This is a genomic window from Steroidobacter agaridevorans (assembly GCF_009932555.1).
Taxonomy (GTDB): domain Bacteria; phylum Pseudomonadota; class Gammaproteobacteria; order Steroidobacterales; family Steroidobacteraceae; genus Steroidobacter; species Steroidobacter agaridevorans.
Genome location: NZ_BLJO01000001.1, coordinates 481158 through 538828, shown reverse-complemented (window position 1 = coordinate 538828; position 57671 = coordinate 481158). Strand labels below are relative to the sequence as shown.

The window sequence follows — 57671 nt, the reverse complement described above, 5'->3', positions numbered from 1 at the left end:
CGGCAGCATCGCCAGGCCGTGATTGCTGTAGGACGTGGCAGCCGCGATCCATGAGGACATGGCGCCGGACTCGTTGATGCCTTCCTGCAGGATCTGTCCATCCTTCGCTTCCTTGTAGTAGCTGAGCTGACCCGCGTCTTGCGGCGTGTAGAGCTGGCCGACATGCGAGTGAATGCCGATCTGGCGGAACATGCCTTCCATTCCGAACGTGCGCGATTCATCGGGAACGATCGGCACGATTCGCTTGCTGACGCGTGGGTCCTTGAGCAGGGCGCTGAGAATGCGCACGAAGGCCATCGTCGTCGAGATCTCGCGGCCGTCCGTGCCTTGCAGCTGACTGTCGAAGATCGCTGGCTCCGGAATCTCGATCGGATCGTGAGCTGACGATCGCGCGGGCAGGGGGCCGCCGAGCAGGGCACGGCGCGCAGTGAAGTATTGTGCGTCGTCGCTGTTCGGATCCAGCTTCAGATAGGGCATCTCGCTCAGCTGATCGTCCGGCACCGGCAGTGCGAAACGGTCGCGAAACGCTCTGACTGCCTCTGGCCCCATCTTTTTGAGCTGATGATTGACGTTCAGGCCCTCGCCAGCTTCGCCCATGCCGAAGCCCTTGACCGTTTTCGCGAGAATCACCGTCGGTTGCCCGATGTGGCGCATGGCTGCCGAATAGGCTGCATACACCTTGCGCGGATCGTGGCCACCGCGCTCCAGCGCCCAGATCTCATCGTCGGACAGGTCTTTCACCAGCTCGAGCAGCTCTGGATACTTGCCGAAGAAATGCTGCCGGACATAGGCGCCGTTCTGCGACTTGAAGGTTTGATAGTCGCCATCCGTGCATTCCAGCATTCGTTGGCGCAATAACCCGCTGCTGTCACGGTTCAACAGTGCATCCCAGCCGCTACCCCAAACGACCTTGAGCACGTTCCAGCCGGCCGCGCGGAATACGGCCTCGAGCTCCTGCATGATTTTGCCGTTGCCGCGCACCGGGCCGTCCAGTCGTTGCAGATTGCAGTTCACGACGAAGATGAGATTGTCGAGCTTCTCCCGTCCGCCAAATGAGATCGCGGCCAGCGATTCGGGTTGATCCATCTCGCCGTCACCAAGAAAGGCCCAGATCTTCCGATTCTGAGGCGCGAGCAGTCCACGCAGTTCCAGATAGCGCATGAAACGCGCCTGGTAAGCCGCCGTGATCGGTCCCAGTCCCATCGAGACCGTGGGGAATTGCCAGAACTGCGGCATGAGCCGCGGATGAGGGTAGGAGGACAAGCCATCGCGACCGGCCTCCCTGCGGAAATTGTCGAGCTGGGTTGCGTTGATGCGTCCTTCCAGAAAGGCGCGCGCGTAAAAGCCTGGAGCGGAGTGCCCTTGCAGATAAAGCAAGTCGCCGCCGAACTCCCGGGTCCGCGCTCTGAAGAAATGATTGAAGCCTACGTCGTAGAGCACGGCGGCCGAAGCGTAGGTTGCGATGTGTCCGCCGACATTCGAGTGCTTTCCTGCGCGCAGCACGGTGACCATTGCATTCCAGCGGATGCAGGCGCTGATGCGACGTTCGATATCGAGCTTGCCTGGATAATCGCCTTGGCTCTCCGCTGCGATCGTGTTGACGTACGGCGTTGTGACCACGGTGCGTCGATCGCCGTGCAGGGCCGCATCACGTTGCAAGAGGGCGTCGATCAAGAAGTGACCGCGTTCGCGACCCTCATGCTCTAGGACATTGTCGTAGGCATCGAGCCACTCTTGAGTCTCCTGGGTATCGACGTCGGTTGCCGGAGTTGCGACGGTATTCAAGGTGCTGCTCCGCTCGCTGCGAGCCACTGTGGTACGATACGTTACCATATCATTCGCACACTGGTACGGGGTAGTACCAAGAGGGAGTGCCGTCATGTCGACCACGAAAATGAAAACGTCCGCCCGAGCGGTTGGCAAGACGCGCGCTTCCGCCGCTGGCCGCGCGCGTTCTGCGGAAATCCTGCGCGTCGCGGCCAAGATGTTCTTCAAGCACGGCTACGCCGGCGCCAGCATCGATGCGATCATCGCCGAGGCGGGTGGCTCGAAACGCGACATATACGGCGAGTTCGGCGGCAAAGAAGGGCTGTTCGCCGCGATCGTGCGAGACAATCTGAACACCGCGCTCGGCACGCTCGCATCTGGAATGGACGAGTCGAAGAGCTTGCAGGAAACGCTGTTCGACTTTGGGATTGGGCTGGCCGAAGTGCTGTCGACGCCCACCGGATTGAATCTCTATCGCATCATCGTGTCGGAAGGCGTGCGTTTTCCGGCCCTCGCGAAGTTGTTTTACGACAGTGGCCCGGGGCTGGTGGCGAACAAGCTCGCCGAAGTGCTGGAGCAGCGGAAGCGGGCGAAGGAAATCGATGTCGCCGATTGCCACGCCGCCGCTGACCAGTTCGTTGGAATGATCCGCGGCAATCTTCATCTGGCCGTCATCTTGCGTATCCGTCCGGCTCCGCGACCGGATGAACTGCAGGCGTTCGTCTCCAAGGCCGTCGCAACGTTACTGCACGGCATCGTCAGTACGCGTAAGGCCTGAGCCAGCAAGTCTGAGATAGGTCCCTTGACCTGGTACGGAGCATTACCATAGGATCTGCAGGGACGGTACGGTACCGTACCATAGAATATCGGATGCTTTGCATGATTGCCCGCTTTTGCATCGTCTGGGCCTCGGTCCTCGCAGTCACGAGCGGTTGCGCCACGCCGGGCGTTCGCCAGCAGGCAGCCACCTTCGACGAAGTGCCCACAGCATCGTTGCAGGCGGCGAGCAGCGTCGGCGCGCATTGGCCGACGAGCTCATGGTGGCAGGAGTTTGCAGATCCCGCGCTGGACAGATTGGTCGTCGAGGCGTTGACGGGGCACCCATCGATCCGAATTGCGCAGTCCAGAGTTCTTCGCGCGGACGCAATCGCGCGCGAGACCGGAGGGCGGCTGTATCCGCAGCTGTCGGCTAACGCGGATCTTACGCGTCTCGAGCCGTTCGATACGGCTGTGCGACCGCCGGGAATCGAGCGACCTACCGTCGATGCTGCACGCATGACTTTGAACTTCAGTTATGAGTTCGACTTCTGGCAGCGGAACCGCGCGGCTTTTACTGCTGCTCTGAGCGAAGCGGTCGCCATCGAAGCGGAAGCGTCCGATGCGCGTAACGTCCTGGCAACGGCCGTTACATCGACTTACGTGCGGCTGCGAGCGGCGCTCAGTCAACTCGAGATCGCACAGTCCGGCTTGAAGCGCAGGCAACATCTGCTCGATCTCGTGCAGGACCGTGAGCGGGCCGGTCTCGATGTACTGGTCAGCGTCAAACAGGCGCAGAGCGAGGCCGAGATCGCACAAGCGGATGTCGTGCGTATGGAGCATGCGGTGCAACTGCTCAGGAACCAACTCGCTGCGCTGTTGGGCAGCGGGCCGGAGCGGGCAGGCGCGCTGGGATCACCTCTCGGATTTTCGTATGCGATGCCGGAGTTGCCGCAGATCGTTCCGGCGGATCTGCTCGGCCGCCGGCCGGACATCGTTGCGAGCCGTCAACGAGTCACAGTGGCCGCCAGGAACGTTCAGGTCGCACGTGCCGATTTCCTGCCTAACGTGAATCTGTTCGCTCTGATAGGGCTCGACGCGTTGGCGCCGACTGACTTCTTCTCAGGCACGAACCGAGCCTGGTCCGCAGGCGCGGCCGTGCACCTTCCCTTGTTCGATGGCGGACGGTTGCGTGCACGCTTGGATGCGCGCTCTGCGGAGTACGACATTGCCGTCGAGGCTTATAACGCGACGGTGCTCACCGCGATACGCGAGGCTGCCGACGCACTTACAGGTCTCACAAAATCCACAGAAGCATTGACGCCAGTGAACGCCGCACTGCTCTCTGCGGATGAAGCATATCAGCTCACCCTCGAGCGCTATCGCAACGGTCTCGCCAATTACATCGCAGTACTCATTGCTGAAAACGCCTTGCAGGCACGACAGGCACTGAACGTACAGGCGCGTGAGCAACAGTTGGTCAGTCTCGCACTGACATTCAAAGCGCTCGGCGGCGGCTTCGAGGCGGCGACTCTTTAATTGCAGGATGTTTCCATGAGCGATTCTCCGCTTTCAGATTCTACGGTGGGCAGGCGACGGATCGTGCTGGTGGGCGCCGCCGCCGTGATGGTCGCGGCCGCAGCGGCGTTCTTCATCGCTCGCGGGGCCAAAGAAGTATTTACTGACAATGCTTACGTGCATGGCAACCAGGTCCAGCTCACTTCGCGTGTTGCGGGTACCGTTGTTGCGATTCATGCCGACAACACAGATCGTGTCCAGCGCGGTCAAGTGGTCATCGAGATAGATGCGACCGATGCGACACTGGCGTTGCAAGCAGCCGAAGCGAATCTCGCCGGCACGGTGCGTGAAGTGCAGCAACTGTTCGACGGTGTGTCCGCGCTCGCTGCCGAGGTGAAGCTACGCCGCGTCGAGTTGCTGCAGCGGCAACTCGATCTGCAGCGCCGTTTGGAAACCAAGAGTGGATCGATCTCGCAAGAGGAGTTGGCGCATGCTCACTCGGGAGTCGAAGCCGCGCAGGCCGCGGTCGAGTCCGCCGTGCAGCGATGGGCGGCCAGTCGCGCGCTCATTGAAAACACCACCGAAGCCACACATCCCCGCGTGTTGCGAGCCAAGGCGCAATTTCGCGACGCGTACGTCAATTTGGAGCGGACCCGGGTCATCGCGCCGATCGATGGCTATGTGGCGCGTCGTTCGGTGCAACTCGGGCAGCGCGTCGATCTGGCCACCTCGATGCTGACGATCGTGCCGCTCGCGCAGGTGTGGGTCGAAGCGAACCTCAAGGAAGGGCAGCTGGTCGATGTGCGTATCGGCCAACCGGCGACGCTCACGGCGGATTTCTACGGGGACGAGGTCGTGTACACCGGACGAGTCGTGGGACTGGCCGCAGGCACCGGCAGTGCATTTGCGTTGCTGCCGCCGCAGAACGCGACAGGTAACTGGGTCAAGATCGTGCAGCGAGTGCCGGTGCGCATCGAGCTCGACACAGCTCAGTTCGCCGCGCATCCGCTGCGGCTTGGGCTCTCGATGCAGGTTCGTATCGAAACCAGCGATGGCAGCGGGCCGTTGCTCGCTGCGGATGTTCGTGCACGCCCGGTGTACGAAACACCGGTCTACGATGACAGCCTGCAAGGCGCGGAGCGCGTGATCGAAAACATCGTCCAGGGGAATATCGCGCCCCGCACGCGAATTTGAACAATGAGCTCGCTCGTCAATCGTCGCGCGGCGGCCGGGCTCACTGCCGCGATCTGCACGCTCGCGCTGCTCGACGGCGTCAACGGTGCGCTCGGCTCGGTCATTCGGCCGTATCTGATGGGCAGCGTGGCAGGCGGACCGGATGAAATCGCCTGGGCGGCCATTGCGTACTTCTCAGCGAAACTCACAGCGTTCCTGTTGAGTCAGCGCTCGAGCGATGTGTTTGGCGAACGTCACCTCTTGCTCGGCGCTGCGGCCTTGCTCGTCATCGTAACCGCGCTGAGCGGTTTCGCCGAGTCGACGCCCTTCCTTGTGAGCGTCCAGCTCCTGCAAGGCGCAGCCGGTGGAATCGTGCTCGCGGTGGGACAGGGGGTGCTGCTCAAGCGGTGCGGTCGTGGTGCGCAGCCGATTATTCAGGCGTTTCTCGCCTTTGCCGTGCTGGTGTTCCCTGTGATGATCGTGCCATTCGTGCTGGGCGCAACTGCGTACGCGATGCACTGGTCGTACGTTTCCTTCGTATGCGCGTCGCTCGGCGGCATCGCTTGGTTGGCGCTGCACGCAGTTCGAGATCATCTCGATGAGCACGTAATAAGAAACGAGTTACCTGCGGGCCGAGCGCTGCTGTTGGCGGGTTCGCTCGCAGGCGTCGTTTACGTGCTGTTGGAAGGCGTGCGTCACGCCTGGAGCGAGTCATCGATCATCGTGTTGACCCTGGTTTGCGCAGGGGCGGGTCTCGGGATTTTCGGCTGGCTGGAGATACACCGCGACGATCGCTTGCTGGAATATCGTCCCTTCCGGCTTGCCGATTTCACCTTCGGCGTTTGCGTCAGTCTGCTGGCAGGGGTGGCGCTGCTGGGCAGCGGGACGATGATCACAATGTTGGCGAACGGTCTGTTGGGTTATACCGCGCCGCAGTCCGGGCTGGTTCAGCAGTGGTCTGCTCCGTTCGCTGTCCTGGCCCTGGGGGCTGTGGGTTTCTGCCTGCGGCAGCCCAGGATTCCGCCGCCGCTGTTTCTAGCGACTGGCGTTGTTCTGTTCGCACTGGGAATGTGGAGTCTCGGCGGTATCACCTCCGGAATGGCGGCCGATGATTTGTTCGCGTCGATCTGCCTGCGCGGCTTCGGCTTGGGGTGCTTGTTCCTGACATTAACGATGATCTCGCTCGGATCCGTGCCCGCCGAGCACGCAACTGCCGCTGCGGGCTTCTTCAACTTCGGACGACATTTCGGCGGACTGCTGGGCATCTCGTGGATGCAGACGCTGCATGAACATCTGATGTCTCGCGGCCACGAGGCGCTGGCGGCCGCGTGGACGCCGGCAAACCCGGAATTCACGCAAGCCCTGGCGCAGGCCAAGGGCGTGCTGATCGCGCAAGGCGCGACTCTGGCACAGGCGTCGACTCAGGCGATGGCGCTTTTGACCGCGGAGTTTCAACGTGAGACGTCGGCCCTCGCGTTCAATGGATGCTTTCAGGCGCTGGCGATGTTGTTCGTCTTCGCGGTGCCCATCGTGGTCATCGTGAGAGTAACGACGGAGCTGTGCCTGCTCCATGGAGAATGAGCGGCCCTGTCCATGTCAGCGATCGAACGCGGCTGAGGACACGCCGGATTGCCGCGCTACATCGCCTAGATCGAAGTGAAAGCTTTCCCAAACGATCCGGTTGTCTCGAAATCGGAACAGGATGAACACGGGCGTCGCGACGCGCCTGCCATTGAGCGGATCGCCGCGAAACGTCTTGGTCGGAGTGAAGCTGATCGTGCCCCAGGCGCACAACGTTTCGTCTGACGCCGCATAGTCTGTGAGCGTCACGCCATAGTCGGGGACCAATGCATAAAACGCTTCGAGTCCGCGGCGCAATTGCTCGCGACCCCGGGAGCTCGAGCCGAATGGAGGACACAGCAACGTCGCGTCCTCGTGGTAGATCGACAATGCGCTTTCGATATCGCGGCGGCTCTTTACTTCAGCCAGCTTTGCCACCAGCGCCTTGGCCTGATCGAAGTCGAAGCGGGCGGCAGACGGATGCGACTCGGCGATGACCATGATCATCACTCCTTGCGTGAACGATACGCGATGCGCGCTCTCGACACGATACAGATCTGTAGCGATACTAGATACAGATCTGTAGCGTGTCAATTCGGACCGGGAGTCGAGCCATGAGCAAGATGTGGGCAGTTCAGCAGCAAGGCTGGGGCGGAGCGGAGCAGCTGCAGTTCACGGAGGTGGAGCGGCCGACGCCGTTGCCTACCGAAGTACTCGTGCGAGTCCATGCCGCAAGCGTGAATCCGGTGGATGTGTACACGCGAGAGGGCAAGGCCTATATGCGCGCGCTCAGCTTGCCTCACATTCCGGGATGGGATGTGGCGGGTGTCGTCGAGGCCGTCGGATATGGCGTCACCCGTTTCAAGGTGGGAGATGAAGTATTCGGGATGCCGTGGTTCCCTCGTGCCGCGAATGCTTATGCGCAATACATCGTCGCTCCCTCACGCCATCTCGCTCTGAAGCCGCTCAATGTCGATTTCATCCATGCGGCGGCGTTGCCGCTCGCGGGTCTGACTGCATGGCATATGCTGGTGGAGATCGCGAAGGTGCAACCGGGCATGCGCGTGCTCATCAATGCCGGCGCCGGCGGTGTCGGTCACTTGGCGATTCAAATTGCGAAGCACCTTGGCACGCATGTGATCGCGACGGCTCGCGCAGATAAACATTCTTTCTGCCGGTCGCTGGGAGCCGACGAGGTGATCGATTACAGCGTGACGGCCGTTCACGAGACAGTCTCCGACATCGATGTGGTCATCGAGCTGGTCGGAGGGGAGACCTGCCTGACAATGCTCAGAACGCTGCGCAAAGGCGGGCTGCTCGTCAGCGCGCAAGCCGCGTGGGCGCCCTCCCTGTACGACGAGGCGGCTGTCCTCGGCGTGCGCGCGTCGGCCTATTTGGTCGAACCCGATTGGCACGGTCTGGAGTCGTTGAAGGCGCTGGTCGAGTCCGGCGCATTGCAGGTTCAAGTTCAGCGCGTGTTTGCTCTTCGCGATGTCGCAAGCGCGCACGATCTGATCTGGCAGAAACGAGTCGCGGGCAAGATCGTGCTTGAATGCTTATGAGCTATCGGCGCCTTACATGCGAGCCGGCGCGGCTCTCATGCGAAATACAAAGTCGTTCTCGGGTCCCGCTGTGCGATGACACGCGGCGCATTGGGCCGATTTTTCAGGCGGAGTCGTGTAGCTGCCGTCCAGGCGATAGCCCGTAAATTCCCACTCGCCCGAGCGGTTTTCGCCGTAAGTTTCCCCGAAGCCCTTGCCTCGTTTCATGACATCAATATGGTCCACTTCACCTCGTTGCAGCGCGCCGTTTGCATCGCGTACCACCTGATTGTTTGCATCTCTGAGCGCGTCACTGAACTCCACGAGGATGATCGAACCTTCCGGAAAAGGCAGGTGGTCGCGGCTGGTCACTGTGGCGGCTTGCTCGTTGCCATAAACGGTGCTCACCCTCAGCGCCTGCTCTTTGACGATGACGCCGAGCACTTTGAAGCGGGTCCGATAGTCTTTGGGGAAACCGACGCGGTCGGTGGTTGGAGCTGCAGCTGCGGGAGTCCCTTCGCTGGATGCGGACTGCCCGAGAAGCACGGTCCCGACGATACATATCGCTCTGCAAGCCGCAACACGCCAGTCGCTTGTCGATCTGCGAGCCAATCCTTGCCGTTCCATGCGAGCTCTCCAGAAGTTCACCGCCACGGATTACGCCATTCCTTGGCCACCCGTGAAATCGATCTGCGACGAATCCGGGTAGGGGAGCGATGAGGGCCCGATTTCGTGCGACGACGCCTGCTGGGAGTGAGCCGACTTCAGGAAATCTCCGCGCCACTCACGTCAAGGCGCCGCGCCCAAGCGGCGCTGCAGATCCTTCAAGAAGGTCGGGCTGGCGTTCAGCCGGACATCGTCCTTGAGCACCACCAGCAACTCCGTCGGTGAGACCGTGATGAATTCCTTGATGCGCTCCAGGTTGACCAGCCGCGATCGATGAATTCTCGCAAACCCCTCGGGTTTCAGCCGCTGCTCCATGTCGGTGAGCGTCGAGCGCAGCAGATGGGCTTGCCGGCCGACGTGCAGGCGCACGTAGTCGCCGTAGGCTTCGACCCAATCGATTTCTGCAGGCCCCACGACGAGCATACGGTCGCCGTTCTTGACGAGCACGCGCGCAGCGTGGCGGCTCGCTTCGGTCGTGCGCAGCAGCCCCGCCAGATGATCTTGAAACGATTTCTTCGCATTCCCTTCGAGAAATGTGCGCGCGCGCTCGAGGGCCTGTTGCACGCGGTCCTGCCCGAAAGGTTTCAGCAAATAGTCCAGCGCCTGGGCCTCGAATGCCTGCAGCGCGAATGCATCGAATGCGGTTACGAAGATCACGACCGGCATCCGCTCCGCGCCGACAGCGCTCAGCACTTCGAAGCCATTCAAGTGTGGCATCTGCACATCCAGAAACACCAAATCCGGTTTGTATTCTTGAATCGCGGCAACGGCGGCCTGGCCGTCCTCGCACTCCGTCAGCAACTCGATGTCGGAGGCCGGCTCCAAAAACCGTTTCAGCCGCTGACGGGCGAGCGGCTCATCGTCCACGATGAGCGTGCGGATACTCATGTGGCGGCCTCCAATGCGGGCGCTGCCAAAGGGATTTGGATATTCACGACCAGTCCGTTGTCATTCAACAGCTCGAATCGCTGCCCGGATCCATAGAGTCGACGCAGACGAGTCTGAGTATTCGACAAGCCGATGCCGACCTGAGCTTTGCCCGCTTGCGGCAGGCCGGGGCCGGTATCGCGCACCTGCAGATGCAGATAGCCATCGGCGCAGGCGGCGCGGATCTCGAGGACGCCGGCTCGGGCCGTGGCCGCGACGCCATGGAGGATGGCATTTTCGATCAAAGGTTGCAGGATCAGGCTGGGCACTTTGACGGCAAGCGCCTCGGGCGCAATCTCCCACGTCACCTGCAAACGCTCGCCCAAGCGCATTTGCTCTATTTCCACGTAGCCCTTGACGAAGTCCAGCTCCTCCGCGAGCGCAACTTCCTGCTCGGTCGATGAGCGCAACACCTGCCGCAACAGCTCGCCCAGACGCAGGATCAATTGCTCGGCCAGCGTCGGATTCCGGTGCACCAGCTCGGCGATCGAATGCAGCGTATTGAACAGAAAGTGCGGGTTCAACTGACTGCGCAACGTTTGCAGCTGAGCCTGATGCAGCAGCGATTCCAACTCCATGGCTTTGACTTGCCTGTCACGCAGTTGGGTGTAATACGTCATTGCATGCCAGGCGAGAATCAAGCCGGCATAGATGGGGAGGTTGTATCCGGCGACCTTGACCGCGGCAACGTGCAGAGTAGGTAGGAACGATCGCGGAGGAGCGTCGGCGACCGATAGCAACCATCGCACCCCGTCACTCAAGAAAATGAAGAGCTGGGTGAGCGCGGGTTGCAGCAAGGAAATGACGATCGCTCCAAGCAGCAGGCCGGCTGCGTAGCGCGTCCAGGTCCGCTCGCCGCGATACAGTCGTCGGCACAGCCAGAAGACCAGCGGGGAGACGATGCCCCACGATAACCAATGAGCCGCCTCCAGCCACAGTGCCTCTGGCCAGGGCGCATATCCAGACCAATACGCCTGGGAAGCGAACAGCACACTCAGCAGAATCCAGAACACCCCAAAGCACAGCCAGCGCGGCAGGAATTTCGGCAGGCCGAGGGTGGGTTCCATTGGCCCACTCTAGCACTACGTACGATGGCGTCGGGTCGCGGGCTGCTCGAAAAGCTCGATCACGACGAGGACTGCGGTTCCGGCCGCGCCGGGCGGGGAGACCAGGATTTCGCGAGTTTCGCCGCCGCCGTTCTTCCAGGGCAGGCGTCGATGGCCAGCGGCGCGAAGAGGTCGCATGGTCGAACGATAGCCATGCGCAGCGGGCGTATCGACGGAATGTTCAGGCCGCGCTTCGGCGATAGTGCGACTCGCCAAACGTCTCGACGACGACGTCATCCGCGATCTTGGCCACGAAATTACCGGGCCGTTGCGGCGTGTTGAGGATGCCGTGCTCCGTCCAGGTTGCACGGTTCGCCTTCGTTTCGGCGCGAATCTGCTTGTTGAGCTCGCGGCTGCGCTCGGTCTTGTAGGGCCGATCGTGATTGATGTGCACGCAGATCGCCGAGTAGCGGATCTGCAAGCCGGTGATGCCTGCGTTGGTGAGGCGTTCGCCGAATTCACGATCCTGTGCCCAGTAGGCCATGCGCTCGTCGTGGCCGTTGACCCTCAGCAAATCCGTGCGCCAGCACGACGAGTTGTGACCGTTCCAGCTCGGGCGAGTCGGTGTCATGGCATTCATGAGTTTCGCATGCCAGCCACGGGCCCGGAGCTTGCCGAGCTTGGCGGAGCGAGGAGTGCCGTTTGCGAGCAGCCACTCCGGGCTGGTCGCGTGGCCGTTGAAAATGACCTCGGGCGTGAGTTTCTTGCTGGCTTCGTCGGTCAGTTTGAAATAGCCGCCGGACAGGAAGCGGCCGGGTCGCGCATTTCCTGCATGAGTTGCGACGAAGTCGGCGCGAGGGATGCAGTCGCCGTCCGAGAAAATCAGATAATCGGCGTCGGTTGCGAGCACCGCTTGATTCAGGATGCGGCATTTACGAAAGCCAACGTCCGGCTGCCACACGCGCCGCACGGCGATTCCATAGGCGTGCGCCGCCTGTTCGATGACGTCGCGCGTTTCATCCGTCGAGCCGTCATCGGCAACGATGATCTCGAACTGGGCGCCGCGTTGGGCTGCGTAGCCGGTGAGAGTCGGGGCCAGTCTGTCCGGCGCGTTGTAGGTGCTGAGAATGACTGCAATTCGCACGGTCGGGCTCCCTCGCATTGTGGAGCTGAGCGTGCCGATGCGACGTGACGGCCCAAGGAAGGTTGCGAGAAAGCTGGATGGATGTTTGGTTAAGGTTCCGTTTTCCTGAGCAAATCGGAGGCCAGCGTCAGAGAGCTGGGATCGACATCGAGCTCGTAATAGCGCAGCCGCTTGTAAACGGCATAGGACGCGGCGGTTTGCGCCACGATGTAACCTCGCCAGCCATCCAGAACCGCCAGGCGCAACAAGTAATCTTTCAGAAACGTAGTCACGAAGATGAACGGGCAGAGCCACATGCGCACTTTGCGGCCGCGATCGCGCCAGTCCTGGGCGCGCAGTTCCGTGTAGCGGAGCATCTTGATGTGACGATGAACCAGCGTCGGGTTGTGATCGTGAAGCAATCGCTCGCGGAAGGAGGTGACAGGTCCATTGAATCGCAGCGATTCATGAACCCTCGCATCGGTCCAGCGCGCGCGTTCACGATGATATAAGCGAGCGATGCGTTCGCGGCTCATCGGCCGATACCAGCGCATGGCTTTGCCCATGAATCGGGTCGCTCGTCGAAAGTGCGCGCCGGCGAGCGAAGATTCCATGATCGACGGCAATCGCTGTTCGAGCTCGGCGGCCAGGGCAGGTGAGAGCTGCTCATCGCCGTCGAGCACCAGGATCCAGTCATGTTTCGCTACGCCGCTGGCGAAATTTCGTTGCGGACCGAAGCCCAGCCAATCCTGGTGCACGACTCTGGCGCCGTGGGCCGCCGCGATTGCGGGCGTGCCATCGGTGCTGCCGGAATCGACGACGACCTTGTCGGCTGCGAACGGCACGCTGTCGAGGCAGCGTCCGATCATGCGGGCTTCGTTCCTGGCAATGACAATGAGTGTGATGGGCAGCAAGCGACAGCCTGAAACATGACGTGACAGGCGCGCAAACTAAGTCGTGCGCATGACAGCTCCGTGAAGCTGTCACAAAATTGTCGCATGCCGCCGCTATGGTGCCCGCCTCCGGCGGAGGCAGGTAGTGGAACTGTTCGGGTCCGACATCGATTGGCGACGAGTGATACGCCACATCGCGCGCGTCACGCGTCATCGAGAGGCAGAGGATCTCGCGCATGTCGCCGTCGTTCGCACTTTGGAGCGCGGCGGTTGCGACATTGCCAATCCAGAAGCGTTCCTGGTGAAGGCGGCCGTCAATCAAGCGTGGGATGAACATCGTCGGGCGCAGCACCCCGCGGCGCCGATCCCGTTCGATCCCGCGACCTACTTCCTTCGCGATCCCCGACCTCTGCCCGATGAAGCGCTCGAAGCGCAGCAGCGCCTGGCTCGCGTCCGCGAAGGATTGAAAGAGCTCTCGCCACGCACGCGTGAGATCTTCCTCATGCATCGCTTCGAGGGTTTGAAGTACGCCGAGATCGCCGAACGGCTTGCGATCAGTGTGAGCGCAGTAGAGAAGCACGTCGCCCGCGCGATGCAGTTTCTCGCCCAGTGGACGGAAGGCTATTGAATCGCATGCCTGCAGCGCTGGCGCCGGACTATGCCGAAGCCGCCGCCTGGCTGGCGCGTCTGCGCGCCCATGATCGCACGCGAGAAGACGAAGCCCGCTTTCGCGAGTGGCTGGCGGCCGATCCCATCAATGCGCAGCGTTTCGAACATGTCTCGACCATCTGGGATGACATGGACGCGCTGCGTGACGTTGCTCGCACCGAACTGAAACCTCGGCTGCTCACGCGTCGGCGGTTGCTGACCGGATCGCTGGCGGCATGCACTGTCGGCGGTCTCGGCCTGCAGTGGTCGCTCGCGACGGCAGGCGTCTATACCACTGCGCTGGGCGAACAGCGCCGGCTGACGCTCGAAGAAGGCTCGCGACTGGTGCTGAATACCGATACCAGCGTGAAGGTGCGGTTTGATGAGGAGCGCCGGGAGATCGAGCTGCGTCGTGGGCAAGCGTTCTTCGACGTCTCCTCCGATCCGCGCCCGTTCAGTGTCAAAGTCGGTGCGCATGACATTACTGTTCAGCGGGGTCGCTTCGATCTGCGCCTGGAAGAGCAACAGCTCTCGGTGCTCGCCATCAATGGGATCGCTACGCTTTCGGAAGACGCCGAGTCAGGAAAGCCGCTTGCGCGCTTTGGCAACGGTGAGCGTGTTCGGATCGATGCGGAATTTCACCTGGAGCAGGATCGTCCCAATGTAAATGATCTGTTGGCGTGGCAGTCGGGACAGGCGGCGTTCCGCGGCGAAGCGCTCGCCCGCGTCGTAAAGGAGATGAATCGCTACACCGAACGGGAGCTGGTGTTGGCGGACGAGCGCGCAGCGGCGCTGCGCATTAGTGGCGTGTATCGCGTCGGCGACAATCGCGCATTCGCGCGCTCATTGGCTTTGTTATTGCCCATCAAGATTGAAGAGACCGATCGCGTCATTCGCATCAGCGCGATCTGAGCGACACAAAAAATATTTGCTCGCAGGGGTGAGGGCGCGCTCCCGTCGTTCGTCAATAACGCGCGGCCAGCAGGCCGAATCAGCGATCGGGAGATCCAAGCCTTATGTCCGCCTCGACTTTGCGTCGTAACCTCGTTCTCAGTGCCGCCATCTTGATGCTCTCCGGCGCAGCCCAGGCACAAACCAACGGGCCGGCGCATGCCGTGTCCATCGTGACCGCCGCGCAGCCGCTCGGCAACGCGCTCGAGCAGCTTGCGAAGCAGACCAATATCGACATTTTGTTTCAGCCTGATGACGTCGCGGGTCTGCAGGCGCCAGCGCTCAATGGCAACATGACGCCGCGGCAGGCAGCGGAGCGTCTGCTCGCGAGCACGTCGTTGAGCATTACTCAAGATGAGTCTGGCGCGTTGATCATCCGCCGCGGCTCGTCGGCCATGCAAAGTGTGGAAGGCGCGGGCGGCGAAGGCCTTTACATCGACGAAGTCGTCGTCACTGGCACGGCCGAAGGCGTGTCGAAATTCGAAACATCGTATGCCGTGTCCACGGTGAACGAAGACCAGATTCAGCTGTTGGCGCCGCAGAGCACGGCCGATCTCATCGGCAAGCTGCCCGGTTTCTATGTCGAGGCGTCGGGCGGCGAGTCGAACAACAACATCAGCCCGCGCGGTCTGCCTGGCTCCAGCGGCACGCGCTTTCTGGCGATCGTGGAAGACGGCATGTTGTTCTTTCAGGATCCGAATGAAATCTATCTGAACGGCGACTCGTTCGCGCGCAGCGACATCATGACCGAGCGTGTCGAGGCCGTGCGCTCCGGCGCGGCGCCTATCTTTACCAGCAACGCACCGGCCGGCGTCATCAATACGATCACTCGCAAGGGCGGCGACACGGCGCAAGGCGCGACTCGCATCACCTGGCAGGACAGCGGCATGCAGCGACTGGATGCATATGCCTCGGGTCCATTGGGGAATGACTGGTACTACGCCGCTGGCGGCTTCCTCCGCAGCCACGACGGTTATCGCGACGCCGGCTTTCCGAGCGACGAGGGCGGCCAGTTCCGCTTCAACCTGACAAAGCGCTTCGAGCGCGGCGAAGTGACCGCATACGCAAAGTACATCGACGAGACGAACGTGTTCTATCTGCCCATTCCGTTGAAGGATCCGCGCGACGGCAGCTCGCTCGCAGGCCTCATCGATCCGCTGGAGGGCACGATGATGTCGAACGCCAATCGGTACTACACGGTCAGGACTTTCACCGGCAACCAGGTGCAAACCATCGATCGCGATATCGCCGACGGCCGTCATGCCGAGGCGTTCATGACCGGCATCGACTTCAATATGGAAGTCGGCGATGGCTGGAATGTTTCCAACAAGATTCGCTATCTGGATGCCTCGGTCGATCTGGACGCGTTGTTCTCTACGACGCAGGCGTTCGACTATCAGACCTACTCGCAGGGCAAGCTCGCGGCGGCGCGGACCGCGTTCGGCGCGAACGTTGCCGGTCTGCGCTACGTTCTTGCCGGAGACCGCGATCCGAACGGCAATCGCGTGGCATGGGATCCGGCGGTGTCGCGCGGCCTCGTGATCGAGCAATCGTATCGTTACGCTCCCATCGACGGCTCGACGCTGATCGATGAGTTCCAGATCACCAAAGACATCGGCGCTCACAAGCTGACCGCGGGCCTGAGCTATTCGACGGCCGACTTCGAACATCAGCGCCTGTTGCAGGATTCATTGAACGAAGTGGGCGGTCAGGCGCGCCGCCTCGATCTGGTCGCCGTCGATGCCGCGGGCAACACCTTGGGCTCGGTCACCGACGACGGCTTCCTGCGTTACGGGTCGTACTACATCGGCGGAACGGCGGATTCCGAGCGCTATGCCGTCTATCTCGCCGATTCGTGGAGCGTCACGGACGCGCTCACGCTCGACGCAGGTGTCCGCAATGAATGGTACGACCAGACCGGCGTGCGCTGGCTGACCGAGAATCGCAACTTCGGCGATTCGACGACGATTGCGGATAACAATCAGGCGGGCAACAGTGGGCGCACCGCGACCTATCATCAGAAGGACGACAACATGGCCTGGACGCTCGGGGCGAACTATGAGTTCAATCCGCAGTACGCCATGTTCGGCCGCTTCACCAAGGCTTTCCGCAGCCGCAATGTGTGGGCGGCGGTGACCAACAACAACGCGCCGGACGACAAGATCACCGGGGCCGAGATCGGCCTGAAATACAACACGCGTCCGTTCTCGTTGTTCGCAACCGCGTTCTATAGCGACTTCGATCAACTGAGCGTGCCGGGTCCGACCGTGAATCCCGTGACCGGCATCAACGAGAGCGCGACGTACTGGGGCAAGTTGAAGGTCTATGGCATCGAGACCGAAGCGTCATACCGGCCCAGTCGTGCGTTCGAGCTGGCTGGCAATCTGACGTATCAGCGGCCGCGGCAGCGCGATCTGCAGGAGCAGGTGTACGGCAATCTGGGCGATGACTTCAACGGCAAGCTGCCGGGTCGCGTGCCGGAATGGATTGCGCGCGTGACACCGACAGTGTTCTTCGATGTCGGTCCGGTGCCGGCGACGATTTATGCAAACGTTTCGTACGCCGGCCGACGTTACGTCGACGCGCTCAATTCCACCGAGCTACCCGCTTACACGACGGTCGATCTCGGCGCGACGGCGCAGATTGGATCTGCGCAGCTGCAGGCAGTAGTCACCAATCTCACGAACGAGGTCGGTGTCACCGAAGGCAATCCCCGCGTCGACGGTTTGACGGGGCAGGGCACGGACGAGGTGATCTTCGGCCGTCCCATCTTCGGCCGGACGGTGCGTGTGGTTGCGACCTGGAACTTCTGACGAAGGAACGTCGCATGCGCATGACTCGTCGCGAGCTCGTTGCAGGATTGGGAGTCGCCGGAGCGACTTTGTTGTCGCCTTTGCGGCTCAATGCGCAAGGATTCGATGTCACTCCCTTTCAGCTTGGCGTGGCATCGGGCGATCCTTCGCCCGATGGCTTCGTGTTATGGACGCGGCTTGCGCCGTTTCCTTTGGAGCCGCACGGCGGGATGCCCAGGCGTGCTGTCGAGGTTGCATGGGAGGTGGGGAGCGATGAGAGATTGCGCGGCATCGTGGCTCGCGGAACCGCCATCGCTCATCCAGAGCTGGCTCACAGCGTGCACGTCGAGGTGGCGGGGCTCACGGCGGACCGGCCTTACTGGTATCGCTTTTCGGCGTTTGGCGAGCGCAGCTTTGTCGGACGCACTCGCACGGCGCCGCTGGCCGGTGCGCCCGTCAAATCGCTCCGATTCGGCGTGGCTGGATGCCATCACTATGAGGAAGGCTACTTTCATGCTTTCCGCGCGCTCGCGGACGCCGATCTCGACTTCTTGTTTCACTACGGCGACTACATCTACGAGTACCCGCCGGCGCCGCCGCTCAGAATATTGCGTGAGGTGCAGTTCTCTCCGGTTCGCCGACATTTGGGGGGCGAGACCTACGGCCTCGACGACTACAGACTGCGTTACGCCCAGTATCGAACCGATCCGGACTTGCAGCGGGCGCATGCCGCGACGCCCTGGTTTGTGACTTTCGACGATCACGAAGTCGCGAACAATTGGGCAGGCGATCGCGATGAGAAGGGCACGTCGCCCGAAATCTTCGCGTTGCGCCGGGCTGCAGCGTTCCAGGCGTGGTACGAGCATATGCCGGTGCGGAAGGCCAGCTTCCCAGGGCGAGATGGAGCTCGTATATATCGGGGCGCGACGTGGGGCGACCTGCTGTCCGCGAACTTTCTCGACACTCGCCAGTATCGCTCGGATCAAGCGTGCGGCGACGGCGATCGGGTGCTGTGCCCTGAGGCGCTCAAACCCGGGCGCACCATGCTCGGTGCAGATCAGGAACGATGGTTGTTCGAACGCCTGGCTCGCTCGGGCACGCGCTGGAATGTGATTGCTCAACAGATGCTGATGATGGATCTCGATCTGTCGCGCGCACCGGACGCGCGTGCGCCCCTGGCGAGCATGGATACCTGGGGCGGCTATCCGGCGGCTCGAGATCGTCTGCTCAAACATCTGCAGGAGCGGAAGCTCAACAACACGATCGTGCTGAGCGGCGATGCTCATCAACATTTCGCGGGGGACGTGCTCCGCACGCCGGAGGGCGCGCCCGTGGCCGCCGAATTTCTAGTTACTTCCGCGACCTCGGGTGGCGACGGTCTGGGGGTGCTGCCCGGCAATGAGCGCATCCTGCAGCGGAATCCATCGCTGCGCATGCTGGAGGATCGACGTGGCTATGGAATCTGCGAAGTCACCCAGGATCGCTGGACGGCCGAGCTGGTCTCACTGAGTCAGGTCACGTCCACCGAGACTCCGTCGAGCACGGTGACGCGCTTCGTGGTCGAGCCGCGTCGGGCAGGTATCGTCGATCGAGATACCCGGTCCTGATCATTTCAAAAGCAGATTGCCGATCGCTCGCGCCGTTTGATACGGCTCCGGGTCGTTGCGATTGGTCAGGAGCACGATGGTCAGACGCTGTTCCGGATAACGAACGATCACGTTGCGGAAGCCTATGGTCTCACCCGAATGCCACAGCGTTCTGCCGCCGATCGGCTCGTCGGTGATGCGCCAGCCCATGCCGTAGCGAACGGTTGGATCGTCGGTGTCGGTGACTGGCGTGAAGGCGAGCGCGCGTGACTTGTCGCTCAGCAGCCGGTCGTCGTACAGCGCGGCGTCCCACTTCGCGAGGTCGTCGATCGATGAATAGATGCCGCCGTCGCCCAGCACCGCGCTGGTCTGGCTTTGATCGGTTTGCGTCCAGCGGGCTTGCTCCTCGCTATACCCGAACGCTCGATTCTTCACCGTTGAGATGCCTTCCTCGTGAGCAACCGTGTTCGTCATGCCGAGTGGGATGAAGATGCGGTTCTTGAGGAAGGTCGCGAAGTCCTTGCCCGATGCTTTGCCCACGAGCAGCGCCAGCAGTGCGTAGCCGCTGTTGCTGTATCGATAGCCCTTGCCGGGCGGGAAATAGGTGCGGTTCTGGGTTTCGAGGATCTCGAGCACATCCGCATCGTGCAGCTGCTGGGTCATGTCCGGCGGGATCACATCTTCGTAGTCGATGAGCCCGGACATGTGGGACAGCACCTGTCGAATCGTCATCTCCGTCGCCACGTCGGGCAGGCTCGGGAACCATTTGCGCAGCGAGTCGTCGAGGTTGAGCTTGCCGTCTTCCGCGAGCAGCAGAATGGCTGCGGCAGTGAACTGCTTGCTGACCGAGGCGAGGCGGTAGTTGGTGTCGGGCGCGGCCGGAGTTCGGTCGTTGAGATTGGCGAAGCCATAGGAGCGGCGCACGAACGGCTTGCCATCGCGCACGATCAAGAGCGAGGCGCCCGGCCCGGGGCCGTCATAGCGGCTCATCAATTGGTCGATTTGAGTTTTCACATTGATCTCCGGACAGCTGCCGACGCGCGTGAACTCCAGGTCCTCGAAGTCATAGCTGAAATCCGCATTGAGATCCACCTTGCGCATGAACAGCTGCGCGGTGGATGTGAAGTTCAACCATGCCTCGGTGTCGATGTCGTCCTGATCCCAATCGACCAGCAGCCCGGCGCCGGCGACCCGCATGAGCTTGCCGGAGAGTTGCGGCGACTTGGCCGAGGCAAAGACGATCTGCTGGTCACGATTGCAAATCGACACTTCGCCGAACCAGGGATCGCGATAGACACCCAGCCACGGCGCCATGCTCTCCAGTGTCTCGGGAGTGCGCGATGCGGTGTCGGGCGGCTGGCTCGTCGCAGCGCCGTCGTTGCTCTCGAGCTCGCTTGCATACCCATCGATGGAGCGGAGTTTGTCGGGGGCGATGATGAGCTTGGCCAGCGCGGTGTTGAGCACGGTGCGCGCCTTGGAGCCGTCGCCGTTGATCATGAAAACAAAGCCCGCTTTGCGGTCCGGGAACAGGTTCACCGCCGAAAACATGCCGGCCAGCGTGCCGGTGTGAGCGACTCGCCACGAGCCGTCGACGTCGGACAAGCGCCAGCCATAGCCATATGCATTGATGTGGCTGCCATCCCAGACGCGCTGCCGTTGGGAAAGTGGCATGGGCGTGTGCGCGCTCCACAGAATTCTGCGCTGGCTGGGCGATAGCCACGTCGCGCCTGTGGTCGTCTTCAATTCATCGCCGAGCCACACGCGCATCCAGGTGAGCATATCGTTGAGACTGCACCGAATGCCGCCCGCGGCCGCGGCAGCATCGACGGGAATGCGCTCGCCGTCGGCTCGAATTGGAACATTGCCGTCGCCTTGGCGCATGTGAGGTTGCGCGACATTGCCGACCAGGTCGCGATCCCAAGCGCCGACCTGGCATCGAGTCATGCCGAGCGGCTCGAAGATCTCACGACGCATCAATTCTTCGTAGCTCGCGCCGCCGGCGGCTGCGGCAACTTCTCCGGCCACGACGTACATCAAATTGTCGTAGGCATACTGCGAACGGAAACTCTGCTGCGGCTTGAGGTGAGCGAGGCCGGCGAGAATGTCGGCGCGCGTGAAGTTGTTCGGCGTCGGCCAAAGCATCAAGTCGCCGGCGCCTTCGCGCAGGCCGGTGTTGTGAATCAGCAGGTCGCGCACCTGGATCTGCTGCGTGACCCACGGGTCGCTCATTTTGAAGCCGGGCAGATGGCGAGTGACGGGATCCTCCCATCGCAGCTTGCCGGCCTCGACCAGGCGGGCGAGCAGGGCAGTGGTCATCGCCTTGCTGTTGGAGGCGATCTTGAACAGCGAGTCGTTGTCGATCTTCCGATTCGATCCCGCGACGAGCTCGCCGGCGACGCGTGTATGCACGACTTTGCCGTCGACGATCACACCCATCGCCATGCCTGGCAGGCGATAGCGCGCCATCATCTCATCGAAGATTCGATCGGCAGACGCGGGCAGGTCTTGCTCGGCCGGAGGCGTCTGCACGCTCGGCCGAGATGAGCATGCGCCGACTGATGTAAGGGCGGCGGCAAGGATCAACAGAGCGGCGAGCAGGCGGGGCATGGCCATGACGTCGGAGTGCTATGAATAGAAAAGGCGGCCCGCTTCAAGCGCGGGCCGCCAACCATGGCAAAGAATGCCTGTGTGCCGGATCCGCTGGCAATTGCTCCTGCATTGCCAGCATTTCCACCGTCCCTGGCGGTCAGAAGTCGAGCTTGACGGTCAGCAGGCCATAGCGCGGCGCCTGATAACCGGTGCCGAAGCCGTAGAACTCGTTGCGTCGGTCGCCGGTCGATCCCAGTTCCTCGTTGACCTCGACGACTCGCTGCTGGTTCAGCAGGTTGTACACCGCGAGCGTGACTTTCAGATCCGCGGCCGAGAACGAATGTCGATAAGTCACATTCGCGCCGAGGTCGAAGATCCAGGGCGTCCGGCCTGCCGAGCCGCGCCGCCTCAGCTCATATTGCCCGGTGCTGTCGTTCAAGATGAAGAAGCTGTAGAAGCAACTGCCGTCGAAGGGATTGCAGTCGCCGGTGGCGCTGATGGGCCGGCCCGATTGCGCCGTCAGTGTGCCGCCGACTTGCCAATGCTCGCCCAGCGCATAGGCGCCGCGCACCTTGAGCTGATGCCGATGATCGTTGGGCAGGTAGCCGTAGGAGCCGTAGTTCACCCAGGGATCGTCGAAGGCCTCGGTGCGGCCCGTATCGCCGAAGTCGGTATCGGAGTTGATCGGACCTTCGGCGTTGCCCTTGCTATACGACAATGTGTACACGGCGTTGAACGACCACAAATCGTCCCAGGCTCGATCGATCATCAGTTCGAGCGCCTTGTAGTTGCGTCTGGGCTCGGTATAGCCGGCGTCCGAGCCCAGGTAGTTCTCGTCGCCGTCGTTCAATGCCCAGCCGCCCCGGCCGGTATCGACCGTGACCCAGCCATCGGCCTCGCCGTCGCAATCCGTATCGGAATAGATCGTGACCGGCCGGCCCGGATTGGCCATGACATAGCCGGCGGAGACCGGCTCGCCGCCGCAGAAGATGCCCGTCGACGTGATCTGGATGTCGTCGATGGCGTTGTTGAGCTCGCGATAGATGCCGCGCACGCCCCAGGACCACTTGTCGTCGATCATGGACTGGAAGCCCAGAATCAACTCGTCCTGATACACCGGGTCCAGATCTCTATCGACCTCACCCCGCAAGTCGCCCACCGTGCCGTCGCCTTGGGAATCGTCGGAGGCGAACTGTGCTCCCAGGATCGGCCGCAGACTGAGCTCACCGTTGTATTCGAAGCTTTCGAGCCGGTCCAAATAGTAATAGTCGCGGCGATCGAGAAAGCCGCCTGCCTGTTTGATGTTGATGACATTCGCCACTGGCAGGAAGTAACGCCCGGCATTGCCGAAGATCTTGCTGCGGTTGTCGCCCTTTACATCCCACGAAAAGCCGAAGCGGGGCGCGATCATGTCGTCCATCTTGATATAGCTGTCGCCGTCGGAGTTCTTGTTGTCGAAGGCCTCGACGCGCACGCCGGCGTTCAGCAGCAGTTTCGGCGTGACCTGCCAGTTGTCTTCGAGATAGTACGCCGAGTTGATGGTCTCGAATTCGCCGTCCACTTCGTTCTGCCGGGTGCGGATGAACTCCGTACCGGCGGGCACGGTGGTGCCGAAGTAGTTGGTGGGCTCACGGGTCACGTAGATCTCGTAGAGCAGTCGATCCGGGCCGGGGTAGAACTGCTCATAGGCCGAGGAATTGGTCTCGTGATCCAGGCCGAAGCGCAATTGATGCTCGCCGAGGACCCACTCGAAATCCAGGCGCGCCGCTTCGCGGGTGTCATCGCGCTCGGTGACGGCGGATGTACTCGTGCATCCCAGATCGCGGGGTGTTGCACCGCGCTGATCGCGGAAGCGCGAGCATTCCAGATCGTTCAGGCCGAAGCGTGAGAACTCTCGATTGTTCTCTCCGTACAGCGCCTTCGCGGAGAAGTTATCGGTCAGATACGTCGTATAGGTGGCCGACCAGTTCAAGCCGCCGTTGTCGGTGAAGCGGGTCTCCTGGTACGAGCCCTGGGAACCGGAGACAAAATCGAAGCCGTAGCCGTCCCGGACCTCTTCGTTCTCGTCCGAGAACGCGAGCAACTCGAGCAGGTTCTTGTCGTTGATCTGCCAGTCGATCTTGGCGCCCCAGAAACCGCTGTCTTCCTTCGCCTTGTAGAAGGTTTCGCCGTCGTCGGAGGTGTTCTCCGGCTGATAGTCGCGGGCTTCGTACAACGCAAAGAAGAACAATTTGTCTTTGACGATGGGGCCGGAGGCGTAGAAGGTGGCGCTGGTGCTGTCGTATTGATCGTACGAGCCGATGATGCGAGCAGTGCCGTCCGGATTGAAACGATTTCTCTTGCTGCTCTGGAGCGAGTGCGGCTTCCAGGCCACTTCGGTGCCGTATTCGAACTCGTTCGTGCCGGAGCGCGTGACGGCATTGATGACGCCGCCGGTGGTGCGGCCGAATTCGACCGAGTAGCCGCCGGTCTTGACCTCGAATTCCTTATAAAACGCATACGGCACCGAAGATGCGCCGACGCGGTTGTAGAAGTCCGTGACGTTGAGACCGTTGATGTAAATCGTGTTCTCGGCGACGGACGAGCCGCCGAACGAAACGCAAGTGGTGCGGTCTTCGCACAGGCCAGAGTCGCCCGTGGCGATGCCGGGTGCGAGCAGCGCAACCGAGGCAATGTCACGATCCACCGGCAGGCGCTCCAGATCCTCGCGCGTCAGGTTGGTAGAGGACTCGGTCGATCGCACATCGACGGCGCGCACGACGCGCGTGCCAACGACGAAGATTTCCTCGACGTTGCTCACATTCACGGTGACATCTGCGGTCGTCGCGACACCCAGGCCGACCGTGACTTCGGTGAGCTTGCCGAGGGTCGCGCCGTTACGCGTACCTTCGACGATGTACTTGCCGACGGGCAGGAAGGGGAAGCGGTACGAGCCATCCGGCTCTGCCTTGACCGTGCGCGTGAAGCCCGTTTCTGGATTGCGCACCGTGATCTCGATGCCTTCCAGCGACTTCTGATCGCTCGAAGTGATCGTGCCCACCAGCGAGCCGTCGTTGCTCGCCGCATATGTAATCTGCAGCGGCATCGTCGCGATGGCTGCAGCGCTCACTCCCATGCGCAGCGCCACTTTGAGCGCTGATCTGAGCGATAGGTTTTTTTTCATACACCCTCCCGGCCAGGTTTATCGTTTAAATCAATCCGTTCGTGGGTTCGATAGCAGCGTTGCCTTGAAGTCGTAGTCCCAGCGATCGAAATAAAGATTGCCGCCGCGCCACTCCACCTCGCCGCGTTGCAGGTCGACGGTTTCGGAGCGGAAGTGCTGTTTGGCTGGCACGAACGGCTGGCTGTAATCGTCATTGAAGGCGACGCGGTAGGCGTCGAAGGAGCCGAGATAGAAGGCGTCGAGCGTCGCGTCGCCGGAGTCGAAGCGGCCGAAGGTCACATCCATCGGCACCCAGCCATACGGCGCCAGGTACAACCATCCCCAGTCGTGCATGTTGTCGTAGGCGCCATCGGAGAAGATCCAGCCCGATTGCCAGCGGGCCGGAATGCCATTCAGGCGGAGCAGCGTCATGAGGAGCAGCGTTTGCTGGCCGCAATCCGCGTGGCCGGCGCGCAGCGCGTAGTCGCTGATGTTTGAAATCGTGGAGTATTCGAGCGCGCCGGCCCAGGGAATGCGGTCGACAGCGGCGTACAGCTTCTGGGCGATTCGATAAGGGTTCTTTTCGTCGCCAACGACTTCGCGCGAAAACTTGCGCATGGCGTCGGTGAATACGATGTGGGGCGGACGTTCGCCCATGGATGGCGTCAGGGCTGCCGAAGGCGTGGCAGGCACGACTTTTTCAGGATCGATCTGCGTATGCTGACCGAAGATGGTCAGCTCGTAGGTGACCGAGAAGGTCGTCGGCTTCGAGGCCGCGGCGGCCTGCTCGAAATACACCGTGCGTTGCAGGGCAGACTCCGGTGCGAGCTGATGCTTGTCCGGGGCGCTGCTGATAAATCGGATATTCTCCTGCTGGCCTTGAATCGCTCGCGGATACGGGATCCAGGCACGAATCGTCTCGCCCACGGGGACCGCATCGGCATCGACCGTGATGGATTGCGTGATCCGCACTCGACGAGGCGCGACAGGGCTCTTGCCCGTCGCCTTGGCTTGCGCGAGCACTTCCCTGTGGTGGGGATGAGGTCGCTCGAGCGGACTGTCATTGAAAGGCGAGGGGTTCGCTCTACGATCGCGAGCTTCCGCGCTCAGGCGAAACAGATTGGAGGGCGCTCGATTGAAGTATTTCTTCTGGCCATCGATCACGCGCGATTCGAGCAGGCCGGCCGCGTCCCATCGGGCGAACTCTGCGTCGGTGAGATCCGGAATCAGTTTGCGAACGCGCGCCTGCGCATCGCCCGGCGTCAGACTGAAATCGAGCAGGATGCGCCGCATGCGCTCGCGCTCGAATTCGTAAGACCTGCGCTCTTCGGGAGCAAGCGAGGAGGAGCGGAGCGCATGGTCGATGGATTTTTCAGCGGCAGCGAAGTTGCCGGCATCGACCAGCCGAATTACGTCCGAAGATGGCGCGACCTGGTCGGCGGCGCGCGCGTTGACGGGGCAGACAATTACGACGACCGATGCCACCAATGCGGCGAGCCCCGCGCGAGGGATGCTGGTTTCCCGTTTGCATGGTAGAGGCAGTCGAGCAGTCACTTTGCAGGTGTCCACGTCGGCGACAGTTGATTCGGGCGCGGTGTAGTAATGGTGTAACACGGCCGCGAAGCGGTGGTCAATAATTTATTCTTGCTTCAAACCAAAGAAGAAGCGAATATTCTGAGCCCATGCGAACCCTCCGCCTCAAGCCCGGCTGCGAGTTGCGATGATCCAGACCGTCTGGCCCTATCTCGCACTCATGCCGCTGGCCGCGGGGGTGTTCCCGTCGCTGGAGAAACGTTTCCAGTGGCGGGTGTTCTCCGTGTTGCCGCCGATCGTCTGGACTTATTTATTTGTGACGGCGCTGGCGGTAGGCGGGTTGTGGACCGCGACTCCCGAGATTCAGGGTGCGCAACGAACTCTGACTTCGCTGCTGCTTCCTGCGCTGCTGTTTCTTCTAATGGTGACCTGCGACTTGCGGGCCATCCTCGCCGTGGGACCGCGAGTGCTTGGGGTTTTCGCGTGCGCGATGCTGAGCATCCTGCTTGCGGTGACGCTCGTGTTCGTGCTGTTCCGGTCCGTGCTGCCGGTGGAAGGTTGGAAGATGCTCGCCGCGCTGAGTGCGACCTGGACCGGCGGCTCCGCGAACCTCGTGGCGGTCAAGCAAGTCATCGGGCTGTCCGAAAGTGCGTTGCCGTCCGTGCTGTTGGCCGACGCACTTTGTTATTCGGTCTGGGTGCTGGTGCTGTTTTCGACCGGCGCCTTTGCTCCGGCCTTCAATCGATGGACGGGCGCGGATCGAAGCGGTCACGAATATCCTCGACTGGCCGCAGTCTCATCGACTGGGCCCCCGAGACTGGGACACATCGTGCTGTGGCTCGGCCTGGCGATAATCGTCGGGCTGGGGGCGGCACGGCTCGCACGCTCGATGCCAACGTCGGCAATGCTGACCCAGACGTCTTGGACGGTGTTGCTGGCAACCGTGGCCGGTCTGGTCATTGCCCGCACGCCGCTCGCGCGCATTCCTGGCCCCGCATGGACGGGCTCTGCGCTGCTGGCATTGCTCGTGGCCGTGCTGGCTTCGCAGAGTAATTTCCACGGACTCGCTTCGGCGCCGCTCTTCATTCTCTGCGGCTTCATCACGATGCTGTTGCACATCGGCATGCTGGCGCTGCTGGCGCGAGTGTTTCGTTTCGATCTGTACCTGTGCGGCATTTCATCGCTCGCACAGATCGGCGGTGTTGCCTCGGCCCCGGTGCTGGCGGCGACGTATTCCCCGGTGCTCGTTCCCATCGCGGTGTTGCTTGCGATGCTGGGACTCATCCTGGGGACCGGCATGGGATTGTTCATGGCGAGTGTGCTGTCCTCGCTGGCGCCGGCGGGAGCGGGTTGATGCGCAGGTATTGGATATTCTTGTGGCTCGTGCTGATCGCCGGCTGTGCTAGCGCACCTCGCGAGCAGACTGGAGTCGGTGGACCGCTCGGAGTCATCGGTGTGGAGCCCACGCATCTCACGGCGGAGTATTGGGCCCGGCGCGCGCCGCGCGCCAATGCCGTTCTGCTCGATACCTCGGCGATCGCTCAGCAAAACGAGCGATTGAAACAGACCGACAAGTCCGTGCGAAATCTCGAACAGCTGCCGACGTCGCTGGCGGCGGCGGACGTGCGCGCTTGGATCGAAGCTATGTCTTCTCGGCCCACGCGGACGCTCTATGACGAACAAGGCCGGGCGGTAAGCGCTCAGCAACTCGATGACTGGATGGCGTCGTTGAATCTCGATGGCATTGCGTCCTCGCAAGCGACTCGATATGGCATGGTCGTGCGTCGCGCCGACCTCCGCACTTTTCCGACCCGCGCGCGAGTGTTCTCCAGCACCGATGACACAGACATCGACCGCTTTCAGGAGAACGCGCTGTTTCCGGGAACGCCGGTAGTCATCGCGCATGCGAGCCGCGACGGCGAATGGCTGTTCGTGGTCGGCGCGCTCTACGCCGCGTGGATTGAGAAGAATGCGGTGGCCGAAGGTGATCGCAATCGAGTCTTCGTTTACACGCACAAGTCACCATATGTCGTGGTGACCGGTGCGAAGGCGCACACGGTTTACACGCCGGAGCGTCCCGAGGTATCCGGCCTGCAACTCGAGATGGGCGCACGCGTGCCGCTGTTGCCGGATTGGCCGATCGAATCTCCCGTCAACGGTCAGCATCCGTACACAGCGCATGTCATCGAGCTTCCGTACCGCGCAGCCGACGGGTCGCTGCAGTTCTCGCCGGCGCTGCTGCCGAAGAGTCAGGAAGTCGATAACGACTACTTGCCACTGACGCGAGCAAACATCTTGCGCCAGGGCTTCAAGTTCCTTGGGGAGCGCTATGGCTGGGGGCACTCGTACGATGCGCGCGACTGCAGCGGCTTCGTCTCCGAAGTGTATCGAAGCTTCGGCGTCCAGTTGCCGCGCAATACTCGCGATCAGGGCGTGAGCCCGGCGCTCAATCGCATCGAGCTCACCGACGCTGACGGTCATGAGGCGCGAGTGCAACTGCTGCGCGAGGCGCAGGTCGGCGATCTCATCTATATCCCAGGCCACGTCATGATGGTGATCGGTCATGAGAATGGCGAGCCCTACATCATTCACGACACGACCGGCATCAGCTTTCGCGGCCGCGGCGGCGATATCGAGCGTGCCAGGTTGAACGGTGTCTCGGTCACACCGCTGCTGCCGCTGCTGCTGAGCGACGGCCGCCCCATGATCGATCGCGTGTACAGCATCCAGAGAATCCGCATCGCTGGCGGACCAGCGTCGAGAGCACCATGAAGATTACTGAGATTCGCTATGGCATGTTGCGCGTGCCGCTGAAGACCGCCTTCAAAACGGCGTTGCGCACCGTGGACATGGTCGAAGACATCGTTGTCGAGATCCACACCGACACCGGCAATATCGGCTACGGCGAAGCGCCGGCGACGGCTGTCATCACCGGCGATACGCATGGCTCCATCATCGAGGCCATCGCGAAGTTCATCGCGCCGCGCCTGATCGGGCAGGACATCGCCAATCTGAATCGCATCACGCAGCTGATCCAGACGTCGCTGGAGAAAAATTCCAGCGCCAAGGCGGCGGTCGAGATCGCGGTCTACGATCTGTTCGGGCAGCTCTACAACGCGCCGCTGTACAAGATGCTGGGCGGCGGCGATCCGGTCGTGACCACGGACATCACGATCAGTGTGGATTACATCGATAAGATGGTCGCCGATTCCATCCAGGCGGTGGAGCGCGGCTTCGAGGCGCTGAAGATCAAGGTGGGCAAAGATATCGGCGTCGATATCGAGCGCATCAAAGCCATCTATGCCGCGGTCGAAGATCGAGCGCTGCTGCGGCTCGACGCCAATCAAGGCTGGACCGCGAAGCAGGCCGTCTATGCGTTGCAGACGCTGGAGGACGCCGGGGTCAAACTCGAGCTGGTCGAGCAGCCGGTCAAAGCCCAGGATCTGGATGGCTTGCGATATGTCACCGAGCGCGTACACACGCCGATCATGGCGGACGAGAGCGTGTTCGGCCCGACGCAGGTGATCGAGCTGATCCGCATGCGGGCGGCGGACATCATCAATATCAAGCTCATGAAGACCGGCGGCATCTCGAGCGCCATCCATATCGCCGACATCGCGGCGCTGCACGGCATCGAATGCATGATCGGCTGCATGCTCGAGACCAGCATCAGTGTGGCGGCGGCGGTGCATGTCGCTGTCGCGAAGGCCAACGTGATTACCAAAGTCGACCTCGACGGTCCCTCGTTGTGCGCGTTCAATCCAGTCGATGGCGGCGTGATCTTCAACGAGTCGGAGATCTCGATCACCGACGCACCGGGTCTGGGCATCCGCGAGATCCGGGGACTGCAGAGGCTCTGAGCGGGCATGTCCTCACTTCTCAAGATCCGGGCGGAACGGGATCAGATGTCGGCGATCGAGCGCCGCATCGCCGATTTCATGCTCGAGAACGCGCATCTGCTGCGGGACTACTCGTCGCAGCAGCTCGCCGATGCGCTGCAGATCAGTCAATCGAGCGTGGTGAAATTCAGTCAGAAGCTCGGCTTCAAGGGCTATCCCGACCTGAAGTACTCGATTGGCGAGGCGGTGGCGCGTGGCAGCGATGTGCCGGTCAAGGCGACTGCCAAATCCGCGCGCGCCACGGTTCGGGAGTCGCTGGCCGAAACTCTGTGGCAGAGCAAGTCTCGGGCCGAGGAAGAGACCCGACTGATCAACGACGCCGGGACGCTCAACGAGATCGCTACCTTGCTGAGTCGCGCCGGTAAAGTATTTTGCATCGGCTTTGGCGACGATGGCCTTGCGGCCCAGGCATTCGCGCAGCGCCTGGCATTGCTTGGCACTTTAGCCTTGCACCACGCCGACGCAGTGCCGATGACCGCAAACATCTCCAGCGCCGATCGCGGCGATGTGCTGGTAGTGTTCTCCGAGCAAGGACAGCATGCGGCGCTCAACCAGCTTTGTCGTCAGTTTCGCGAGCGGCAAGGCAAGATCGTCTCGGTCACGCGACATACATCCAATCCGCTGCGCGCGCATGCCGATGCCACCTTGCTCGTATCGGCGCACGACGAGCGATCCCACGTCCAGCCGCTGCTTTATCAGTCGGCGCTCCAGCACCTGCTCGATCAAATATTCGTGCTCATGTGCGACGGCGATCGCCTGGAGCAGCTGAATACCAATCTCGAACACGTGCAGCACCTGCTGGACCCAAAACTCTGACAGTCCGTGTCAGCCGGCGCGCATCGCGCAAGCTTCGCGATACAACGCGAGTTACTAACGGCGCGCAATCCTCGCGTGTCATGTCGCCGATCGATACTCGCATTCCCAGACGTTCGATTGTTTGCTTGCGCATCGATCGCTAGTTCACGTGCATCGGCGCGAGTTGCGCATCGTTGGCCATCGCTCAGCATCGAGCGATCACGCAGCAGTTACATAAAAAGCAAATAACCGTGCTGTGAGACTTGGAGACATCGCCCGCCGTTGGCGGTTCTTGGTCGATGTCATATCAATGGCAACAGCGGCGATGGAAGCTCCGCGCTCGATTATCACAAGAAAGCAGTGGCTAAGTGTCTGGGGCAAGTCAACTGCAGCGGGTGCATACCAGGGTAGGTTCTTGCTCATGAACGGAGATTAAACAATGTCATATCGACGACGGATCCACATTCCTGGAGGCACTTATCATGTCGTCCAGCGCGGCACCAAACAGCGGCCGATCTTCTCTCACGCGGAGGACTACGAGCTATTCGAGTCGGTGCTCCAGGCGGCGTTGCGCAGTACCGGTGCGCGGCTGCATGCATACTGCTGGACCACCGAGGCCATATATCTGGCCGTGCAGATCGATGAGATCTCGCTGGGGCATTTCATGCAGTGGGTGAAGAGCCGCTACGCGCGCGGCATTCAACGCAAGCTCGGCGAGCGGGGTCATCTGTTTCAAGTTCGTTATGACTCGGTGATCATCGATCCGAAAATGTATCTGACCAGCTTGGTTCATTACATTCATTACGTCCCCGTGCTCAAGGGGCTGGCCGATCGGCCGGAGGATTTTGCTTACTCGAGTCATCACGCGTACACGAATGCGCACGAAGTGCCATGGCTCCATTGCGGTACCGCGCGTCGCATGCTGGGCAAGCGTGACGATCAGGCTCAGGCTTATCACATGTTGATGGCCGAGGCGCCGACGCCGGAGACGGTGAAGCTGGTGGAACGCGGCATGCCGAAAACCCCCGGCATTCTCGGCGGGCCGGAACTGGCCGAAGCGGCGGGTCATCGGCCCAAGCGATCGACGCGGATGACGCCGGATCAGATCATCCACGATGTCTGCCGGATGCTGGATGTGACACGCGAGGATGTGCTGTCGAAGTCACGACTGCGCAGACTGGCGCTGGCTCGCGCTGTGATCGCCTGGCATACGACGGTGCGTGGCATCGCCACTCTGGCGGAGATCTCGCGTTATCTGGGACGCGTCTCGTCGACGCTTTCCAAGACGATCACCTCGTATCGCAAGCGCCAGCCGGACTTGTTCAAGCTGGATGCGTTGTCGCACATGATGCCGATCGGTCTGGGCGGTCACGCCGTTTCGAGCGAGGACTTCCTGGACATGGGACAATCCGCTGCGCATGCGAGCGGGACCGATCAGGATGCGATGTACTGAGGCCTAGCGTTCCCAGGTCATGGTTCTGATCAAGGCCTTGGCCTGGGTGATGTATTTCTCGACGGTGTGGATGCTGAGCCCGAGCTCCGCGGCCACCTCTTCATAAGAGAGGCCGCGATGCTTGTGTGCGATCAGCACTAGCGCGTGCGTCTGAGGCAATTGGGCGAACGCGCGCTCGAGTTGCTGTTGCAGGTTCAAACGGTCGGCCAGATCGTCGGGCGAGCTGGCGCGGTCGTCGGGATCGTCGTCGCGATCGAGCAGGCGCTCATGCCCTTGCCAGGACTCGCTCTTGAAGTCCGCGACCACATGGGACGCGATTCCAAAGATATACGCGACGGGTTTCTCCACCCGCTTCGTCGCATCGACGCGCAGCAGGCGCAAATAAACTTCCTGAGCCAGATCCTCGGCGTCCTGGCGCTGCGTCAAACGACGCGCCAGGTAACGGTGCAGCTGTTTGTCATAGGTCCTGAATGACGAGACATCGAAGGCGAAAGCGGTGCGCTCAGGGGCTGCGGTGGTCATTCTGCATCACTGTCCGACGGGTGAAGCTCAACGAACTCTTTCGTTGAGCAGACAACAACTAAGCAGTGCAGCAACTGCGCATCGACGCCACTCATGTGACGCTCGCTTGGCGAAAATGTGACAGAACTGCTACCGACTTTTTGCCGTTAGAACCGACAAGAACAAATAGACGGACCCCGTATCTATTGGGACTACCCGTCGAAGGCATCACAGCCCTGCAGATAACTAAGTGGATGTCCTAGGGGGATAAGGCCATGCTCGCAATTTCACATGCGTTGATAGATCGGCGAATCATTGGCGATGCAGACACCGCGGTGCGGCTCACGTGAGCGCCGGTCCCGAGCGTTGCCCGATGGAGCAGAGCACGACAGCGGGTGAAGTCAGGGAAGTCATTTCGATCGATACCAAGAGCCGCAACGAGCGCTTGACCCAATGGTTCGAGTCGTGGCGGGGCGCGATGAAACGCTGGTTGTCCAGCCGCTCATCGATGCAGTCGGCGGACCTCGACGATGTCGCGCAAGAGGTCTTTCTCCGCCTGCTCCGATACAGCGACGATGCGGTCGTCGAGTATCCGCAGAGCTATCTGTTCCGGATCGCGACCAACGTCGTCAACGAATGGCGGGAACGGGCGCGCAACAGCCTGCCGCACGACGACGTCTGGCTCTCGGATCTGCAGATCGAGCCGGAGGCCGAGCCGGAGAGCTCGGTCGAGCACGACCTCGTCAACGTCCATGTGCGACGAGCGGTAAGCAGACTGCCGCCGCGGCAGCGCCAGGTTCTGCTACTCCACATAAGAGAGGATCTGACGTATAAACAGATCGCCGCCAAACTCAAGTTGACGCCGCGTGTCGTGCGGAGGGACATCGCTCGCGCGTACGCTGAATTACGCTCGGATCTGGGCTCGCCCGATCTCGATGCAGTTCAGCCCATGCGCAGGAAGGCCGGATAACCGCACCGGGCAGTCCACGTCAAGGGCCATGCACAATCATGGCCCGGTCTAGCTTGCGGGGGTGGAGGGGATCCGAGGCAGCGGATTTCCCAGCGGCCGCGGGCGGAATATCTGAAACTCCGTCGCACCTTGACGCGTTGGCGAGGAAGACGGATGTCTGACCGTCCCCAGAATGAAGAGCCCAGTTCGATCAGCGAGCAGGCTGCTGACTGGCTCGTTCTGATTCGCGCCGGCGAGATGACCGAGCAGGAGAAGCTCGACTACGTCCACTGGTTGAAGCAGTCTCCGGAGCACATCCGCGAGATTCTGGAGCTGGTGAGTCTCGAGCAGCTGTTGAAAGAGACGCACGCCGAGCCATCGGAGCCGGAGACGCCCGCCGACGAAGCGTCGAAGGTGATCGATCTGGCCATGCCCACCGAGAAGTGAGCGGCAGCGCCCGCGTACAAAACTCCAATGATCGATACGAAACATGAGCGTGCCGCTGCGGGATGGCGGCAGCCTGCGTTGACCACGCTTTACGATCGCCAATACCCGCCGGGCTGGAGCGACGCTGTTCAGCGGGCCGGCCGAGGTCGGGCGCTCGGGGCAGAATGCAGGGATATCACACGGAACACCAGTGGATGCCCGCATGAAACAAAAGACGGCCTTGATCACAGGGATTACCGGTCAGGACGGTGCGTATCTCGCCGAGTTTCTGTTGAAGAAGGGTTATATCGTTCACGGCATTCGTCGCCGCACGTCCCTGTTCAACACTCATCGCATCGATCATCTGTACATGGACGCGCACGAGCCGAACGCGCGGCTTCATCTGCACTATGGAGATATGACGGACAGCAGCAGTCTGATGCGCGTGATTCAAAAGACCTGTCCCGATGAGATCTATAACCTGGCCGCGCAGAGTCATGTCGCGGTCTCCTTCGAAGAGCCCGAATACACAGCAAACTCCGACGCGCTTGGAACGCTGCGCATCCTGGAGGCCGTGCGAATTCTGGGGATGGCGAAGCGCGTGCGCTTCTATCAAGCGTCGACGTCCGAGCTGTTCGGCCTGGTGCAGGAGACGCCACAGAAGGAGACGACGCCTTTTTATCCGCGCTCACCCTATGCCGCGGCGAAGTTGTATGCGTACTGGATCACTATCAACTATCGCGAAGCCTATGGCATGTACGCCTGCAATGGCGTCCTGTTCAACCACGAATCGCCGAATCGCGGCGAGACGTTCGTTACGCGCAAGATCACTCGCGCTCTGGCCCATATCAAATGCGGTCTCCAGGAGTGTCTCTATCTCGGCAATTTGAACGCGCTGAGAGATTGGGGGCACGCTCGCGATTACATGGAGGCGGCGTGGCTGATGTTGCAGCAGGAGTCCCCGGAAGATTACGTCGTCGCCACCGGCGAGCAGCGCAGCGTGCGCGAATTTGTCGAGTCAGCCGCGGAGAATCTGGGAATGAAGATTCGCTGGTCGGGTGAGGGCGTCGAAGAGAAGGGCTACGACCGCAACGGCAACTGTATCGTCGCGGTCGATCCGCGGTATTTCCGTCCGACGGAAGTGGAGACGCTGCTCGGCGACTCCGCGAAGGCGCGCGCGAAGTTGGGATGGATTCCAAGAACGAGCTTTGCCGAGCTGGTCGCGGAGATGGTCAAGGAGGATCTGAAGGAAGCGCAATGTGAGGAGTTGCTGAAGCCGCACGGATTTCCCGCCGTGTTCGGATCGCGCATCGCTTCCTGACGTCGTGGCGCATGCGCAGAGCACTGGTCACCGGCATCAACGGTCAGGACGGCTCCTATCTCGCGGAGCTGCTGCTCGAACGTGGGTACGAGGTCATCGGACTGGTGCGCGAGGATGCGGGAGATCGCCTGGGCCGCATTCAACACATCCGCCATCGACTCGAGATCGTCGAGGGCAGTCTGCTCGACGACGCGCTGCTACGGCGGGTGCTCGCAGAACGTCGACCCAACGAGATCTACAACTTCGCAGCCCGGGCATCGAGCCGCCAGCTGTTGACCGATCCGACGCTGACTGCCGAGTACAACGGGCTTGCCGTCGTCCGGCTGCTGGAGGCGATCCGGGCTGTCGATGCCGGTATTCGTTTCTGTCAGGCCTCGAGCAGCGAAATGTTCGGCGCGGCGACTCAATCGCCGCAGAACGAGCTGACGCCATTCCGGCCCAGGAATCCTTATGGGGTCGCGAAGCTGTTCGCTCACGGGATGGTCGGCACCTATCGCGAGAACTTCGGTGTGTTTGGCTGCGCGGCCATCCTGTTCAATCACGAAAGTCCGCGCCGCGGTCCGGAGTTTGTGACCCGCAAGATCACGATGGGCGTTGCGCGCATTCGCGCTGGGCTGACGCGCTCGCTGCCTCTGGGCGATCTCGACGTCACGCGCGACTGGGGCTTTGCCGGGGACTACGTTCGCGCCATGTGGCAGATGTTGCAGGCGGAGGTGGCAGATGACTATGTCGTGGCTACTGGCGTCAGCCATTCGGTTAGGGAATTTTGCGATCTGGCATTCGGGCACGTCGGGCTTGACTACCGAGCGTATGTGCAAGCAGATCCGGGCGCTCGAAGAGCAGCGGAATCGGTGCCCTTCGTCGGCGACGCCGGCAAGGCGCGACGCGAGCTCGGATGGCAGCCGTCCATGTCGTTCGAGCGACTCGTGAGAACGATGGTCGATGCGGACATCGTCGCTCAGCAGGTCGCTCTTGCGCCGGATCGCAACGTGCAGCACTGAATGGAGCCGGCTTACAGGTGTGCTGCTTCGGTTTGGGCGCGCGGCGTTTGCGTTCGCTCGGTCGTTGCAGGCTCCGTCGTGCGGACCAGCTCCAGTTGCGGCAAGGGGAAGATCAGGTTGTGCCCGAAATAGCGTGGATGATCCACGAAGAAGCTCCGGAAGTGCCATGGCAGGACCAATAGGTAGTCGGGGTGCATGGCCAGCACATCTTCCTCGGCAACGATGGGCAGCAGGCTGCCGGGCGTGAACGCCTCGTACTTGTCCGGGTTCACTTCGCCGACTCGAGCAATGTCCGCTTCCGTGATCTTGCAGTACTGCAGAAGGACGTTGCCCTTCGTCGACGCGCCCAGCGCGCAAACGGTCTTGCCGAAGCGCCTGGCTTCATCGAGGAAGGCGCGCAGGGTGGTGCGGCTGGCGGCAACGTTCTTGGCAAAGCTATGGAACGGCTCGAGCGTATGCAGTCCGGCGCGTGCTTCCTCGTCGAGGATGGAGTCCACCTGGGGGGATTCGGCGTGGCGCGAATTCCGTTTTGCCACCATGAGCGAGAAGCTGCCGCCATTGATGTCGTTGAACTCGACGTCGACGATTTTCAGGCCGAGCCGGTCGGTCATCCACTTGATCTGCTTCAGCGCGTAGTACTCGAGATGCTCGTGGCAGACGGTGTCGTATGAGTTCCGCTGCAGCATCGTCGGCATGTAGCTCTGCTCGAGCACCCAGACGCCGTCGTCGGCGAGCACCTCGGCGATCTCCTGCGTGAACGTCATGGGCTCTTCCAGATCGTAGAACATGGAGAACGAGGTGACGACGGCGGCCTTGCGCTCGCCGAAGTGCCGGCGGACGGTGGCCGCGGAGAAGAACTCCGGGATCAATTGAATGTGCGGCGGATAAAACTTCCGAAACTTCGCACCGGTGGGATCGATGCCGACGAGCGTACAGCCCTGTGTGGGATACGCCTGGAGCGTGGTGCTGTCGTTGGCGCCGATATCCAGGATCAATGCGTCGCCGGGCAGCGTCACACGATCGAGAATCCGTCGCACCTTGGCATGCAGGTGCGCAACCATGCTCGAGTTCAGCCCCGAGCGGTATCCATAGTTGTCGCCGTACAGCTCGCCGAGATCGTAGGTGTGCTGGAGTTGTAACAATCCGCAGACAGCGTCATCGCCGCTGCACTTCACGAGCTTCAACGGACCGGCGGTGACTTCCTGCGCTCGCGTTTTTGGGAACACGCCGGTGAGTGTCTGTACGCCGAGATCGAGGACTTCGACCAATTGCGTGTTCTTGCAAATGCGACACTCGGAAATCTGTCGGTACATGGAATCCGCTCCTGGTTCGAATGCGTCCGTTGCGTGGCGCCGAAGAAGACTCCTGCCTAATTGGACTGGCCGGGTCGTGCGCTCAACAGCGCCGGCGTGAGAGCGGCGGAAGAGGGAAGAACTGCTTGAATGGCGGGGCTTTTGTCGCCGCGAAGCGGGGGTGTCGGTCGAGAGAGTCTTGGCGTGAATCGAGCTGGCGTGGGGCAACGAATTGCTCGTACGTAAGGTAGTCCCCAAGCTGTCCGGCCCGAACTTAAGGGCCGGTCTCAGCGCGCGCAGCGTCACACTGTCGCCAACTGCCTACAAGACCCTGAACCGTTAAGAATCAGGGCCTTACAAATGTGGCTTGAAGTCTTAAGGGCAAAAACTGTCCCTTTTTGGCGACTTCCGGCCCGAGTTCCCACCTGCCGAAATATTGTAGTTAGTACATAACTCGCTGATCTGAAAGCGCCTTTCAGCCGCTGGCACAGCTCTTGTTATTACTCTTCCCGTGCCCTCGCAGGCCTTCGGGCCGGGCGAGCCTCAGCTCCAGGATATCGAATAGATATCAAAGACCTACAGCGGAAACGTGTGGTGAACACCAATAAACCACACGCGTGCCGCCACAGTGGAGAATCATGCGACGTACTTACTTTCCGGGTTTTTTTGCCGGCTGCCTGATCCTGAGCTCCGTCTTGCTGACCGCTTGCGGCGGCGGCGGAGGCGGCGGTGACTCTTCCAGTAACGCCAACAATCCTCCGGCCAGCGGAACCAATGCCGCTCCGACGATGAGCGGGACGCCGGGCTCGACCGCTGTGGTCGGCCAGGCCTACAGCTTCCAGCCCGCGGCGACCGATGCGAACGGAGACTCGCTCACCTACACAGTGGCCAACCTGCCGAGCTGGGCCACTTTCAACGCGCAGACTGGCCGGATCTCCGGCACGCCGACGGCGGCGCAAGTGGGCGCTTACGGCAACATCACGGTCACGGCGTCGGATGGCAAGGCCAACGCGACGGTCGGGCCGTTCACGATCACGGTAAGCGAAGTGGCCAACGCCACCGGCAGCGCGAGCCTGTCGTGGACACCGCCGACTCAGAATGCGGATGGCAGCAGCCTCGGCAATCTCGCCGGCTATCGAGTGATGTACGGACGGACGTCCGGCAATCTGGATCAGACGGTGAACCTGGATAACCCGTCGATCGACCGCTACATGGTCGAGAACCTGAGCTCCGGCACCTGGTACTTCGCGGTGGTGGCGGTGAATTCCACGGGCACGACCAGCGAGTTGTCCAATACCGCGAGCAAGACGATCAGCTGATCGCAACTGCTGACCGATCCAGCGGGCGGTCTCGACCCCAGGATGTGCTGGGAGCGGGACCGCCCTTTTTCATTTCAAATCGCTTCAATCCTCGTCGGTCTCCATCTGCGACTGGCAATAGTTCTGGATACCGACGCGCTTGATCAGATCGAGCTGCGTCTCCAGCCAGTCGATGTGCTCTTCCTCGGACTCGAGGATGTCCTCGAACAGCTCGCGCGAGACGTAATCGGATACCTGCTCGCAATCCGCGATGGCCTGGCGCAGGTCGGGATGCGCCTGCATTTCCAGCTTCAGATCGCAGTTCAGCGCTTCCTCGACATTCTCCCCGATCAGCAGCTTGCCCAGGTCCTGCAGGTTCGGCAGGCCGTCCAGGAACAGGATGCGCTTGATGAGCTTGTCGGCATGCTTCATCTCATCGATGGATTCTTTATAGGTGTATTCGCCCAGCTTTTTCAGGCCCCAATGCTCGAACATGCGGGCGTGCAGGAAATACTGGTTGATGGCCGTCAGCTCGTTCTTCAGAACAATGTTGAGATGACGCAATACCGTTGCGTGGCCCTGCATGTGCACTCCTTCCGGACTCGATAAATGACAAGACAGCCGCGAATCTTGGGGGAGTGGCGCGGAGCGAGGCAACTGCGCGTCAGCGCAGCATCGCAAGACAGGAGACGGCTCGAAGAATTACCGCGAGAATACGCGGCCTTGGCTAGGCGGCGGCGGGACGATTCGCAGATTCGATATGAGACTCAATCACTTCTCGCGCAGAATCTTCGCATCGACCGCAGCAGGCGGCGACTGGCAGGCGCATCTGGACTTCGAACAGCGAGGCTGCGCCCTGATCGACGGTCTCGCGGATCTGGCGGTCGCTGATGGCATTGCACACGCAAATGTACATGGTTGGCTCTCGATCCCGGCGACTGGCGTGAGTCGCGACGATTGGCCATCATGTAAATACAAATGCGAATGATTGTCAATTGATGAGTGGCCTTACAATGGGCCGGGTATTCCCCGACGCGCCGACCTCGGGTCCTTTACTCCCGGGTGGGACGGGATCGTGGATTTGACAGTTGCGCGTGTGACTGCCTTCACGCGGTCGTGAGGGTGAGATGACTAGACTTACGGCCGCTGGTGCGCCGCGGGGAACTCGCGCTCAATAGCCGGCCGAACTGGGCACTGAATCAGAAGCTAAAAGGCTCGAAGTAACGCGTGGCGATCCGAATTTTCCAACATTACTGGCACTTGCACCTGGCCGTGCTCGCGGTCATCGAAGGTGTGATCTTCTTTTTCGCGCCCTTTGCCGCCGCGTATCTGCGCTTCAACCCGCAGGGCGCCGAGGAAATCCTGGGCCCGATGCTGCCGCGAGGGCTGGTGTTCGCGGGGGTGCTGTTCATCAGCATGGCCGCCATGGGCCTGTACAACTCCCGCCAGCGCTCGCGCCTGGCCGGTCTGATCGCGCGCGTCGCCGCCAGCGTGATCGGCGGCGCCATGGTCATCGCCATCCTTTTCTATATGTTCCCGGACCTGCACATCGGCCGCGGCGCGCTGTTGATCAGCCTGGCCATCGCGTTCGGCGGTTCGGTGATCGCGCGCATCGTGTTCGACACGCTGGTCGATGAGGACTTGTTCAAGCGTCGCGTGCTGGTTTACGGCTCCGGCCGCCGCGCCGTGAGCATCGCCCGCTTGCGCCGTCGTTCGGATCGTCGTGGCTTTGTCGTCGTGGGCTACGTGCCCGCTGAAGGCGACGAGGCCTCGGAGGTCCCGGACAACGAGAAGCTGCCGACCACGGTCGATCTGCTCACCTTGTGCGAAAGACATCGGGTCGATGAGATCGTGGTGGCGATGGACGATCGGCGCCGCCGTTTCCCCATGGATCAGTTGCTCGAGTGCCGGCTGGAAGGGGTCGAGATCCTGGAGCTGGTGACCTTTCTGGAGCGCGAGACCGGCAAGGTGCGCCTGGACCTGCTCAACCCGAGCTGGATGATTTTTTCGGAAGGCTTCGGGCGCGGCCGGATCCACGACACGATGGAGCGCGGGTTCGACATTCTCGCGAGCCTGCTGTTGCTGGTGGTCGCGGCGCCCATCATGGTGGTGACGGCGCTCGCCATCAAAATCATGGAAGGGCCGAAGGCCTCGATCTTCTACCGTCAGGTGCGAGTGGGGCAGTACGGCCGACCGTTCCGGTTGCTGAAGTTCCGCAGCATGCGCGAAGACGCGGAAAAGGACGGCGCGCAGTGGGCGCAGAAGAACGACTCCCGGGTGACGCCGATCGGCGCGTTCACTCGCCTCACGCGCATCGATGAGCTGCCGCAGATCTTGAACGTGCTGCGCGGTGAGATGAGTTTCGTCGGCCCGCGTCCCGAGCGTCCCGAGTTCGTCGGGCAGCTCGAGGAGCGCATTCCGTACTATCGCGAGCGTCACACCATCAAGCCGGGCATCACCGGGTGGGCGCAGCTTTGCTATCCGTATGGCTCCTCCGAGCAGGACGCCATCGAGAAACTGCAATACGATCTGTTCTACGTCAAAAACCATAGCCTGCTGTTCTATCTGGCCATCCTGGTGCAGACGGTGGAAGTGATCGTGTGGAGAAAAGGCGCGCGTTGAGAGCTCTTGAATGAATGCGTTCGGTATTGCCAGCTATGGCATAGCGGCGCTGAGCTTCCTGGTGCTGACCCTGCTGCTGGTCACGGCCTGGCGTGGTCGGCAACAAGGCGGACACCTCATCGTTGCCAGCGCGGTCACGGCGGTCTGGGCCGGAATTCTGGCTGCGCAGAGTTATGCCGGCCATGTGCCGGTGCTCGTCATCTATCTCGCCGAGGCCTTCCGGGGCGGCGCCTGGCTGCTCACATTGGTGGCGGTGGCCGGCATCGCGGCTCCCAAGTTCCTCGCGAACGCGGCGCGCGGGCTCTGTGTTCTATTGCTCGGAGCCGCCGTCGTTCTGCCGTTGCTCGAGCACTTCGGGATTGCCATCGTCAATCCGACGCTGCTGCTGTCGCGCGCCGGCCTGGCGCTTTCGTTGCTGGCGCTGATCCTGCTCGAGCAGATCTATCGCAACTCGTCGCAACTCGCCCGCAGGTCGCTGAAGTATTTCATCATCGGCGTGGGTACGCTGTTCGCCTACGACTTGTTCCTGTATTCGCAGACCGAGCTGCTGCGCGCCGTGTCGATCGATGCCTGGACCTCGCGCGGCATCCTCAATGCCTTCGCGATGCCCTTGATCGCGATTGCCGCGCGCCGCAATCCAGAGTGGTCGCTCGATGTGTTCGTGTCGCGCCAGATCGTTTTCTATACGACGACCGTTCTGGTCATCGGCTCGTATCTCTCGGTGATGGCGCTCGGCGGTCTGTACGTCCGCGAGATCGGCGGGGATTGGGGCAACGTCGGTCAGATCGTGTTCTTCGCCGGCGCGGTCGTGGTGCTCGCCAGCCTGGTCACATCGGCGCCGCTCAGGCGCCACACGCGCGTCTTCATCAGCAAGCACTTCTACCGGAACAAGTACGACTACCGCATCGAATGGCTGCGCTTCATCGGCACGCTGTCCTCGACCGAAGAAGAGGACGTTGGCTGTACCGCCGTGCGCGCGATGGCGCAGATCTTCGGCAGCCCGGGTGGTTTTCTGTTCCTGCGCGATGAGACCGGCAAGAAGTTCCTGCCGTATGCCGCCTGGCCGATGACCATCGATTCGCTGGGGCTGCCGGCGAGCGTTTCCGCCGACGAGGACCTGCCGCAGTTTCTTGCCACCAAGCAGTGGATCATCGATACGGATGAGTTCCGTCGCGCGCCGGATTTCTACGGCAACATCGAGATGCCGGGCTGGCTGCTCGACAAGCAGCAACTGCGCATCGTGTCGCCGATGCTGCAATTGGATCGTCTGGTCGGCTTCGTGGTCCTGTACGATCCGCCGCCGCCGTTCGAGCTGACCTACGAAGATCGGGACTTGCTGAAGACGCTGGGCCGCCACGTGGCCACCCACATCGCGCAACAGGACGCGGATCGACGCTTGTCCGAAAGCCGTCAGTTCGAGGCCTACAATCGGCTGACCGCGTTCATGATGCATGACCTGAAGAACTCGGTGGCGCAGCTCAAGCTGATCGTCGCGAACGCGCCACGCCACAAGCACAAGCCGGAGTTCATCGACGACGCGTTGGAAACCATCGCCAACGCGGCCGATCGCATGACCAAGCTGATCGAGCAGTTGCGTGGCTCCACGTCGGCCGATCGCCACGTGCCCGCCGATTTGCGCGAGTTGGCCCAGAAGGCCGTATCCCGTTGCAGCTCTCGCGCGCCGAAGCCGCAATTGCAGGAGGGACCGCCGGTGATGGTGATGGCCAACGCCGAACGTCTCTCGGTGGTCATCGAACACATCATCCGCAATGCGCAGGACGCAACCAGCGAGGGTGGCGCCGTGTCGGTGAGCGTCGGATGGCAGGGCCGCGAGGCTCGGCTGCTGGTGGAAGATACCGGCGTCGGCATGGAGGCGGACTTCATCCGCAATCGCCTGTTCCGTCCGTTCGACAGCACCAAGGGCGCCAAGGGCATGGGCATCGGGGCTTACCAGGTGCGTGAATACATCCGTTTGCTGGGCGGGGACGTGGAAGTGCAGAGCAGTCCCGGGCAGGGAACCCGGTTTGCGGTTAGCCTGCCCCTGGCTCAGGGCCAGGACGCGACCGCGGCCAGTAATGCGGTGAATAGCTGAGCTCCCGCAGGAGAGGAATATCGTGAGAGAACACCAACCCAAACTCCTGATCGTCGCACCCGGTCGACCGCCTGCGGTCGTTTGCAGCACGCTGCTGGCAGGTTGATGCACATGAAATGGCTTTTCTGGATTTGTGCGTTTGGCGCCGTTTATAGCTACGCGATCTATCCGCTGTTGCTCCGCCTGCTGGTACCGGTTCGCAAGCAGCACGGCGCCGTTGCTGAGTACGCTCCCGCAGTGACCCTGGTCATCGCCTGCCGCAATGAGGAGCGGCGCTTGCCGCACAAGATCGAGAACGCGCTGCAGGTCGCTTATCCGCTATCCGAGATCCTGGTTGCCTCCGACTGCTCCGACGATCGTTCGGACGAGATCACGCTGAGCTACGCCGACCGTGGCGTCCGCCTGGTGCGCTCGGAGCGGCGCATGGGCAAGGAGCACGCACAGGGGCTCGCCATCGCCAGCGCACGCGGCGACATCATCGTGTTCTCGGATGCGGGCACCGATCTGCCGAAGGAATCGATCGGCTTCATCGTCGAGCGCTTTCGCGACCCGGCCGTCGGCGCCGTCTCCAGCGAGGACTTGTTCGTGACCGCCGATGGCAAGGTCGCGGGCGAAGGCGCCTACGTCAAATATGAGATGTGGCTGCGTCGGCTCGAATCGGATCGCGCCGGCGTGGTCGGGCTGAGCGGCTCGTTTTTCGCGGTGCGGCGCTCGGTGCTCACCTCCTGGGACGCCACGATTCCGAGCGACTTCGCCTGCGCCTTGAAAAGCGTCCAGGCGGGCCTGGTCGCGGTGTCCGATTCGCGCGTGCGTGGCATCTACAAGGACATCAAGGACTCGAAGAAGGAATATCAGCGCAAGGTGCGCACGGCCGTGCGCGGCATGACCGGTCTAGCGCGTCTGGCCGGCGTGCTCAGTCCGTTTCGCTACGGCACATTTGCGTTCCAGATCTGGAGCCACAAGGTCATGCGCTGGATGGTGCCGTGGTTTCTGCTGGGCTTGCTGGCCGCATCGTTCGCGCTGGCGCCGGTGCATGGGTTCTATCGATTTGCACTTTTTGCGCAACTGCTCGGATACGGGTTGGTGATCGCGGCGCATTTCTTTGCCGCCGTGCGCGGGCTCGGGCTCACACGGATCGCGTACTACTTCGTTCAGGCCAACGTCGCGCTGGCGCATGCCGCGCTCCTGTTCGTTGCCGGACGCCGGATCGTGGTGTGGGAGCCGTCGGTGCGGTGAGCGGGAAGTGCTGACGAGAAGTGCTGAGCAGTCCCGGTTCGGCGGCTCGCTTTATGGTTAACTTGCCGCTGGCGCGGGCCGCGCACCAGACATCGAAGGGCGACGCATCGTGACGGACGAGAAACCCAAACTACTCATCGTCGAGGACGACCTGGGCCTGCAGAAGCAGCTCAAATGGTGTTTCGACGAGCACGAAGTGCTGATCGCAGGGACGCGCGCCGAAGCCATGGCGCAGTTGCGGCGCTTCGAGCCCGCCGTCGTGCTGCAGGATCTGGGACTGCCGCCCGATCCGGAGGGCGTCAGCGAAGGCATGGCAACGCTCAAGGAGATCCTGAGTGTCGCGCCGCAGGTCAAGGTGATCGTCGTCACCGGCAATCACGACCGCGACAACGCGGTGCGCGCCGTGTCATTGGGTGCTTATGACTTCTATCAGAAGCCTGTCGACACGGATGTACTGCGCTTACTGGTCAATCGCGCGTTTCACATCCACGCGCTCGAGGAACAGAACCGTCAGTTGCGTCAGGCGCAGTCCTCGACGCCGCTGGAAGGTCTGATTGCGACCGACGAAGCGATGATCAAGGTCTGTCGCATGGTCGAGCGCGTCGCCCCCACGGATGTTTCCGTGCTCATTCTCGGCGAGAGCGGCACCGGCAAGGAATTGCTCGCGCGCGCCGTGCACTCACAGAGCGGACGCCGCGGCGGCAAGTTCGTTGCGATCAACTGCGCGGCGATTCCCGAGCAGTTGCTCGAGAGCGAGCTGTTCGGTCACGAGAAGGGCGCATTCACTGGCGCCGTGAAGCAGACGATCGGCAAGATCGAGACTGCCGACGGCGGTACGCTGTTCCTGGACGAGATCGGCGACATGCCGCTGCCGCTGCAAGCAAAGCTGCTGCGTTTCCTACAGAACAAAGTCATCGAGCGGGTGGGTGGCCGACAGGAGATCCCGGTCAATGTTCGCGTCGTGTGCGCGACCAACAAAGATCTGCAAGCGCAGATCCCCGAACAGCGCTTCCGCCAGGACCTGTACTTCCGCATCAATGAGGTCGTGATCAACGTGCCGCCGCTGCGCGACCGTCCGGGCGGCACGACGGTGCTCGCGCACGCACTGCTGCGCAAGTACGGCGGCATGCATGGTCGGCCGAAGCGCGGCTTCACCGAAGAGGCGGTCGCCGCCATGGAATCCTACGAGTGGCCGGGCAACGTGCGTGAGCTCGAGAACCGCGTGAAGACGGCGATGATCATGGCCGACGGCCCGATGATCACCGCTGCCGATCTCAATCTCGCCGAAGCCGTCGACGGCGCGCTGTTGTTCAATCTGAAAGAAGTGCGCACGCGAGCCGAACGCCAGGCGATCCGGCAGGCGCTGTCGATCACCAACGGCAACATCTCGCGCACTGCCGAGCTGCTGGGCGTGAGTCGTCCCACGCTCTATGACTTGATGGAGAAGTACAACATCAGGTTTCAGCAGTGATTGAGAACTCCCTGGCCAGTAGCGAAGTTGCAGGACAGCGCGCGCTACCGGGCGCGGCGTGGCGGTGCGCGGCCATCTGCGTGTTTCTGCTCGCGACCACGTTCGTGTTGCTCTGGCCGACGACAGCATCGCTGATGGTGGCGTGGGAAAGTTCGAGCGAGACCCCCTACACGCATGGCTACCTGGTAGCGGCGCTCAGCATCTGGCTGCTGTGGCGCGATCGCCATCGCCTGCGGACAATTCCGGCAACACTGATGCTGTCCGCAGCCGTGCCGCTGGCGGCAATCAGCGTGTTGTGGCTCGTCTGCGTGCGTGCAGGCATTCAAACAGCACATCAGTTCCTGTTGCCGATTATCGTGTGGCTGGCCATCTGCACCGTCCTTGGCTGGCGCGTCGCCGTGGCGAGCGCCTTCGCCGTGGGCTACCTGTACTTTGCCGTGCCAGTCTGGGGCGTGATCAATGGCGCGTTACAGGATGCGACCGTAGTCGCAGTCGATGCGCTGCTGCGCGCCACCGGCGTGCCGGCCTATGTCGAGGGGAACTTCGTGCACCTCGCGGCAGGGACCTTCGAGGTCGCCGGCGGCTGCAGCGGGCTGCATTATTTCATCGTTGCGTTCGCGATCAGCGCGCTGTACGGCGAGGTGCACCGTGACTCATTGAGAGCGCGGCTGCGGATCGTGGCATTGGCGCTGGTGCTTGCGCTGGTGACGAATTGGCTGCGCGTGTACACCATCATTCTCGCCGGATATTTCACGGACATGCAGCATTACCTGGTGCGGGTCGATCACTCCACCTACGGTTGGGTCGTGTTCGCGGTGATGATGGTGGTCTTCTTCCTCATCGTGCGCCGGTTGCCGGTCTCGGCTGCGGAGGAACAGACGCAACCTGCACCCGCAGAATCCATCGCGTTGCCGTCGAGATGGCCGCTCGCGCTCGCGACTGCACTCGCGGCGATCGCTCTCGGGCCGATTTGGAGCGTGCTTTCGCCGATATCGCCTGCGACCTTGCCGCAAGAGGGCGAGTTGCTTCCATCGGCGGCTCCGTGGTCCGCGGCTTTGGGAGGAGGGCGCTCATCTTGGCAGCCGACATTCCGCGGCGCCGATGTCGAGCAGCGTGGCAACTATCAGCGTGGCGGTATGCTGATCGAAGGCTACGCCGCGGCCTACGCATCGCAGACGCAGCGCAAGGAACTGATCGGCTACACCAATTCGATCGCCGGCGCCGATGCCGACATTGTCGGGTCGGCGCGTATCGAGCCTCGCGGTCCCGTCAACGAGCTCATCGTGCAGGACGCGCAGCGCGAGCAGTTCGTGCTCTGGTACTTCTATCGCATCGGGTCGCTGCAAACCGTCAACGGTTTCATTGCGCAAGTGGCGTACGGCGTGACATCGCTCACTGGCTCGCCGATGTCGACAGTCATCGCACTGCGCGCGCCGTGTGGTGCGGATTGCAATGCCGCTCGCGACGAGCTGCAGGGCCTGATCCGCGCGGTTGATCTCTAATGGGTCGCACTATGGCTCGAGTACGGATTATTCGTTCCCTCATCATCGTCCTCGCCGGCGCCTGGTTGTGCAGCGGCTGCGATCGCTTCATCGACGCCGAGGCGCGCATCGGCCGGGCGCAGAAACAGATTGCCGAAGGCAACGATCGAGCAGCGTTTATCGAGCTGCAGAATGCGGTGCGTAGCGAGCCGGACAACGTGCCGGCGCGGCTCATGCTCGCGGAGCTTTCGTTGCGGCTCGGCGATCCCAAATCGGCGGATCGTGAGCTGGCGCAGGCGCTGCAGGTCGGCGCGTCGGCCGAGCAGGTGGCCGTGCTGGGGGCCGATATCCGGCTCGCGCTCGGCGAGACGCAGCAACTGCTCACGCAAATCGATACCGGCGAAAGCGGGCTCGCAGAACCGGCGCTCTCGACGTATCGCGGCCTGGCTCTGTTGAAGTTGAATCAGAGCGAGCAGGCGATCGCTGCATTTCAAAAGGCGCTGCAAGCCGACGCGAAGTCGAGTCGCGCAAGTATCGGGCTTGCTGAGGCGCTGGCTGCGTCCGGACAGTCGGACAAGGCACTGGAAGTTCTCAATGCCGTGCTCGAGACCAATTCGAAGGACGCCACCGCGCTGCTGTCAAAGGGCACGCTGCTGGCGCGCCGGGGAGAAACGTCCGCTGCCTTGGCGGCGTTGACCGATGCGCGACAGAACGCCGCCGGTCAGCTGTCCATGGCGCAATACGTCGCTCTGCTCGCGGCGCTGGTCGAGACCCATCTCGCTGCTGGCGATCTCGCCGGCGCCGACGCCGCGCAGGCTGAGATCGCCAAGCTCTCGCCGGATTCGGCACTGACACAGCTGCTGGCCGGCCGGATTGCATTTGCGCGGCGGGATTACACGAACGCGGTCGCGGCGGCACAAAAAGCCTTGAGAGCCGCGCCTGGATCGGCGCAGGTGAAGTTCCTGCTCGCCGTCGCGCTGCTGGAACAGGGAAACTTGAATCAAGCCGAAGCGCAGCTCGCGGGGTTGGTGCGGATGGCGCCGGAGAACGTCGAGGCCCGCAAGTTGCTGGCCCGAGTGAATCTGCGTCTGCGGCGTCCTGATGTAGCGATGCAACTGCTCACAGCCGCGCAGCAGACCGGTGTCGAGGATCCGGAGATCGACGCGCTGCTCGTTCCGGCATTGGCGGCGGTCGACGGGAAAGCGGCGGCGCGCGCGCAGATCGATCGCATGGTGGCAGCGAAGCCGAACGACGTCGACGAGTTGAGGCGCGCCGCCTCGCTCTACGCGGTACAGCGCGAGTTCGATCTGGCCCGAAACACGCTCGCGCGAGCGCTCAAGCTGCGCGAAGGAGACCCGGCTACGCTGATGGCGCTGGCGCGGGTCGAACATGCAGCCGGACAACGAAAGGTCGCGGTCGAGGTGGCACAGCAGGCCGTCTCTGCAAGTCCTGAGGATGCTGGTGCCCGCATGCTGCTGGCGCAGCTTGCGGCGGCCGGTGGCGATCTGCCGCGCGCGATCGAGCAACTCGAGTACGTGCGGGCCAAGGATGCCAATGCAACCGAAGCGCGCGTCATGCTGGCGAGCGCTTATCTTCGGCAGCAGAACGACAAAGCGGCGGATGCCGTGATCGGCGAGTTGCAGTCGGCGGGTAAGAGCAAGTTCGCCGTAGCTAATGCGCTCGGAAACCTGTACGCGGTTCGCGGCCGATACCAGGAAGCGCGGGCCTGGTTTCAAGACGCCGCGCGCCTGGAGCCCGGCAATCCGCAGCCGCAGTTGAACGTGGCTCGCATGCAGCTGGCGGTAGGAGACAAAGTGCTCGCGCGCGAGACTTTGGAGAAGGTCGTCGCGGCACACCCGGATTCGTTGTCAGCCGCGGTCGAGCTCATTTCGCTGGATCTGCGTGATGGGCGGCCCGAGGCGGCGCGTGAGCGGATCGCACGGCTCAAGACCGCTCATCCGAATGACGCGGCGGTCGCGGTTATCGAGGGTGACGTTGCGATGGCCTCGAAGGCCTACTCAACCGCGGCGTCCGCATATGAGTCGGCAGCGCGGCTCGCGCCGTCCGGCAGCACTGCGGTACGGCTTTCCCGCGCCCGGCGGCTCGGTAATATGCCTGAGCCGGGCCGGCCGCTGGCCGAATGGCTGGACAAGAATCCGGACGACCTGGCGGTCCGGCTGGTTCTGGCCGAGGATCACATGACCGATGGCCGGACCGATCGCGCCATCGCCGAGTATGAGCGGGCGGTTCAAGCCGACGCGCGCAGCCCGATGGCCCTCAACAATCTCGCCTGGCTCTATCAGCAGAAGGGCGATGCGCGTGCGCGTGAAGTCGCAAAACGTGCGCACGAGCTGGCCCCTGATGTCGCTGCCATTGCCGATACGTATGGTTGGATACTAGTGCAGTCGGGCGATGTGGGCGGCGGCCTGGCGGTGCTGAAGCAGGCGGTTTCCGGCGCCACCCCACAGCCCGATATTCGCTATCACTACGCGGCGGCCCTGGCCAAGGCTGGGCAACGCGACGCGGCGCGCGCCGAGTTGGTAGAGCTGATGCGCACCAAGGAGCAATATTCGGCCTCGGCCGACGCCCGCAAACTGCTCGCTGAACTAGGCGGCGAGTGAAGCGTTAGATTCGGCGCTGTCGCGGTTCTGATACGCTTGCGTGAAATCAGGACCATGCACGCCGCAAAAAGGCAGCGATCTGCTGAACTTCCATAGGGTCCTCGTACAGCCCGGCGACACCATTTCATGTCCATTCCGAGATCATCCATGCATGCGCACCTAACCATGAGGCCGCCGGCCTTCGGCCGTCTGTTGCGATGTATTTATTTGATTTTCTTGGTGAATGTGATGTTTTCGGAAATGGCGTGCGCGGCCCAGTCCACGCCGGTCCGGGCCACCCCGGCGCAGGCCGCACCGTCGCCGGCCACGCCGACCCAGCCCGCGGCTGCCCAGGCCGAAGGGCCGGCGCAGAGCAAAGTGGGCAATGATTACGTCATCGGCCCCGGCGATACGGTGCAAGTGTTCGTGTGGCGCAACCCCGAGCTGACCACGACGGTCCCGGTGCGGCCGGACGGCAAAATCTCCACCCCGCTGGTCGAGGACATGGTGGCGGTCGGCAAGACGCCATCGCAGCTTGCCCGCGACATCGAGACAGTGCTGTCGGAGTACGTCCGCTCGCCGCAGATCAACGTGATCGTCACCCAGCCCGCCAGCGCGCTCAGTCAGGTCCAAGTGATCGGCCAGGTCGTGCGGCCGGCGCCGATCCCCTATCGAGACGGACTCACCGTGCTGGATGCGGTGCTGGCCGTGGGCGGGCTTGGTCCATTCGCGGCGGGCAATCGCGCCAAGATCGTGCGCACCGAAAACGGCAAGCAGCGCGAGATCAAGGTGAAGATTTCCGATCTGGTCAATGAAGGCGACCTGGGGCAGAACATCAAGCTGCAGCCGGGCGACGTTGTCGTAGTTCCACAGTCGCGGTTCTGACATGCAAGAAGCACTGGACCTGATCGTCAGCCAGATCCGCGGTGCGTGGCGATTCCGCCGCTATGCGCTGATCGCGGCCTGGATCGTCGCGCCGCTCGGCTGGATCGCGATCTTCGCGTTGCCTGATGTTTATCAGGCGAGCTCGCGCGTCTTTGTCGACACCAAGACCGCCCTCAAGCCCGCGCTCAAGGACCTGGTGCTCGATCAGGACGTGAACGGGCAGCTGAACCTGGTGCGGCAATCGCTGCTGGCCGGACCGCAGCTGGAGCCGGTGGCGCAGGAAGTCGGCCTGATCGATACGCGCATCATGACGCCACAGCAACGGCTGCGGATCCTCAACGACATCCGCGATCGCGTGACGATTGACGTGAGCCTCGCGGGCGGTCAGCAAGATGAAACGGACCGCGACGCCGGCAGCATTTATTCCATCCAGTATGAGGACGTGTCGCGCGAGCGAGCGGTCAAGCTGGTGGAAGTCCTGCAGAACAACCTCATCGAGAAAACGCTCGGTGGCAAGCGCAGTGGCTCGGAGAGCGCGCAGAAGTTTCTCGAGGCGCAGATCCGCGACGACGAGAACAGGTTGCGGCAGGCCGAGGAACGGCTGGCCGCATTCAAGAAGAGCAACGTCGGCCTGATGCCGACGGAGCAGGGCGGATATTTCATGCGCCTGCAGACGGAGATGGACGCAGTCACCGAGGGCCAATCGAGGCTTGCGATCGCGACATCCCGGCGCGACGAGTTGCAGCGCCAGCTGCGGGGTGAGGCGCCTGTCGCGGCCGCTGCCGGTGTCTCAAGTGCACCCACAGCGTCCGGCGCGGCGGGGGGTAGTGGCGGCGACACGCTGTCGCGCATCGCTGAGACGCAGGCGAGGCTGGACGATTTGCTGCTGCGATTCACGGACAAACATCCCGACGTCATCGCGCAACGTGACACGCTCGAAGCGCTCAAGCAACGCCGCGAGGCCGAAGTTGCCGCTTTGCGTCGCGGCGATCCCAATGCGGCGGCGGCCAGCGGTGCGAGCCGCAACCCCGTGTATCAGAGCATCCAGCTGGCATTGAACGAGGCGGAAGTCGAAATCGCCTCGCTGCGGCGGCAGGTCTCGGATCACCAGGGCAAGGTTGCGGAACTGCGCAAGATGCTCGACACCATGCCGCAGGTCGAGGCTGAGTTCGCACGGTTGAATCGCGATTACGATGTGACCCGCGCCCGGTACACGGCGCTGGTCGAGCGCCTGGAGAAATCGCGCCTCGGCGAGGAAGCGGCGACCAGCGGGTCGGTGCGGTTCGATGTGATCGAGCCGCCGAACGCCGGCTTCAAGCCCATCTCGCCCAAGCGTTCGATCCTGGTGCTCGCGACCCTCGTCGTCGCGATCGGATTCGGCGCCGCTATCGCATTCCTGATGCATCAGCTCAAGCCCGTATTCAATTCGGCGCGAGGACTGACGGAGGCCACCGGCCTGCAGGTGCTCGGTGCGGTCAGCATGATCTGGGTCGATGAGGTGCGCGCGAACGAAAAGCGAGCCTACGTGCGTTACGGCGTTGCGTTGCTCGGGTTGTTCGTCGTCGGCGCCGTCGTCCTGCAGATGAGCCGTATGGGTATCCGGCTCGGGCCGCAGCCGGGAGCGTAAGGACGTCACATGAGTCTCGTAGAACGCGCAATCAAGAAGCTGCAGGAATCCGCCGCGAATTCCAGCGCACCGCCTCGCCCCTCGTCGGCGGGACGCGTGGTCGAAGTGGCGCCGCAGCCGGTCGCCGCGGCCGAGACCTCACCACTGCGACCGCACGTCGAACGCCCGACTCGCATCGTCAACATCGACAAGGAGGCTCTGCGCGCCATGCGCTTGATGCCGCCGACCGCGATGGAGCGCCGCGCCGCCAGTCAGTATCAGCGAATCAAGCGTCCACTAGTGGCTGCGGCTCGCGGCAAGAGCGATCCGCCGATCGAGAACGGTCACCTGGTAATGCTGGCCAGCGCTCTGCCCGGCGAGGGCAAGACTTTCACCAGCATCAATCTGGCGCTGAGTCTCGCGCGCGAGAAAGATCTCGAGGTGCTGCTGGTCGACGCCGACGTCGCCAAGCCGCATGTGAGCCGTGTGTTGGGCGTGGAGGCGGAGCGCGGCCTGCTAGACCTCTTGACCGATAGCAGCCTGCATCCGGAATCGGTCATTCTCGGCAGCAATGTGCCGGGGCTGACGATTCTTCCCGCCGGGAAGCACACCGAAATGGCGACCGAGCTGCTGGCCAGCGAACGCATGCATGAGGTTGCGGCGGAGCTGGCGGCGTCCAGCGGCGGACGGCGGATCGTTCTGTTCGATTCACCGCCGCTGCTGTTGTCGACCGAGTCGCAGGCGCTGATCAGCAGCATCGGACAGGTGGTCTTGATCGTGCGGGCCGAATCCACGCCGCGCAGTGCCGTCTTGTCAGCGATCGAGACGCTGGGTGACAGCAAGCCGATCAGCCTGATACTGAATCAGAGCAGCATCGAACCGGACGCCGGCCACTACGGCTACGGTTCGTACGGCGATGCCGGGGTTAGCGAGGCCGGCAGCTGAGCATCGCATCGCAGATAATGGGGAAGGGTGGTCCGGTGGACAATCGAAAGAACACACGCCAGGTGCGTGCGGCGGTGCTGGCTGCGCTGCCCTTGCTGGTCGTCAGCGGCGTTTCGGCCGCAGCCACACTCGATTATCAGCTCACCGCGGGCGGTGGCCACAGCGACAACATCCGCCGCGTCGCTGTCGACGAGGAGTCGGAGAACATCGCCAGCGCCGGCGTGCAGTTTTCGCTCGATCAGCGCAGCTCGCGCTTGTACGCGGACCTGGTCGGCAACTTTGCCTACTACGACTACCTGGACGATACGTTCGATGACGAAGTGCTCGGCAACTTCGCCGGCCAGGCGCGCTTTGCGATCGCACCCGAGCGCTTCGAGTGGCTGATCGCCGATAATTTCGGCCAGGTGCTCAGCGATCCGTTCCTGCCCTCGACGCCGGAGAATCGCGAGAACATCAACTATTTCACCACCGGTCCCGATCTGCTGTTCGCGTTAGGCTCGCAGACGCGGCTGCGCTTCGGCGGCCGCTATTCGATGACCGCGTACGAGGACACCGAGGTCGACTCCGACACCGTGCTCGGAGAGATCGAGCTGTCCCGCCTGCTCTCGAGCGCAAGCTCCATCGGACTCGTCACGCGAGCGCAGCAGATCGATTACGACAACGCGGCGCTCAATGCCGACTACGATCAGGGCGAGGCGTTCCTGCACTACGCCACCGAGGGCTCGCGCACGCTCCTGACAATGGACGCCGGCTATACGCGCATCGAGCGCGATGCGATGGACAATACGGAAAGCGGCCCGCTGTTCAGACTGGATGTGACTCGCAGGCTCACGGCGGCAACGACCGCGAGCCTGTCGCTGGCGCGCGAGTTCTCGAGCGCAGGCAGCGATTTCGCATCGACTCAGTCGCAAAGCATCGGCTTGGAAACAGCCGCGGGACGACAGACCGCCGAGCCGTTCACCCGCGAGTCCATCGGGCTGAACTGGACCTTCACACGCAACCGGACCAGTCTGTCGCTGTCCGGCTCGTGGGATGACCATACCTATGACGCCCAGCCGGCACTGGATCAGAAGCTCACATCGGGCACAGTTGCGGTTCGCCGCGACCTGTCGCCGGTGATGTCGCTGATCCTGGATGGCGGGTATCTGCGCTCGGCGTTCGAGCAGCAGGGCGGCGACTACACCGAAGCCAGCGGCGGCTTGACGTTCTCGTGGCGCCTGTCGAGCCGTGTCTCGATCAACGCGACCTACGACCACGTCGACCGTGACAGCGATCAACAGATCGGCGACTACACCGAAAATCGCTACTGGTTCTACATCGGCTATGGACGCGGCGTTCCGCGCACCACGATGTTGCCGCACCAATTCGCGGTCGACGCTGCGAATCCGGAGCGCTGAGCAGTGGACTCCCGTATGCCGACGATCGTCAACGCGATGTCCGTGGACGTCGAGGACTACTTCCACGTCGCCGCGCTCGCCGGCTCGATCGACCGTTCACGTTGGGACGACATGGAGTATCGCGCCGAGGAGAACACGCGTCGGCTGCTCGATCTGTTCGACGAGTTCCAGATGAAGTCGACCTTCTTCGTGCTCGGCTGGGTGGCGCATCGCAGCCCGCAGCTGATCCGCGAGATTCATCGGCGCGGTCATGAGGTCGCGAGCCACGGCATGAGCCACAAGCTCGTGTACAACCAGACGCCGGCGGAGTTCGCGAGCGAGACCTACACGTCGAAGGCGCTGCTCGAGGACCTGATCGGTGAGCCGGTGCTCGGCTATCGCGCCTCGACGTATTCGATCACCAAGCGCTCGCTGTGGGCGCTCGATATTTTGAAAGAGGCGGGATTCGCCTACGACTCGAGCATCTTCCCCATTCGTCACGACGCTTACGGCATTCCCGACGCGCAGCCGGTGCCCGGGCTGGTCGCGACGCCGAAAGGCGCGCACATCGTCGAGTTCCCGATGTCGACGGCGCCGATGTTCGGGGTGCGCCTGCCGGTATCGGGCGGCGGATACTTCAGGCTACTGCCGTATTCGTTGACGCGCGCCGGGCTGCACAAGCTCAACGAGAAGCTGCAGCGGCCGTTTATCTTCTACCTGCATCCCTGGGAGATCGATCCGCAGCAGCCGCGTGTCAAGACGAAGCTGCTCTCGAAACTGCGTCACTACACGAATCTCGACAGGTGCGAAGCGCGCTTGCGTCGACTGATCGGCGAGTTTCGGTTCGCACCCGTGCGCGACGTACTTCGATCCAAGCAATTGCTGGCGAGAGAGACCAGCCGTCCGATGGCGACGCCCGAAGGAGCGTACGCCCAATGACGAGTTGCGAAGGTGCTGCCGTGTCTGCGCTCACGGTGTCGGTCAGCACTGCGCCCAGCCCGGACTGGGACGATTTCGTTCGATCGCGCGAGGCCAGCATCTATTTGCTGAGCAACTGGGCGTTGCTTGCCCGGGACGTCTTCGGACATCACGCGCTGTTCGTCGAGGCGCGCCATGCGGATGGCCGGTTGGCGGGCGTTCTGCCGATCGTGCAGCAGAAGAGCCTGCTCGGCAATTTCATGACCTCCATTCCCTTCTTCAACTATGGAGGAGCGCTGGCGGACAGTCGCGAGGCGCGTTTTGCCCTCATGGATAGAGCTCGCCAGATCGCGCGCGCAGCGCGTTGCTCTTATCTCGAATTGAGAGATACGGATCCAAGCTCCGACGGCTGGAGCGCTCGCACCGATAAAGTGACGATGATTCTGCAATTGCCGGCGACCACGGATGCGTTGTCGAAGGCGCTCGGATCCAAGCTGCGATCGCAGATCAAGCGTGCTGACCGGGAGACCATCGCGGTGCGTACCGGCGGGCGAGAGCTGCTCGACAGCTTCTATGCCGTATTCGCTCAGAACATGCGCGACCTGGGCACTCCCGTGTACCCGAAGAGATTCTTTGCGGCGATCCTCGAACGATTCAGCGAGCACGCAACGCTCGTCGTCATCGATCATCAGGGCGTGCCATCCGCCGCGGCCTTTCTCGTGATCGATGGCGCGCGGGCGGAAATTCCGTGGGCCTCCTGCCGCGCGCAAAGCAAGTCGGTCGGGCTCAACATGAAGCTGTATTGGGAAGTGCTCCGACACGTCATCGAGCGCGGCTCTACGTCGTTCGATTTCGGACGCTCGACGATGGACAGCGGTACCTTCAAGTTCAAGAAGCAGTGGGGCGCCGAGCCGCAGCAGTTGTATTGGCATCGCTGGGAGCGCGACGCGGATCCGGCGAAGGCGGGCGTTGCGGCGAAAGAGAGCCGCTTGATGCGTTACGCAACCTCCGTGTGGCAGAAGCTGCCCCTGGGCGTCGCCAACGCGCTGGGCCCGCTGGTGAGCCCGAGTCTGCCCTGGTGATGAGACCCGCCAGCGTCCGCCGCGAGCCGGATCAGCCGATGGGCAACGCAACTGGCAAGCCGGAAACAGCAGTAGTGGATACCACGACGTGGTTCCGCTGCACGATGCTGTATCTCCTGGTCGACTACGCCCGGCCTCAGGACCTGATCCCCGGCGTCGGCGCGATCCGCCCGGCGCTGCTGGTGATGGCGGTCCTCATTTTCTTTCTCAT

At 62.3% G+C, this 57671-nt stretch carries 46 protein-coding genes and 2 pseudogenes (2 of these 48 cut by a window edge); 32 read left to right on the top strand and 16 right to left on the bottom strand.

What is annotated here, in order from left to right; translation table 11 throughout:
• A protein-coding gene (gene aceE, locus GYH35_RS02315) for a pyruvate dehydrogenase (acetyl-transferring), homodimeric type (protein WP_161813776.1) crosses the window boundary here: on the bottom strand, nt 1-1833 show its 5' portion. Its footprint begins 888 nt before the window's first position; 1833 of the gene's 2721 nt are visible here — the first part of the coding sequence; its start codon is at nt 1831-1833; its stop codon lies beyond the left edge, outside the window.
• Nucleotides 1834-1879: 46 nt separating this feature from the next.
• Between aceE and GYH35_RS02310 the strand changes: the two genes are divergently transcribed.
• From GYH35_RS02310 to GYH35_RS02295, 4 genes are all read left to right on the top strand, one after another.
• Nucleotides 1880-2545, top strand: coding sequence for a TetR/AcrR family transcriptional regulator (locus GYH35_RS02310; protein WP_202624031.1), 666 nt, complete (start codon nt 1880-1882; stop codon nt 2543-2545).
• 101 nt (nt 2546-2646) lie between these two features.
• Nucleotides 2647-4062: an efflux transporter outer membrane subunit gene (locus GYH35_RS02305; RefSeq protein ID WP_161827559.1), complete on the top strand. Its 1416-nt coding sequence runs from the start codon at nt 2647-2649 to the stop codon at nt 4060-4062.
• Between the two features lie 15 nt (nt 4063-4077).
• Nucleotides 4078-5235 carry an HlyD family secretion protein gene (locus tag GYH35_RS02300; protein ID WP_161827558.1) on the top strand — a complete coding sequence of 386 codons (1158 nt, stop codon included), beginning with the start codon at nt 4078-4080 and terminating at the stop codon, nt 5233-5235.
• A 3-nt stretch (nt 5236-5238) separates the two neighbouring features.
• On the top strand, nt 5239-6795 hold the full coding sequence (locus GYH35_RS02295) for an MFS transporter (RefSeq protein WP_161813779.1): 1557 nt from the start codon (nt 5239-5241) through the stop codon (nt 6793-6795).
• A 15-nt stretch (nt 6796-6810) separates the two neighbouring features.
• Here GYH35_RS02295 and GYH35_RS02290 read toward each other — a convergent pair whose 3' ends face one another.
• The gene (locus GYH35_RS02290) at nt 6811-7275 is read right to left on the bottom strand and encodes an ester cyclase (protein WP_161813780.1); all 465 of its coding nucleotides are present in this window, start codon (nt 7273-7275) and stop codon (nt 6811-6813) included.
• 113 nt (nt 7276-7388) lie between these two features.
• On the opposite strand from GYH35_RS02290, the gene GYH35_RS02285 reads away from it, so the two are divergent.
• Entirely contained in the window at nt 7389-8336 is a 948-nt protein-coding gene (locus GYH35_RS02285; protein ID WP_202624030.1) for an NADP-dependent oxidoreductase, read from the top strand.
• A gap of 12 nt (nt 8337-8348) precedes the next feature.
• Here the strand turns inward: GYH35_RS02285 and GYH35_RS02280 are convergent, their stop codons facing one another.
• The 6 genes and pseudogenes from GYH35_RS02280 to GYH35_RS02255 all read right to left on the bottom strand — a co-directional run bounded on the left by GYH35_RS02280 (nt 8349) and on the right by GYH35_RS02255 (nt 12991).
• Nucleotides 8349-8969: a cytochrome P460 family protein gene (locus GYH35_RS02280; RefSeq protein ID WP_161827557.1), complete on the bottom strand. Its 621-nt coding sequence runs from the start codon at nt 8967-8969 to the stop codon at nt 8349-8351.
• Between the two features lie 135 nt (nt 8970-9104).
• Complete coding sequence (locus tag GYH35_RS02275) at nt 9105-9869, bottom strand: LytR/AlgR family response regulator transcription factor (protein ID WP_161827556.1); 765 nt, start codon at nt 9867-9869, stop codon at nt 9105-9107.
• Nucleotides 9866-10975 (bottom strand): sensor histidine kinase, encoded by a 1110-nt coding sequence (locus tag GYH35_RS02270; protein ID WP_161827555.1) that lies wholly within the window; start codon nt 10973-10975, stop codon nt 9866-9868. Before GYH35_RS02270 ends, GYH35_RS02275 begins: the two co-directional genes overlap by 4 nt.
• 81 nt (nt 10976-11056) lie before the next feature.
• Nucleotides 11057-11152, bottom strand: a pseudogene (locus GYH35_RS35345) (HutD family protein); the annotation flags it as partial.
• Nucleotides 11153-11195: 43 nt separating this feature from the next.
• Nucleotides 11196-12098, bottom strand: coding sequence for a glycosyltransferase family 2 protein (locus tag GYH35_RS02260; protein ID WP_202624029.1), 903 nt, complete (start codon nt 12096-12098; stop codon nt 11196-11198).
• 89 nt (nt 12099-12187) lie between these two features.
• Complete coding sequence (locus GYH35_RS02255) at nt 12188-12991, bottom strand: glycosyltransferase family 2 protein (protein WP_268894911.1); 804 nt, start codon at nt 12989-12991, stop codon at nt 12188-12190.
• A 124-nt stretch (nt 12992-13115) separates the two neighbouring features.
• Here GYH35_RS02255 and GYH35_RS02250 point away from each other — a divergent pair, with 124 nt between their 5' ends.
• From GYH35_RS02250 to GYH35_RS02235, 4 genes are all read left to right on the top strand, one after another.
• Nucleotides 13116-13598, top strand: a complete 483-nt coding sequence (locus tag GYH35_RS02250) for a sigma-70 family RNA polymerase sigma factor (RefSeq protein ID WP_161827551.1) — start codon at nt 13116-13118, stop codon at nt 13596-13598.
• A gap of 5 nt (nt 13599-13603) precedes the next feature.
• Entirely contained in the window at nt 13604-14530 is a 927-nt protein-coding gene (locus GYH35_RS02245; RefSeq protein ID WP_235936715.1) for a FecR family protein, read from the top strand.
• A 104-nt stretch (nt 14531-14634) separates the two neighbouring features.
• Nucleotides 14635-17382, top strand: a complete 2748-nt coding sequence (locus GYH35_RS02240; protein ID WP_161827550.1) for a TonB-dependent receptor domain-containing protein — start codon at nt 14635-14637, stop codon at nt 17380-17382.
• A 14-nt stretch (nt 17383-17396) separates the two neighbouring features.
• The gene (locus GYH35_RS02235; protein WP_161813790.1) at nt 17397-18968 is read left to right on the top strand and encodes an alkaline phosphatase D family protein; all 1572 of its coding nucleotides are present in this window, start codon (nt 17397-17399) and stop codon (nt 18966-18968) included.
• Here the strand turns inward: GYH35_RS02235 and GYH35_RS35340 are convergent, their stop codons facing one another.
• From GYH35_RS35340 to GYH35_RS02220, 4 genes and pseudogenes are all read right to left on the bottom strand, one after another.
• On the bottom strand, nt 18969-20048 hold the full coding sequence (locus tag GYH35_RS35340) for a serine hydrolase domain-containing protein (protein WP_407700186.1): 1080 nt from the start codon (nt 20046-20048) through the stop codon (nt 18969-18971).
• A gap of 354 nt (nt 20049-20402) precedes the next feature.
• Nucleotides 20403-21554, bottom strand: a pseudogene (locus tag GYH35_RS35335) (serine hydrolase domain-containing protein); the annotation flags it as partial.
• A gap of 139 nt (nt 21555-21693) precedes the next feature.
• Nucleotides 21694-24699, bottom strand: a complete 3006-nt coding sequence (locus GYH35_RS02225; protein WP_161827549.1) for a TonB-dependent receptor — start codon at nt 24697-24699, stop codon at nt 21694-21696.
• Nucleotides 24700-24729: 30 nt separating this feature from the next.
• Complete coding sequence (locus tag GYH35_RS02220; RefSeq protein ID WP_202624027.1) at nt 24730-26163, bottom strand: transglutaminase-like domain-containing protein; 1434 nt, start codon at nt 26161-26163, stop codon at nt 24730-24732.
• Nucleotides 26164-26398: 235 nt separating this feature from the next.
• Between GYH35_RS02220 and GYH35_RS02215 the strand changes: the two genes are divergently transcribed.
• From GYH35_RS02215 to GYH35_RS02195, 5 genes are all read left to right on the top strand, one after another.
• Nucleotides 26399-27565, top strand: a complete 1167-nt coding sequence (locus tag GYH35_RS02215) for a DUF819 family protein (protein WP_161827548.1) — start codon at nt 26399-26401, stop codon at nt 27563-27565.
• Nucleotides 27565-28983 carry a C40 family peptidase gene (locus GYH35_RS02210; protein ID WP_161827547.1) on the top strand — a complete coding sequence of 473 codons (1419 nt, stop codon included), beginning with the start codon at nt 27565-27567 and terminating at the stop codon, nt 28981-28983. The genes GYH35_RS02215 and GYH35_RS02210 overlap by 1 nt, the downstream gene beginning before the upstream one ends.
• Nucleotides 28980-30071 carry a dipeptide epimerase gene (locus GYH35_RS02205; protein ID WP_129645542.1) on the top strand — a complete coding sequence of 364 codons (1092 nt, stop codon included), beginning with the start codon at nt 28980-28982 and terminating at the stop codon, nt 30069-30071. Before GYH35_RS02210 ends, GYH35_RS02205 begins: the two co-directional genes overlap by 4 nt.
• Before the next feature lie 6 nt (nt 30072-30077).
• Entirely contained in the window at nt 30078-30926 is an 849-nt protein-coding gene (locus tag GYH35_RS02200) for a MurR/RpiR family transcriptional regulator (RefSeq protein ID WP_161827546.1), read from the top strand.
• Between the two features lie 418 nt (nt 30927-31344).
• Nucleotides 31345-32358: a transposase gene (locus GYH35_RS02195; protein ID WP_161827545.1), complete on the top strand. Its 1014-nt coding sequence runs from the start codon at nt 31345-31347 to the stop codon at nt 32356-32358.
• Between the two features lie 3 nt (nt 32359-32361).
• On the opposite strand, the gene GYH35_RS02190 is transcribed toward GYH35_RS02195, so the two are convergent.
• Nucleotides 32362-32880, bottom strand: coding sequence for an RNA polymerase sigma factor (locus tag GYH35_RS02190; RefSeq protein WP_161813797.1), 519 nt, complete (start codon nt 32878-32880; stop codon nt 32362-32364).
• A 325-nt stretch (nt 32881-33205) separates the two neighbouring features.
• On the opposite strand from GYH35_RS02190, the gene GYH35_RS02185 reads away from it, so the two are divergent.
• The 4 genes from GYH35_RS02185 to GYH35_RS02170 all read left to right on the top strand — a co-directional run bounded on the left by GYH35_RS02185 (nt 33206) and on the right by GYH35_RS02170 (nt 36556).
• Nucleotides 33206-33829 (top strand): RNA polymerase sigma factor, encoded by a 624-nt coding sequence (locus GYH35_RS02185; RefSeq protein ID WP_161813798.1) that lies wholly within the window; start codon nt 33206-33208, stop codon nt 33827-33829.
• 153 nt (nt 33830-33982) lie between these two features.
• A complete protein-coding gene (locus GYH35_RS02180; protein WP_161813799.1) occupies nt 33983-34255 on the top strand; it encodes a FecR/PupR family sigma factor regulator in 273 nt (90 codons plus the stop codon).
• A 202-nt stretch (nt 34256-34457) separates the two neighbouring features.
• Nucleotides 34458-35555, top strand: a complete 1098-nt coding sequence (gene gmd / locus GYH35_RS02175) for a GDP-mannose 4,6-dehydratase (RefSeq protein WP_161813800.1) — start codon at nt 34458-34460, stop codon at nt 35553-35555.
• A gap of 11 nt (nt 35556-35566) precedes the next feature.
• Nucleotides 35567-36556 carry a GDP-mannose 4,6-dehydratase gene (locus tag GYH35_RS02170; protein WP_161813801.1) on the top strand — a complete coding sequence of 330 codons (990 nt, stop codon included), beginning with the start codon at nt 35567-35569 and terminating at the stop codon, nt 36554-36556.
• A gap of 11 nt (nt 36557-36567) precedes the next feature.
• Here the strand turns inward: GYH35_RS02170 and GYH35_RS02165 are convergent, their stop codons facing one another.
• Complete coding sequence (locus tag GYH35_RS02165; RefSeq protein WP_161813802.1) at nt 36568-37869, bottom strand: class I SAM-dependent methyltransferase; 1302 nt, start codon at nt 37867-37869, stop codon at nt 36568-36570.
• Between the two features lie 617 nt (nt 37870-38486).
• On the opposite strand from GYH35_RS02165, the gene GYH35_RS02160 reads away from it, so the two are divergent.
• Entirely contained in the window at nt 38487-39167 is a 681-nt protein-coding gene (locus tag GYH35_RS02160; RefSeq protein WP_161827544.1) for a putative Ig domain-containing protein, read from the top strand.
• 84 nt (nt 39168-39251) lie between these two features.
• Here GYH35_RS02160 and bfr read toward each other — a convergent pair whose 3' ends face one another.
• Nucleotides 39252-39731, bottom strand: coding sequence for a bacterioferritin (gene bfr, locus GYH35_RS02155; protein ID WP_161813804.1), 480 nt, complete (start codon nt 39729-39731; stop codon nt 39252-39254).
• Between the two features lie 142 nt (nt 39732-39873).
• The gene (locus tag GYH35_RS02150; RefSeq protein ID WP_161813805.1) at nt 39874-40062 is read right to left on the bottom strand and encodes a (2Fe-2S)-binding protein; all 189 of its coding nucleotides are present in this window, start codon (nt 40060-40062) and stop codon (nt 39874-39876) included.
• Nucleotides 40063-40373: 311 nt separating this feature from the next.
• Between GYH35_RS02150 and GYH35_RS02145 the strand changes: the two genes are divergently transcribed.
• From GYH35_RS02145 to GYH35_RS02085, 13 genes are all read left to right on the top strand, one after another.
• A complete protein-coding gene (locus tag GYH35_RS02145; protein ID WP_161813806.1) occupies nt 40374-41768 on the top strand; it encodes a TIGR03013 family XrtA/PEP-CTERM system glycosyltransferase in 1395 nt (464 codons plus the stop codon).
• A gap of 10 nt (nt 41769-41778) precedes the next feature.
• On the top strand, nt 41779-43860 hold the full coding sequence (gene prsK, locus GYH35_RS02140; protein ID WP_161813807.1) for an XrtA/PEP-CTERM system histidine kinase PrsK: 2082 nt from the start codon (nt 41779-41781) through the stop codon (nt 43858-43860).
• A 111-nt stretch (nt 43861-43971) separates the two neighbouring features.
• The gene (locus tag GYH35_RS02135; protein ID WP_161813808.1) at nt 43972-45096 is read left to right on the top strand and encodes a glycosyltransferase; all 1125 of its coding nucleotides are present in this window, start codon (nt 43972-43974) and stop codon (nt 45094-45096) included.
• A gap of 109 nt (nt 45097-45205) precedes the next feature.
• Nucleotides 45206-46567 (top strand): PEP-CTERM-box response regulator transcription factor, encoded by a 1362-nt coding sequence (gene prsR, locus GYH35_RS02130; protein WP_161813809.1) that lies wholly within the window; start codon nt 45206-45208, stop codon nt 46565-46567.
• The gene (xrtA, locus tag GYH35_RS02125) at nt 46564-48069 is read left to right on the top strand and encodes an exosortase A (RefSeq protein ID WP_161827543.1); all 1506 of its coding nucleotides are present in this window, start codon (nt 46564-46566) and stop codon (nt 48067-48069) included. The genes prsR and xrtA overlap by 4 nt, the downstream gene beginning before the upstream one ends.
• Nucleotides 48070-48080: 11 nt before the next feature.
• Entirely contained in the window at nt 48081-50669 is a 2589-nt protein-coding gene (locus GYH35_RS02120; RefSeq protein ID WP_161827542.1) for a tetratricopeptide repeat protein, read from the top strand.
• 147 nt (nt 50670-50816) lie between these two features.
• Nucleotides 50817-51533 carry an XrtA/PEP-CTERM system exopolysaccharide export protein gene (locus tag GYH35_RS02115; protein WP_161813812.1) on the top strand — a complete coding sequence of 239 codons (717 nt, stop codon included), beginning with the start codon at nt 50817-50819 and terminating at the stop codon, nt 51531-51533.
• Between the two features lies 1 nt (nt 51534).
• Entirely contained in the window at nt 51535-53160 is a 1626-nt protein-coding gene (locus GYH35_RS02110; protein ID WP_161813813.1) for an XrtA system polysaccharide chain length determinant, read from the top strand.
• A 9-nt stretch (nt 53161-53169) separates the two neighbouring features.
• The gene (locus GYH35_RS02105; RefSeq protein WP_161813814.1) at nt 53170-54084 is read left to right on the top strand and encodes an AAA family ATPase; all 915 of its coding nucleotides are present in this window, start codon (nt 53170-53172) and stop codon (nt 54082-54084) included.
• A gap of 35 nt (nt 54085-54119) precedes the next feature.
• Nucleotides 54120-55481: an outer membrane beta-barrel protein gene (locus GYH35_RS02100; RefSeq protein ID WP_161813815.1), complete on the top strand. Its 1362-nt coding sequence runs from the start codon at nt 54120-54122 to the stop codon at nt 55479-55481.
• Nucleotides 55482-55496: 15 nt separating this feature from the next.
• Nucleotides 55497-56399 (top strand): XrtA system polysaccharide deacetylase, encoded by a 903-nt coding sequence (locus GYH35_RS02095; RefSeq protein ID WP_161814274.1) that lies wholly within the window; start codon nt 55497-55499, stop codon nt 56397-56399.
• Nucleotides 56396-57460 (top strand): FemAB family XrtA/PEP-CTERM system-associated protein, encoded by a 1065-nt coding sequence (locus GYH35_RS02090; RefSeq protein ID WP_161827541.1) that lies wholly within the window; start codon nt 56396-56398, stop codon nt 57458-57460. The genes GYH35_RS02095 and GYH35_RS02090 overlap by 4 nt, the downstream gene beginning before the upstream one ends.
• A 38-nt stretch (nt 57461-57498) precedes the next feature.
• A protein-coding gene (locus GYH35_RS02085) for an O-antigen ligase family protein (RefSeq protein WP_161827540.1) crosses the window boundary here: on the top strand, nt 57499-57671 show its 5' end (the start). The gene runs 1111 nt beyond the window's last position; only the first 173 of its 1284 coding nucleotides appear in the window; the start codon lies at nt 57499-57501; the stop codon falls past the right edge of the window.

What these genes read in the sequence shown, in the direction of transcription:
- GYH35_RS02310 (WP_202624031.1), top strand. Translation starts at nt 1,880, where the DNA reads ATGTCGACCACGAAAATGAAAACGTCCGCCCGAGCGGTTGGCAAGACG.
- GYH35_RS02305 (WP_161827559.1), top strand. Translation starts at nt 2,647, where the DNA reads ATGATTGCCCGCTTTTGCATCGTCTGGGCCTCGGTCCTCGCAGTCACG.
- GYH35_RS02300 (WP_161827558.1), top strand. Translation starts at nt 4,078, where the DNA reads ATGAGCGATTCTCCGCTTTCAGATTCTACGGTGGGCAGGCGACGGATC.
- GYH35_RS02295 (WP_161813779.1), top strand. Translation starts at nt 5,239, where the DNA reads ATGAGCTCGCTCGTCAATCGTCGCGCGGCGGCCGGGCTCACTGCCGCG.
- GYH35_RS02290 (WP_161813780.1), bottom strand. Translation starts at nt 7,275, where the DNA reads ATGGTCATCGCCGAGTCGCATCCGTCTGCCGCCCGCTTCGACTTCGAT.
- GYH35_RS02285 (WP_202624030.1), top strand. Translation starts at nt 7,389, where the DNA reads ATGAGCAAGATGTGGGCAGTTCAGCAGCAAGGCTGGGGCGGAGCGGAG.
- GYH35_RS02275 (WP_161827556.1), bottom strand. Translation starts at nt 9,869, where the DNA reads ATGAGTATCCGCACGCTCATCGTGGACGATGAGCCGCTCGCCCGTCAG.
- GYH35_RS02270 (WP_161827555.1), bottom strand. Translation starts at nt 10,975, where the DNA reads ATGGAACCCACCCTCGGCCTGCCGAAATTCCTGCCGCGCTGGCTGTGC.
- GYH35_RS02245 (WP_235936715.1), top strand. Translation starts at nt 13,604, where the DNA reads ATGCCTGCAGCGCTGGCGCCGGACTATGCCGAAGCCGCCGCCTGGCTG.
- GYH35_RS02240 (WP_161827550.1), top strand. Translation starts at nt 14,635, where the DNA reads ATGTCCGCCTCGACTTTGCGTCGTAACCTCGTTCTCAGTGCCGCCATC.
- GYH35_RS02235 (WP_161813790.1), top strand. Translation starts at nt 17,397, where the DNA reads ATGCGCATGACTCGTCGCGAGCTCGTTGCAGGATTGGGAGTCGCCGGA.
- GYH35_RS35340 (WP_407700186.1), bottom strand. Translation starts at nt 20,048, where the DNA reads ATGCGCAAGGTGGATCTCAATGCGGATTTCAGCTATGACTTCGAGGAC.
- GYH35_RS02225 (WP_161827549.1), bottom strand. Translation starts at nt 24,699, where the DNA reads ATGAAAAAAAACCTATCGCTCAGATCAGCGCTCAAAGTGGCGCTGCGC.
- GYH35_RS02215 (WP_161827548.1), top strand. Translation starts at nt 26,399, where the DNA reads ATGATCCAGACCGTCTGGCCCTATCTCGCACTCATGCCGCTGGCCGCG.
- GYH35_RS02210 (WP_161827547.1), top strand. Translation starts at nt 27,565, where the DNA reads ATGCGCAGGTATTGGATATTCTTGTGGCTCGTGCTGATCGCCGGCTGT.
- GYH35_RS02205 (WP_129645542.1), top strand. Translation starts at nt 28,980, where the DNA reads ATGAAGATTACTGAGATTCGCTATGGCATGTTGCGCGTGCCGCTGAAG.
- GYH35_RS02200 (WP_161827546.1), top strand. Translation starts at nt 30,078, where the DNA reads ATGTCCTCACTTCTCAAGATCCGGGCGGAACGGGATCAGATGTCGGCG.
- GYH35_RS02195 (WP_161827545.1), top strand. Translation starts at nt 31,345, where the DNA reads ATGTCATATCGACGACGGATCCACATTCCTGGAGGCACTTATCATGTC.
- GYH35_RS02190 (WP_161813797.1), bottom strand. Translation starts at nt 32,880, where the DNA reads ATGACCACCGCAGCCCCTGAGCGCACCGCTTTCGCCTTCGATGTCTCG.
- GYH35_RS02180 (WP_161813799.1), top strand. Translation starts at nt 33,983, where the DNA reads ATGTCTGACCGTCCCCAGAATGAAGAGCCCAGTTCGATCAGCGAGCAG.
- gmd (WP_161813800.1), top strand. Translation starts at nt 34,458, where the DNA reads ATGAAACAAAAGACGGCCTTGATCACAGGGATTACCGGTCAGGACGGT.
- GYH35_RS02170 (WP_161813801.1), top strand. Translation starts at nt 35,567, where the DNA reads ATGCGCAGAGCACTGGTCACCGGCATCAACGGTCAGGACGGCTCCTAT.
- GYH35_RS02165 (WP_161813802.1), bottom strand. Translation starts at nt 37,869, where the DNA reads ATGTACCGACAGATTTCCGAGTGTCGCATTTGCAAGAACACGCAATTG.
- GYH35_RS02160 (WP_161827544.1), top strand. Translation starts at nt 38,487, where the DNA reads ATGCGACGTACTTACTTTCCGGGTTTTTTTGCCGGCTGCCTGATCCTG.
- bfr (WP_161813804.1), bottom strand. Translation starts at nt 39,731, where the DNA reads ATGCAGGGCCACGCAACGGTATTGCGTCATCTCAACATTGTTCTGAAG.
- GYH35_RS02150 (WP_161813805.1), bottom strand. Translation starts at nt 40,062, where the DNA reads ATGTACATTTGCGTGTGCAATGCCATCAGCGACCGCCAGATCCGCGAG.
- prsK (WP_161813807.1), top strand. Translation starts at nt 41,779, where the DNA reads ATGAATGCGTTCGGTATTGCCAGCTATGGCATAGCGGCGCTGAGCTTC.
- GYH35_RS02135 (WP_161813808.1), top strand. Translation starts at nt 43,972, where the DNA reads ATGAAATGGCTTTTCTGGATTTGTGCGTTTGGCGCCGTTTATAGCTAC.
- GYH35_RS02120 (WP_161827542.1), top strand. Translation starts at nt 48,081, where the DNA reads ATGGCTCGAGTACGGATTATTCGTTCCCTCATCATCGTCCTCGCCGGC.
- GYH35_RS02115 (WP_161813812.1), top strand. Translation starts at nt 50,817, where the DNA reads ATGCATGCGCACCTAACCATGAGGCCGCCGGCCTTCGGCCGTCTGTTG.
- GYH35_RS02110 (WP_161813813.1), top strand. Translation starts at nt 51,535, where the DNA reads ATGCAAGAAGCACTGGACCTGATCGTCAGCCAGATCCGCGGTGCGTGG.
- GYH35_RS02105 (WP_161813814.1), top strand. Translation starts at nt 53,170, where the DNA reads ATGAGTCTCGTAGAACGCGCAATCAAGAAGCTGCAGGAATCCGCCGCG.
- GYH35_RS02095 (WP_161814274.1), top strand. Translation starts at nt 55,497, where the DNA reads ATGCCGACGATCGTCAACGCGATGTCCGTGGACGTCGAGGACTACTTC.
- GYH35_RS02090 (WP_161827541.1), top strand. Translation starts at nt 56,396, where the DNA reads ATGACGAGTTGCGAAGGTGCTGCCGTGTCTGCGCTCACGGTGTCGGTC.